Raw genomic sequence first — 57,671 nt, forward strand, 5'->3', positions numbered from 1 at the left:
CGATCGTCGGGCCGCCGTGGATCCACTGATTGTTATGGTAGTAGTTGACGCCGATGATATCGAGATACTTTTCCGCGCCTCCTAACTGGGGCCACAAGCGTCCCGAAATCATGTCCCAAGCCTGATATTGTGCCAATCGGTGGCCTTCAGCAGCAGGTCGGTCGGCTGGACGCTCGGGATCGACAACAACATTGATGGCGGGTTCGCAGTGGACAAATCGGGAACGAGGCTCGACCTCCAGAATGGCATCCATCGCAGCGATCGAGGCGCGCGCAAGCTGCGCTTTCAGCTCGAAGCCTCGGCGCCCCGCCCATGGATTAAGGTAACCCGCGTCTCCGCCCGCCCATGAAAGGAACGAAATTTCGTTAACAGGCACAAAGAACGGCGGATTGTTGATTTCGCTTCGCAGGAGTTTCGCGGCAGCACCGGCAAAACGCGAAAACCGTCTTACAAATGAAGGCGACCATATATCGATATCATCAGGCCAGCCGTAGTGCAGCAGATCCCAGATGACCTGCGTGCCCGTCGTCCGGGCCGCGCGTATCAGGGGTAGAACGCTGTCCCAGTCATATGCTCCGGGTAATCGCTCGACCAGATGCCAGCGGAAACCGTCCCTTACACTGCTGATATAATGGCTCGCCAACTGACGGTAGTCATTCTCTGCATGCTGCTCGTGTTTTATCGAGGCTATCATGTCCAGCCGCCGACCAAGACCCGTGCCGCCCGGTGGTCGGATTCGGTGCGTCGAGCATTCAAATCCGCCGAGGAAGAAAGATTGAAATAGCCCGGTCGGACCGCATGGCGCTCTTTCCGTAAGGACCTCATCAAACAGCGCCTCCCATTGCGGAACGACCGCTTCGACGCTGTAATTTTCCTCTACGTGCCTGCGCAACTGTAGACCGAGGCTGGCGCGCAACTCCGGCGAGCCGGCAAGCAATGTGATGGCGTCCGCAACTGCCTGCGGATCGGCATGTCCTACAAAATAGCCCGAGAGGCCATGTTTGATTTGTTGTCTCGAACCGTTGTCGGCCGTTGCAATCACTGGAAGGCGGGCGGCCCCGGCCTCGGAAATGACATGGGGCATGCCTTCGTCCCGGGACAGCCAGACAAACACGTCGAGCGCTGCAAGCAGATCCGGAACATCGGCGCGGTCGCCGAGGAAGCTCAAGACAGCATCCAGTCCACGCTCGTTACAGAGAGCATTGAGTTGCAGCGCATATTGCGGCATGAAGGCATCTGGTCCGCCAACGATCACAAAGCGCATGCCCCCATCTTCGGCATGTATGATCGAGGCCGCCTCGATGAAAGTCTCCACATTTTTTTTTGCGTCGAGGCGCCCGACCCAGCCGACCAGGATCGTATCATCGGAGATGCCAAGCTGCCGGCGCATGGCACGCCGCCGGCTCGGCTGGAACTCCTTGAGATCGACCATTGAGGGAATTTCTCTGGCGTGAGATTCCCGCCCGGGCATTCGGGAGGCGGCTGCGTCGCGAATGGAGCGACAGACACCGACGTAGCGACTGGTAAAGTGTTTTGGGCCGCTCAGAGCTTCCAGGACCAGACCACCATGTTCGATCAACGGCGGACGAATGTGCAGTCGTTCGAGTGCCGGATAGATGTCGGCAACGTTCTGGCACGAAACCACCACGTCATAAGCAGGGATCTTGTCGGCGAGATAGGCAACGGTTTCTTCCAGGGACATCGAATAGGGTGCAATGTCCACCTCGATTCCCAGAGCCCGCAGCTGGTCATGCGTCTGCACGGGCATGGTGTCCTTGCGCAGACAAGCAACCACATCGATCTTGTAGCGGGAACGGTCGATGTTGGCAGCAAGCAGACGGACCTCCGTCTCCTCTCCCCCAACGACCAACCAGCCGAAGACGAAGAGGACGGTCTTGGGGCTCGGCACCGTCATGGCTGCACCTTAAAGACGATCTGCAGGAACTCAAACCGCCTCTCCAGCAGGTCTGAAAGGAACTCCGGTGCACCCTCAAAGGGAACCACGTGGGTGATCATGTGCTGTTTGATCAGTTCACCTTGGAGAAACAAGAGTTCGATTGTCTCGCCCGCAAGCCGGCGTCGGCTCCAATGAGGTGAGAGACCGCGCGGAACGCGATTGATCTGCGCGCAACGGATGTTGAGGCCATTGTGGTGGAATTCCTCACCCAATCTCAGTCTGTCGGAACCATCCTGATAAAATGCCAGGTCAATGACGCTCCCCTGGGGGCGCACGGCCTTGAGCGCGACGTTGAGGCTTTCCAAATGCGCTCTAGTTTGAAAGACGAGATCGGCCCCGCGGTTGGCCACGCCATCGTGCCAGTGCGCCTTGGCATGCTGCCACGCGTGTTCCTCGGTCATCGCAAGAATGCCCATCGCCTCTGCCTTGTCCCGGCGGAACTCTGAAGGATCGGCGATGACGACTTGCGTAGCGCCGACGGTCTTGGCAAAGAGCGCCGTGAGCAAGCCCACAGTCCCGGCTCCGATAACGAGCACGCGTCGACCGATGACCCCGCATCCCAGGAACGACACTGCCGGTCCGAACGCATCCGCATCGGCATGGAGGATGCCATTCGCCGCGATCGGGCCCATCTGTGCGACAAAGATACCCAGCACGGGATCGATCGTGACGGGAAGCGGGACGAGAAGATCGCGAAACGGGTCGGCCAGGTGGCCGGTCTTATGCGCATAGGTCGCCGCAACGATATCGTTTGTTTTATAGCCAACGGCGCTTGTGTGAGCGACCCGCGCCACCTCCATGTAACCGAGAAACGGTATGGGGTAGGTTAGGTCAGGCTCCTTCTCGATGAAAACGCCCCGCTCGTTGTCGAAACGTGAGCGAAAATATGGATTGGTGTTTTTGAGGAACGTTAACTCGGTCCCGGCTGAAAACCCGGTAAAGAGCGTGTCAAGTTGTACCTGGCCATCGGTTGGCGCTTCCTCATCGTAATCCAAGAAGTACATTTTTCCGGGGCGTTCCACGCCGAGTGATCTTATGGTGCGGCTGGACATCGGCATAACTTCCTAAAAGTTGTGGAGGTCGATCGGCTGACCGGTTTCGGCAGACTTGGTCAGGGCCAGTGCAATGCGGTGGGTCGCGAGCGCTTCGTGGTAAGGACAGCGGATGCGACTTTCGCCGCCCCGCACCGCATCAACAAAGTCGCGATCCTCCAGCCACACCGGGTCTCCTTCCGCCCGGCGAACAGGCCTCCCTGCTCCGACGTCTACCATGATGTCATGGTCTGTCAGTTCGATCGCCAACCCATCGGCAAAGATGTTCAATCCGACATGATGCCCCCACCTCAGGGCACAGGTGGAGGCGATGTTTCCGATTGCGCCGGTTGCGAATGAAAGACTGGCCGTGCTCGATGTGGCGACATCAAGATCAGGAAAATCATCCCTTCTTCTATGGGTAGTCTGGCCGAAAACGCGGGTGATATCGCCGACAAGGTAACGCGCGAGATCGACGATATGCGTCGTCTGCTCCACCGTTTGCCCCCCTGAGGTATCCTTCTTCCACCACCATCGCGGCGGCGGGGTCTGATCGAGCCAGTACCCCGAGATGAGCTGCGCGGGGTTCTCCGCCAGGTGTTGGCGGGCTTCCTCAACGATGTCGAGGTATCTCCAATGGTAGCCCACCGCGGTAATCAGACCGGCCGTGGCAATTGCGGCGGCGAGCTCTTGTGCGAGATCAAGATGCAGACTGACAGGCTTTTCGACAAAAAATGGAATACGCTTGGCAATAAGCTCCCGCTCGACATCGCCATGTGCAAACGGGGGAACGCAAATATAGGCGGCATCAATTTCCAGTCCGTCCAGCATCTGGACGCAGGAACTGAAAGCTCTGGCGCCAAAGCGGCCTGCCGCGTGCCTGGCGCGTTCCATGTCCGGATCGGCAAACCCCACAAGTTCCACGTCGTCGAATCCCGCCAGAATATCGAGATGGCGGGTCGCGATCCCGCCCGCTCCAATAAAACCGATGCGCGTGCGTTCCATGGCTGGGTGCTCTCTTTCGTTGCCGACCCCCGCATGGAGAACGGCTCGGTAAATTTCCTCGGTTTCCTCGACCATCCGCCTTGCGGTGAAGTGTTGTTTGAACCTCAGCCGCTCCGCCTCTCCTGTGCGAGCGGCCGCTATCGGATCGCCTAGGACGGCGATAATTCCCTCAGCAAGTGCTTCCGGACTACCCGGTTCGACGAGGAAGGGGTGATCGTCACCAAGAGCGTCAGTCGTGCCTCCGATGGCGGTCGCAACAACTGGCACTCCAATGGACATCGCCTCAAGAACAGCCAGTGGCAGCCCCTCGAAAAGCGAGGCGAGAACGAAAACATCCGCTGAAGCCAACAACGAAGCTATGTCGTTGCGCTGCCCCGCGAACAGCACCGCCTGTTCAATCCCGAGCCGCACGACCAGGTCCTTCACAGCGGTGACCTCAGGACCAGTTCCAACCAGCAGCAACACCGCATCCGGGAATTGTTCCAGGACAGTGGGCATCGCCCTTACCAATGTCGGATGATCTTTCTGCGGTGTAAAACGAGCAATCGAGATGAGGGTGTTTGCTCGTTGGCCACCCCACTGCGACCGCACGCGGATTCCCTCGGGAAGCCGTGGAATTCCGTTGCGGACAACAGAGATCTTCTTTGGATCGATGCTCTCCCTCGAGAACGTCAACTCCGCCGTGCGGGAGACGACGATTAGCCGCTCTACGGAGCCGAGGCCCTCCCGAAAAGTCGCCTTCTGATCCTCGTCGGTGAGGAGAAACGGCAAGTGTTCCGTTCGGATAACTGGAACACCAGCGGCTTTTCCGGCGTGCGCAAGCCCATGCCCCTCCCAGCCAATGCCAGCGTGCACATGGAGGAGATCGGCGTCAAACGACTGCAGCCACAAGCCGCACTCTGTGATGTCGTTGAACTCTTTGACGGCCAGGCCGAGCGCGAAGGCTGTCGAGGTAAGATTGCCTTCGCACCCGCGCGGCACAGCTACCGTAACCTCAAAGCGATCGCGCAAACACGCGCCGAGAACAAGCATATGAGCGCCCATGCCAGATGCGTCAGAGCTATCGGTCGCAAGGATGAGTTTCCGCTTTGGCTCAAGGGGCGGGGTCAACGGACACCCAACCCGACCTGCGCCGTCTCCCTGGCCTGAAATCGACTGAATGTCGAAAGTGCCTGACCGACGACTTGGTCCATGTTGTAATAGCGGTAGCTCGCCAGCCTTCCGACGAAGGTTACATCGCTGCGCGAGCGAGCAAGAAGCGCATACTGGTTGTAGAGCTCCTGATTTTCCGGTCTGGGTATCGGATAGTATGGGTCGCCTTCCGAACAGGCGAACTCGTGACAGATGCTCGTCTTGGGGTGGACTTGCCCCGTGATGTGCTTGAATTCGGTAACCCTCGTATAGGGGACCTTCTCCGAGGGAAAGTTCACGACCCCAACGGGCAAAAGTCGCCGCCGGTCGTAAGTCGTGTGTTCGAACCGCAGACACCTGTAAGGGAGCCGGCCGTACTGATAATCGAAAAACTCGTCGATCGGCCCGGTGAAAATGATATGCGCGTCGGGGAACTGTTCTCGGACATCCCGAAAGTCGGTATTGAGCCGGATGTCGATGTGATCGCTATCCAGCATATTTTCGAACATTTTCGTGTAGCCATCCTTCGGCATCGCCTGGAATGTGTCCTGAAAATAGCGATCGTCTGTGTTCGTACGGGTCGGAATGCGCGCGGTAACGGCCTTGTCGAGTTGGGAAGGATCCAATCCCCATTGCTTGCGGGTGTAGCCCTCGAAAAACGTCCGGTACAAATCCAGTCCGACCTGCGCGACAACGACATCCTTCGAAGTGCGTATCCGATCCATCGGCCGCGCCTTGGAGGCGAGATATTGGGCAGCCGCGGCGTCGTCCTTAAGTTCAAGTCCGTAAAGTCCATTGAGGGTTGTGCGGTTGATCGGGATCGGCAAGAGTTTACCCGCCACCTGTGCAAGCACGCGGTGTTCGTAAGGCCTCCAAGCAGTAAAGCGCGACAGATAGTCGAAGATCATTTCGCTGTTGGTGTGGAAAATGTGCGGGCCATACTTGTGAACAAGAATGCCGTGCTCGTTGTAGAAATCGTACGCGTTGCCACCAATGTGGGATCGTCGATCGCAAATAAGGACATGATGCTTGCCCTCATTTGCCAGCCTCTCGGCAAGGACAGATCCCGCAAAGCCGGCACCGACGATTACAAAATCATAGGTACGGCGTTTCGACGTCGATTTTGCCGTCCTTCGCGAGGCGGGGGCAACCGGCGGACGCGCGTTTGTTTCAGCCGCCTCCTGCACCAGTCCGTTCATTCGCCGGTGCGTCTCGTCCCAGGAAAACGTCGACAGCAGTTCGTCCGCGCCCGTCAGCCATTTTCCTGACCTGGGCTTGAGTTTGAGAGCGGCTTCGCATGCCTCTACGAATTTACCCGCATCAGACGCGAAGAATATGCCGCTGATGTCTGCGTATTGGCGCATGACATCAACGATCGGCGTGGTGACCACGGCAAGCCCGGCGGCCAGGTATTCCGGCGTTTTTGTGGGGCTGATGAATCGGGTTGCTTCGTTGAGGGCAAACGGCATCAGAGCCACGTCCCAACCGGAGAAGTAGGCAGGAAGGTCCGCGTAGTGCTTCTGGCCCAGATAATGGATGTTGGGTGCGCGTGGCAGGTCCTCGACTTTGATCTTGGCCACGGGACCAATGAGGACGATTGACCAGTACGGCCGGTGATCTGCCAAGGCTCTGATCAGTTCGAGATCAAGACGCTCGTCGATGACGCCGCAAAAACCGAGGACCGGGCCAGCGAGGTCCGCCTGATCCGGCGGATTGATCGGCTGCTTGCGTGCCGACCGGAAATGCCGCACATCCACGCTGGACGGAAAGGGATGAATGTTGTCGTGCATGAGGCGTTTGGCGTCGTAGAGGCTATGGCCGCCCGTGAACACCACATCAGCCCGTTGCATCAGCTCACGCTCCAGCCCCCCGATATTTGCCGGAGCAAATCTGAAGTTGGCGAGCTCGTCCATGGAGTCATAAACTATTGCGGCCGCATCGATATGCCGGGCGAACGGAAACATCATCGGCGTGTAGAACCACAAGATTGGCTTGCGATGACCTGCAAGCTCGAGAAGCTCGTCAAGCAGTCCCGCCAAACCGGAGTTTCGTTGCGCCTCGGTCCATCCTCTGGGGATTCGGGGTCTAACGGCTTTTACGGTCGTGCCCGCGAAAGAATGGATCTCCAGGTAGGCAAGATGGTGATCGGTCGGAATGACCTCTTCAAAGAAGTATACGCGCCGCTCCCGAGCAAAGCGCTCCATGAGGTGTTGTGGCCGCTGCACGACAAAATCCCAGCGCAGGTGTGAAAAACAAATCACCGGTGCGCAAGCATTGCTGGAATTGTCGTTGGTCTTTGGAACTGCAGTTAGAATATCCATACTCATTCCGCGCTGAGCTGTTCGTAGGCTGGAACAACTTCAATTGCCGCGCGCCTCCTTCTTGGCTGACTGTTCGGCTCGAATTAGCTGGCGAAGTTTCTTGATGGAGTGGGGCCAAGTCCAAGATCGAAGGACTGCGGCGCGTGGGCTGAAGTCCGCAAGCCGCGACAACATCCCGGCAATGCCGATGTGAAACTTGTCCGACTTTGCGGTGGCCCCGGTTTGCGGAGTGATGTATTGCTGGCCGCATCGCAATTCGGCGTTGACGAGCACCGGCAAGCCCGCGAGCATGTATTCGGTCAGGACCGCCGGCGCCCCGTCATCGACACCGCACACCACTCCCATCCGAGCGAGGTTCATCAATCTGTTGACCTCCCCGAAGGAGACGCCAGGAGGTCCGACAAAATCGACGTTAAGCTCCAATTCTGTCGCTTGATGACGCAGTTGCTCGGATTGATCGCCGTAGCCGAATACACAAAGTGCCCGCACAGTTCTGGGCAACTTGGCGAGCGCGTGAAACAGGATATCGTGGCGCTTGTAGGCTTGCGCGGCAGCCACATAGATTATGTCGTAAGCCTTGGCCCCCTCGATGGGAAAGAACATCGACGGTGCAGCAAATTCCGGGCCGATCGGAAGGATCGCGGTGCGTTTGCCCGGGTGACGTGCCTCGACGTCGCGGCTCTGCTCCTCTGATCCTGTCAGGATTAGATCGAAATGGCGGCTTGTGGTCGAAGGGACGCGCAGCGCCGGCGCGTCGATTGAGTTATAGATTTTGAAGCTGGTTTGGCAGGCCTGGAGGATTTCCTCACCAACCCCCAGGCCCCAGACACAAAGAATATCTGGAGCGCCATAAATCTCGATATGGGCAAGCATGTCGTCCGACGAAAATGGGGAAGTACTTCCATCGAGGTAAAAGGAGCGTCGCGTAAGGAAGGAATTCTCCTTAACCTCAGGGGGTGGGTTGCTGGCCCGCCAATGGCTCCAGATCTCCGCCCGATCGACTAGGCCGTCAGCCACGCTGGCCAGTGGCAGTCGCTCCAGATATCCGCCCGACACGTGCACTACATTTTCATGCGTTGGCCAAGCAGCCATCTCATCCTTGAAACGGGATGCCCAGGCCGCCAAACGTTCCGTCTTGGTGGGAGCCTGTGAAACCGGTGGCCAGCCGTCCTGGAAATCACTGATGACGACGATCTTTCGCATTACTCACTTCGCACATCTACGGTCGCGAACGTCGAGACGACGATCGCGTTTTGGGAAACGGAATCTGTTTTTGTCAGGGTTCTGATAGTCGTGGCTTGCAACCGACGAGAACACAGTTTGTTCCAGTTGCGTGGCAACTTTAAATTCTTGACCGAGGTATTCAGGACTAGCGCGGCGCTGGGTGCATCCCTGAATCGAGACCAATTCTCCTTGCGAGCCGCACCTCAAACGGCGCTAAGGCGAAAATTGTCAAAGAGAAAAGGTATCTTGCAGAAAGCAAAATGATGTCTGGAGACAGGATGAAAACATTCAATACCGAACAGTCATTCTCCTTTTAATGCTGCGAGTTTTCGATCTCCCCACACCAAATTCGGAACATACCCGGCGCCGCAACGTTTGGGCTTGTCTGACATCGTTCGGATTGATGACTTGGTGACCCCCACCTGACTGTTCGAGATTTGAACTCCCTGAAGTCCAACTCGAAAATGGAGAAAGATTACCCAATGACTCCCAAGACGAAAGACTTGAGCGATCTCTTCCACGATACGCTTAAAGACATCTACTTCGCTGAAAAGCAGATCCTCAAGGCACTTCCGAAGATGGCGCGGGCTGCGCAGTCTGAAGAAGGCAAGGCCGGCTTCCTAAAGCATCGGGATGAGACTGAAGGCCAGATCGAGCGGCTTGGTCAGGTTTTTGAGATCATCGGAAAACCGGCCCGAGGCAAGACGTGCGAAGCCATTCAAGGGATGATTTCCGAAGGCGAAGAGATCATGGAAGAATACAAGGGCACCGCCGCCCTTGATGCCGGCCTCATCTCGTCGGCCCAGACCGTCGAGCATTATGAGATCGCCCGTTATGGAACACTCAAATCATGGGCGGCCCAGCTTGGCCTCAATGGAGCCGTCGCACTCCTTGATGCCAATCTCCAGGAGGAGATCGCCACCGATCAGAAGCTGACGGCACTTGGCGAAGCCGCGGCAAACCCCAAGGCGTACAGGCAGGCCGCCGAGTAGTCGCACTTCGATATCGGGAAGCCGCCTTGCCAGGCGGCTTTCTCCCCGCGCGAGCAAGTGTGTGCCTCGAGCGCAGTCCTCGGCCAGAAAATTCCACCGGAGTTCGCCCCATGGCTAAGAAATCTCTCGAAAAGTCGACCTTGAAGCCGCGGGAAACCGTGACAATCCATGATCAGAAGCTGCGGCGGGGAGAAGGTGGCGAACTGCATCAGATCGCGGAAGATGTTACCCCTATCCTGAGCACCGCTCAGGGTGGCCCCGTTGCAGACGACCAGAATTCGCTCCGCGTTGGGCCACGCGGTCCCCTTGTCATCGACGACTTTCACTTCCGCGAGAAAATTTTCCACTTCGACCACGAGCGGATACCCGAGCGGGTGGTTCACGCACGAGGCTATGGAGCCCACGGCTATTTCGAGACCTACGACTCGCTCGCCGCTTATACCCGGGCCGATGTTTTTCAGCGGGCAGGCGAGAGGACGCCGGCTTTTGTCCGCTTCTCTACAGTTGCCGGCAGCAAGGGATCCTTCGATCTTGCGCGCGACGTTCGCGGTTTCGCGGTGAAGATCTACACCAATGAGGGAAACTGGGACTTGGTTGGCAACAACATTCCCGTCTTCTTCATCCAGGACGCAATCAAATTCCCCGATATCATTCATGCGGTGAAGCCCGAGCCGGACCGCGCCTTCCCCCAGGCACAATCCGCCCACGACACATTCTGGGACTTTATCAGCCTGTCGCCGGAAAGCATGCACATGATCATGTGGGTGATGTCGGACCGTGCCATCCCTCGCTCGTTCCGGTTCATGGAAGGGTTTGGAGTTCACACCTTCCGTTTTGTCAATGCCAAGGACGAGTCGACCTTCGTGAAGTTCCACTGGAAGCCTAAGCTTGGCCTCCAGTCCGTCACCTGGAACGAGGCGGTGAAGATCAATGGCGCCGATCCCGATTTCCATCGGCGGGATCTATGGCAGGCCATTCAGTCCGGCAATTTCCCGGAGTGGGAATTGCAAGTGCAGCTGTTCGATCAGGAGTTTGCCGACAGCTTCGATTTCGACGTGCTTGACCCGACGAAGATCATCCCCGAGGAGATCCTGGCGCCCCAACCGGTTGGACGACTTGTTCTTGATCGCATGCCCGACAACTTCTTTTTCGAGACCGAGCAGGTGGCGTTCATGACGCAGAATGTTCCGCCTGGCATCGATTTCAGCAACGATCCTCTTCTACAGGGTCGTAACTTCTCCTATCTCGACACGCAGCTGAAACGTCTCGGCAGCCCGAACTTCACCCATCTTCCGATCAATGCGCCGAAGTGTCCCTTCGCGCATTTCCAGCAGGATGGCCACATGGCGATGCGCAATCCGGTCGGCAGAGTGAACTACCAGCCGAACTCCTTCGACGAGGGGGCACGGGAATCGCCGATGAGCGGCTACCGCCATTTCCCCGCCGAAGAGACTGGCACCAAGGCGCGGCTGCGGCCGGAGAGCTTTGCCGACCATTACAGCCAGGCTCGACAGTTCTACATCAGCCAGACCGCGCCCGAGCAACGCCATATCGCGGCAGCTCTGACATTTGAGCTGAGCAAGGTGGAGAGGCCGGCTATCCGCGAACGAATGGTGTCCCATCTCCTCAACATCGACGAGACGCTGGCAGACACGGTTGCCCAGAAGCTCGGTTTCCAATCGATGCCAAGCCCGGCTGATGCGGCGATGCCTACACGGCAGGATCTTGAACCCTCCCCGGCGCTCAGCATTGTCGAGCGTGGGCCGAAACGTTTCGAGGGCCGCAAGCTCGGCATCCTGATCACCGACGGCCTCGATGCAGCTTTGTTGAAGGGTTTGACGGCGGCGATTGCCAAGGAAAAAGGCGTTTGTGAGTTAATCGCTCCGAAGGTCGGTGGAGTTACGGCCCAGGACGGAACCTGGATCGAAGCACATCACATGATCGATGGAGGACCTTCGGTCCTCTTCGACGCTGTCGTCTTGCTGACCTCGGATGACGCGATCGACGACCTTGTAAAGGAAGCCACCGCCCGCGATTTCGTGGCCGACGCCTTCCAGCACTGTAAGTTCATCGGGTACGACCCCTCGGCGATGCCGTTAATCGAAAAAGCCGGAATCGCCGATGCACTAGATGAGGGGACCATCGTCCTTCCCGGCGGAGATGGACTATCAGACTTCGTCTCAAAGCTCGGCAAACTGCGCGTCTGGGCCCGAGAACCGTCCGTGAAGCTCGGCAAGGCGTCATCGCCGATTGATTAAGCTCCGTCGAGCACCCACGGGAGACAAAAGCATTTCGGGCGCGTTTGATCGTTTGACCGGCTCGGCGGATGTCCCTAGAAAACCGGCAAGCGCCGCTGCCACGTCATCGGGAGCTTCCTCAGCCATATGATGGCCGCTATCAATGCTCCAGCCAATGATGCCCGGCGCCCAGGGGCGCCAGACGGACAATGGATCCCCATACAGTTCTTCGAGGTCATCGCGCTTTGACCAAAGTAGGAGCGCCGGACACTGGACCGTCCTTCCCGCCTGCCTGTCGGCAAGATCATGTGCCCTGTCTATCGAAAGCCCCGCGCGATAATCCTCGATCATCGCATGGACGACATCGGGGTCACGTGTGGCGTTGCGATAGTCCTCGAACGCTTCCTCGCCCATGGAATCCGGCGACCCGCCATACCAGGCATCCGGGTCGGCGAGGATGGCGCGTTCCGGTTTTTCCGGCGTGCCGAAGAAGAACCAGTGCCACCAGAGGCGCGCAAACTTTTCGTTGGCACGTTCCAGGGCCTCAAGAATGGGAACTCCATCCATAACGACGAGCCGATCGACGCGATCAGGATGATCCAGGGCGGCGCGATAGGCGACGTAGCTCCCGCGATCATGGCCGGCAACCGCGAATCGTCGGTGCCCCAGCATTTCCATGAGTTCGATGCAATCCTGGGCCTTCGCCCTTTTTGACGACCCGATGTGATCAGGCGTATCTGCGGGTAGGAACGATTGGCCAAATCCGCGCAAGTCCGGACACACGATCGTGAATTGCGATGCGAGCCTATTTGCGATCTGCCACCAGGTCACGTGCGTTCGAGGGTGGCCATGAAGCAGCAGCAAGGGTGGACCGGAACCACCGTGGCGCACGCGGAGTGTGCCTTGAGAAACAGGGATCATCTCAAGTGAGAAGTCCTTAAACATCTGGCCGCTCCCATAGTTTCCGGACGTTTCCGGCGCAAGCGTAATCTGCTTTCTCGTCCGTTCGTTCCGAAGTCGTTGCGACGATCGTTATGTGTTTGATTGGCGCAAATGTCTGCCAGCCAAATATTGGCGAGGTGGACGAACTGGCCCCGCGGATACTTTGACAAATACGCGATCGCGCGTATGGATCTCGTATCCCACTCGTCATACAGACGCCGCCGGCCTCGCCGAGGCGTTCGAGCCGGGCGGCGATATTGGCGCCATCGCCGAAGATGTCGCCTTCACTAAAAACGTCGCCGATATTGATCCCAACGCGGAATCTTCCGGTCGTCGGTAAGCGGCCGGTTGTGCGCCACATCGCCTGCTGGATGGCGACCGCGCAGTTGAAGGCATGGACGACGATGGATGGAAATTCCGTCAACACGCTGTCGCCGGCGGTACGAAAATCTGACCACGGGCGCTTTCGATAAGACCCACCACAATAGGGCGAGACGTCACCGTCGCAAGCGCCTGCTCGTCGAAGGCATTCATCAAGCGGAATAACCTTCGATATCGTGCACCAGGATCGCTGCAAGCTTTCTTTCAATTAGTGGCGCCTCCATGTGAACGATCCAATCCAACGCCTTTCCACTATGCTTTCCTCACCCGGGGATGCAGCTTTTGTTCCTTCCGAGAACTCTGGTGAGGCCTGTCGAGGGCGTTCGACTCCAGCTATCAGTGTTTGGCGCGCACGGGGCGAAATGAAAGGGCGTATCGATGAAAGCGTGACATCCAGACGCTTAAAGCTTGCATATGGGAAGCCAGTCCATCCACAGCGCCACCGGACTCATTCCCCCTTCGCCCGAAGACTCCTTCAGGCCTTCCGTACCGTCGCTACCGGTGCCACGAGTCACATCTGGCCGCCAACGAACAACGCCTCCTCGTCGTCACGCTGAGAACCTCCCAAAGCCCCCGCCGCGCTTGCGATGAACGCTCCAATGATGAGGGATAGGGCGCCCACCAATGAGAAGGTAGCACCGGCCCTTCTTGCCGCATCCGCAGCCTCTTTGGCGGCAGCTCTAGCTTGTTCGACCCGGGCTAACACTGCATCCACTCGCGCCGAGGCATCTGGTGCTGAAAGCCCTGTGCGCGCTGCAACGAGCTGAGCTAGATATGCCTTGTCGTCCGCCGGTAACTCTCCTGCGACCGCGCTTGCAACCAGAATGCGGGAGGCCTGCGCTGCCGCAGCCGCGTCTCCCTCGGCGCTCGCCGCAAGCCGACCAGGATCGGTAGGACGAAACAGCGCATCGACGAAATAGGAAGTCGTCCCGTCCGTGCCCCCATTTTCGGTATTCGCCGTCGCCCCCACTGAGGCGCCCATCGCCGCGCCGGATGCGACCGTTGAAATCGCCTGAACGCCAGTGCCAACCGTACTTGAGAGCGCCGACCCAAGGACCAGCACCACAACCAAGGTTGCCAGCGCCCAAGCCAAAAAGCCGTGCGCTGTATCTCGGAAAAAGGTCTCGTCAGTATGAATACCGACCCACTTCGTGCGAAGGCGGCCGGTCAAATAACCCCCTAGCCCAGACGAGAGCCACTGCACGATGACCAGCCAGATAGCAGTTGAAACCGCAAACGTAGTTGCGCTCGGATTGTCCCCGGACCACGGCGACACCATGGTGAGACCGAGACCGGAACCGACAAGCGTGAGAATGAGTGTCAAGGTCGATGCGACGAAGGCGCCTGCTATGATCGGTCCCCAGCTTACAGCTGATACCGAGGATTCGGCCGGTGTTGCGACGTCGGTGACGCCTGAAGGTGCCATGGTGACCTCCTATCGGAAAAAGAGCATAAGAAGAATGATGATCGGGATAGGAACGCCGAGAAGCCAAAGCAGAATACCGCGACCCATGATATGTCTCCTTGAAATTCGTACCAAAGCATTGGCAAGCAAAAAGGTTCCCGAAATCTAGGCTAGACTAGCGGCTGCTCATCGGAACCTCTTCGTCGAACCGGGTCTTTTCGCGCGGCGGATCGTCGTCGAGGATCTCCTCCTCGCTGTCTTCGGGCAGGGCCTCATCCGGTTCCATGTTGGCCTCGTCGCGGCTGGGAACCGCTGGTACGCGGCCCTCGTCCAGCCGCTCGTCACCATTGTCCAAAGGGGATTCGCCGGAGCGGTCTGACAAGGGAATCGGCTCAAGATCCATCTCGGGAGGGCTCCGCCTCCTAGGTTCGTCGGTCACTTTATCTTTGGGATCGCCCATCGTTTGGCACCTTTCCAGTTGGAAAGCGAACCGGCAGCCATCGGTAATGTTCCGTATGGGGAGGCTCATTATTGGCTTTGCGTGTCGCGAACTGCTTCCGCCTGGACCACCGAAACGGAAACCGACAAACAGCAAGGACTATCTCGATCTCATCCATAACCTGCCGTACTTGCGTTTCCGGCCGGTATGGGGTCCAGTAGCGGAGGTCTAATGGCACAAAAACTAGGAAGGGTTCGCGCTGCACAATGCGGAGCTCACCTCTGCTTCCCCGGCGGCGAAGGGGTAGCTGCGCGAGGGCTGATCAATCACGTCTGGTTGAGCAAGGTCGCGCGAAGCGAGGCCGCGTCGCGAACGCCGCCTTGGTACAAATCGATAAGCCGTGCTGCGAGCAACTCAGCGTCCTCGCCATTCTGAGCATTGCCTCAGAACGTCATCAAACGGCGCCTTTGTTTCGGTGCTCGGCCCATTGGCATTGGGGCCGCTTTTGTGGGACATCTTTTGGGGAGAAAAACATGGCCGACGATCAGAAGAAGCAAACCCGGGACAGGAGGGTTACCCCCAGGCAAGAGCATGAGGTCGTCTTGACGCAGAAGATCGTGAGCGACGCGATCGCCTGCAACGCGCGGCTGGCCCTCATCTTGCCGGGCACTTTCGAGACGGACCTTGCGGCGGACATCAAAGACCCCGATTGCCGATGAACCTGAGGATTCAGGCACAAGCCGGGCGACGATCTTTCCTGGGGCAGAGGTGGCTCTAAAGCCCGCCGAACAGACCACGAACCATCCGATTGGATGATTTGCGCTACTTTCCCGCAGATGTACGCGCATCTATGCCTATCGGGAACTCGTCCAGGAAATCGCCACTCAGCTCGAGACGCGGATCAGGCTGGTGCCGGTGCCTTTCGCGATGTGGAGCATGTTGGCGACTGCTACGGAGTTTCTTCCGGCCGTGTCTCTGACGCGCAACCAAGTCGACCTCATGCGTCGTGACAATGTCGCGGCAGTTGATCTGCCGGGCCTGGAAGAACTGGGCATCCAATCGCGCGGCATCGAGGACGTCATCCGAATGCACGAGACTTGAGCCGGAACCGATCGCCGCTCGCGCGGTTCGTCGGACTGAACAGGAGGACTACAGCCATGGCCAGATGCGACCTGTGCGGAGTTTCGAATGCGCCATCCAGAAACTCGCTCCGACTTTCCCGCATTGCGGCGTTAGGATTATCGGGCATGGTGTCGAGCAGGAGGGAGCCGACGCTCTCACCGATCGCGCGCCTTGAGGCCGTCACCGTGCAGCCCTAACGGATCAAGAATTCATCAAAAAAGCCCAGTGTTACCTTTAGGAAGGTCGGTCGGAAACCAGCTTGGCGCGGGAACCATTCGCCGAGGACAGCATTAGTGCCATCGATCTCGGATTGTGTCCGGCGGGCGACAAAGTCATGGTGCATCAGATGCCCTCGCCGTAAAACTGTGGCCCGACAGCGGCATGCCTCCGCACGTTTCTCATGCTTATCGGAGTGATTTTGACTCACTTCGACTTCGCGGCCGGATCGCGTGCCGTTCCCTGTTCGAACCGTCCGCTGGCTGTAGCATCTTGCGAAACTCATCCCGTCGCTCATGAATGGATGCTATCACTGGGCCCATCGGAATGCCGATGCCAACGAGCACCGCCTGCGACAGTTGGAGGCTGGCTTCGATGGTCTCTGGCACCGCATCCGTCACTTTGAGTTCGTATAACTCAGTTGCGTGCACCGCATCCCGTGCGCGGGCGACAATAGTGAGATCCGCCCGCTCGGATCTTGCAGAGGAGACGATCGAGGCCACAGCCTCTGCGTTATCCAAGGTTACAACAAGTGCGCGAGCACTCTGGATTCCGCAGCGTCGAAGCAACTCGATTCGTGTGGCATCGCCATAATAGATCGTAGAACCGCGCCCTCGCTCCTTGCCGACAAGCACTGGATCGGCGTCGATTGCCAGGAACCTCAACCCATGTCGCGTGAGCATCTCCGCGACCAGTTGCCCGACACGTCCATAGCCGACGACGATCACACGCTCTAAGCCGTCATCATGCTGGGGCGTTAGTCCTGCAAACGAAGGATCAGCCGTCCCGGCATATGCCCTATCGCGGCCCAGCAGGCGCACCAGCAAGGGAACGCCGATCATCGTCAAGGTTGCCGCGACTGTGGCAGTGGCGGCAACGGCACCAGGGACAACATTGCCTGCCACAGCAGCGCCGATAAGGATTAATGCGAACTCGCCGCCAGGTCCTAGCACAAGTGCGACTTCGCCGCCATGGCGGGTCGTCAGTCCTGACAGGCGCGCGATCGGAAAGAGGGTCAGAGCTTTTATCGCAAACAGCCCGATCGCGACGCCGACTGTGACGACCGGGTTGGCAATGATCTCGGAAAGATCCAGACGAGCTCCAACGGATACGAAGAAGAGCCCAAGCAAAAGCCCCTGGAAGGGCTGGATGGTAACCTCGATCTGACGACGATACTCGGTTTCAGCGAGCAAGAGACCTGCAACGAAAGCGCCGAGCGCCATCGACTGACCACTGAGGGCTGTGATTAGGCCAGAACCGATTACGACCAAGAGGCATGCAGCGACGAACAATTCGTTACTCTTTGTTGTCGCGACCAGTTTGAACAAAGGTCGCAGGATGAGGCGACCGATGCCGGCCATCGCGAAAAGCGCCACTGCGGCAGGCGCCAGAGCATACAACAGGCCGGCGCCGAGCCCCGTCCCTTCGCGCGAGCCCAAAATCGTCACCATGAACAGGAGAGGCGCCACGGCGAGATCCTGGAAGAGCAGTACGGCGAAACTTGCCCGCCCAACGGTCGTGTTCAGCAGTTTGCGCTCAACAAGCGACGGTATAATGATCGCCGTCGACGACATGGCGAGCGCACAGCCAAGCACCACCGCTGAAGCCGGAGTTTGGCCCAGCAAGCCCGCGATGGCCGCGAGGACGGCTGTCGAGGTGAGAACCTGAAGGCCGCCCAATCCGAAGACGAGCTTGCGCATTAACAGAAGACGGCTCCACGACAGCTCGAGCGCGATCATAAAAAGCAGGAATGCCACTCCGAATTCCGCAAGAAGCGCGATCTGTCCAACGTCGGTGATTGAGATTGCGGAGAGCCACGGCCAATCTCCTACGAGCGCTCCAAGACCGAAGGGGCCAAGCAAGATGCCGGCTGCGAGAAAGCCAAAAACCGGGCTCAGTTTCAATCGCCCAAACAGTGGCACGATAACGCCTGCCGTCGTCAGAAAAAGCAGAAGCTCCTTGTAATTTTCTGGTCCTGGCGTCATCGATAGCTCACAACCCTTGGTTCAGAGTGACGGGCGCATAGTGTACCAAGCCGACTGGCATCTCTTTTCTCCCCTGAAGGATCCTACTCTCATTTTCAGAGGAATGTCCCGGGAGTGGTACCCTCGCTTTTGTGGCTGGTGGCGACGACAGTTCCGTATTTTCATGCACGGACGGCTTCGCACTGTTAGCAGGTTCGTACGCCTTCCCGAACCGCGCCGGGAACCAATGCCTAGATGGCTAACGGCGCTGGAAACGGGAGAACAGGCTTTGTGTCGTATGCCGAGCCAGCCAAGACTCGGCACGAAGCGACGACCGAACGCGCCAATCACGCGATTTAGGGCATCGAACTACCGCAGGAGCGGGCCATATGAGGCTGTGACAGAGCTTTGTGCACTCGGAGCAGTTGTGCAAACGGCCGCCGAAAGCACGATTAAAGCCTCTGTTTCAGATCGTACCCCTCGCAGGGCCGCCAACAACTTCTTTGAGCGAAAGACACGACAAAGCTTGGAGAGGTATTGCAAGAAACCTTCATGTTGCCCGTAAGGCCATATCACCGCGAGAAAGATATCGACTGGCTCGTCGTCGGGTGCGTTGAACTCGATTGGTTCGCGCAGGGTAACAAGCACTTTAGCCGGAGTTATCAAACCCGGAATAAACGCGTGCGGTAGGGCAAAGCCTTCCCCGAAACCCGTCGAACCAAGAGCCTCCCGCTCGAGCAGGCCGTCGAGAATGACACTGGCTGGGACGCGAGTGCGTTGCGCTAGGTGAGACGAAATGGCCTGGAGAACCGCCCGCCCGCCCCCCGCCGGCACGCCGAGCATCAAATCATCTTCGAAGCCGAGTTTTTCATCATTCATTTTCTCCTCCCCCGCTTCGCTCTGGCCGGCAAAGATCGCGCTGGTTTCACTCCATATTGCCCAATTTTGAACTGGTGCCTTGTGCCGCCGATTTCAAGCGACGTCGCAGCAAACGCCCAATAGTCTTTCGGAGCGGGGACGACCGTCCTCAAGAAGTATTTATTGGTCGCCAAACGACCGACGCTCAATCGCGGCCAGACACGTGGAAGCGGGTGCCAGTCGATACATTGTGCGATCCTGAACGCACAGAACGGGAACAAACGTGGCACAATCGTCATGTGAATCATTCGCAACTGGAAACCAACATTGGGCTGATCGCTTCCAGTTTTCCGTCGAAAACCTGCACTTCCCGTCTGATTTTGACTAGCAGTGATGATGTCCCGGGGAGTGGGGTAGCATGAGCGCCGTGCTTTTCGGACGAAGCCGGGAATAGGTCACGTTGCCGTAACGGGCAGGCTGATGAGCGGATCATCGCTCATCGCGCCGACGCGTTTTGTTGGTCGTGACTAGAGAACCTGCGGCCATTGCTGGTGAGCGTGCATGACGGTGAGGATCTCGACGTCTCGACTTATGCGGTAGGGGATGATGTAGGGAATGTCGGCCAGCACGAGCTCGCGCGTGCTCTTGATACGACCAGGCCGCCCACTGGCAGGATACTCCGCTAACGCATCCACGGCAGTGACAATCCGCGCCACGACGCGAGCCGCCGCATCCGGATCGTCTTTCTCGATATACGCGCCGATCTCATCAAGTCGCCGCAACGCCCGCAGCGTCCAACGAATACGCTTCCGACTCATGATTGGCGGGCAGACTTGACGTACTTCCTGACGACTTTCGCCACATCTTCATCGCTGGCGAACTCACCCCGGTCGGCCTCGGTCAACCCGGCTTCAATCTCGGCAAGCTGCCATTCCTGCTGCTCAACGAAAGCTTCGATGGCCGCTGCAGCCATATAAGAGCGGGACCGATCCAGCTTCTCAGCGAGCTGATCCAGCTTGCTCGCGGTTTCATCTTTTATACGCACGGTAAACGCAGCGGTCATGGGATCTCACCTTCCTTGGTTCACCTTGATTATCGATGAACCGCACTGGTGCGTCAAGGTTCAAGACACTTCTTCAAAGCATCCGCTACGCGACTGATCCATCGGTTTTTCTGTGCTTAGAAACGTCCTGGTGGGGCCTGTAGCTCAATGGTTAGAGCCGTCGGCGCATGACCGACTGGTTGCAGGTTCGTGTCCTGTCGGGCCTACCACACCATACTTAGCTCTCTACGTATGCGCCTTTCCATTCAAAATAGCCGACGGCAATGCGGCCCTGCCTTTGACGGCGTTGGTGAATTCCGGGTCGGAGCGTTCCAGATAGCCGAGGCGCTGCACGCGCGCTTCCCTATGTCCATGGAGCCCGACGTGTCGACCGCTAGCACGAGTTCCAAGTCGACGTCCGCAGGTGAGGCGGTGGCCCGCAATGCTGCCTCGCGGGATGGGTGCGCTTGATCCCATGCTCTCCAACTGCAAAAACCGGCCATCGGCCGTCACATGCAAGGCCCAAGGCCGAATGGCCCCGGCTCCGTCGCCTGTCGGGGAGTTGGCGCGGCTTGAAAGAACTCTCTGCCCACGCGCGCGCGGAGGCACATTCCAAATCTGGAAGAAATGAGCCACCCGGTGTCCAAATGATGGTCGTGCCGGCTCTGTCGCTACCGAACGAATGCCATGTCTTGCGAACGCTGCAAAACCGGCGGCTCCATACCGCAGGCCCGCGAACTTCAATTGAAGTTAAGCCAACTCTTCACCCCGTGAGTGCACGCGCCACTCAACCGTGCCCGATCGCGACGAGGCCGGACGCCATCCATGTACTAAGATCGACTTCGCCCAAACTATCTGTTGTCCGGGTCTGCCAGGACACTGAAGGATACAACACCTTCGGCTTCTAAAGTCGAAACACTGAGCAAACGCCTGTCGTTTACGTTACCGATCTTATACACTGAAAGAAGACTTTTCTTTTGGACGGTACGTTCAACGAGAACTGGAAAGTTCTCGTCCCATTGTCGTGGCAGCGCACATTGCAGATCACGAATTTGTTCAGCAGAGAATGTGCCGGCTTTAGTCTTCTTGCCCGTAACGTCTCCTTTCATCAGGCTGCGGAACTGCGCCCAGTAGGATGCCGTCAGCTCTTCTCGATCGTCGACTACGGCCGGATATTCAGGAATTTCAAGACAAGGAGATATTATACCGGCGACGGCTCGGACGATTGAAACCGGGCTGCAATGATTAGCATCGAGGTTGCACAAGGCGACAATTGTTAGCTTATCGTCCACATAGCGTGAGAATGACGTCGAGAAACCCTGCCATGCCCCATTGTGCCCAATCACGCGTCGTCCGTTTATATATTGTATCCTCCAACCAAATCCGTAGCCTTCCTTCTCTGACTTCCCGCCATAGGGATAAGGAGTCCACATCTTTTCTAGCGAGGCCGCTTTTAAGAGGGTGTCACCACAAAGTGCCCGCTCCCACTGCTCGAGATCGCGAACAGTAAAATAGAGCGTACCGTCAGCCGTCGAGTTGAAGGTGGGCGATACCCATTGTTGATTTCTAAGCACTCCTCCGACCATCTCGTAACCCGATGCCCTATTCGGAACGACATCGAGATCCGATATGACTCTCGATGACATCATCCCCAACGGACCGAAGATGTTCTGCGCGAGGAATTCGGCGTAGGATTGGCCTGTAACTCTTTCAATGAGAATGCCGAGCAGGACGAAGTTGGTGTTCTGGTATGCCCAGTCATCGCCCGGATCAAAATCGCGCGGCAGCCTTGCGATTGCTGCCAGCAACTCGTCTTCGGAGAAATCCCGCCTGATATCGAACGGACCATCGGTGACTTGAAGCTCCGGATTGTCATACGCTGCCAATCCGGACGTGTGGGAAAGGAGATTGGCTATCTTGATTGCTTGCCAGCTATCCGGTCCTTCTGGAAAATAGTCCTTGATGCTGTCGTCCAATTGGATCCTGCCCCGCTCAACCAGCATCATCACCGCGGTCGCTGTGAATGATTTGCCGACGGACCCAGATTGCAGCACGCTATCCGCCGTCATTGGAACGTTGAGTTCGATGTTGGCCTTGCCATACCCTTTCGCCAGGACGATCGAGCCACTCCTGTAGATTCCAAGTGCGACCCCTGGAATCCGTTGACGACTCATTTCAGCGAAAACGTACGTGTCGATCGCGTCTGATACGCTCGATTTCAGACGGCTTCCGTCAATCCAATTCAACGGGGACATTCTATACCTCTTTACATGTTTGGAATTCGCGATCGATGTTGGAAGGCATGGTTCGGGAGCTAAGAGAACCGATCCATCGCGTAGGGACGCGGGTCTGTGAAAGAGACCCGCCCCGTCATCATTTCAGCCAACAGCCGTCCAGTAACCGGCCCCAACGTCAGACCGTGATGGTTATGACCAAATGCAAACCATAAGCCCTTATGTCGTGGCGCTTTTCCAATGATCGGACGCATGTCAGGAAGACAAGGTCTGGACCCCATCCATGGCTCCGATTCAATCCTGCCTTGGAGCGGAAAAGTTCGTCGAGCGAGCGGTTCGACAAAATCTAGTTGGGAGAAATTCGGGCGACTGTCTCGGGGCGCGAACTCAATTCCGGTGGCCAATCTAACGCCTTGGCGCATGGGCGACAGGACATAGCCTCCATCCGCGTCGAATACCGGGTGGTTTAGCATCGCGCCGTCTTTTGCCGAGTAGTGGACGTGGTAACCTCGCTTAACGACAAAAGGCAGCCGATAACCGAACCGTCGCGCCACATCGTCCGACCAAGGACCCAGCGCAACAACCACCTCCTGCGCGAACAGACCCTGGCTCTCCAGATTCAGGCGCCATCGAATCCCGTCATTCACGAGATTTGATGCGTCTGCCTTGTGGAACTTACCGCCCCGCTGGAAGAACGTCTTCGCATAGCTTTTTACCAGCCCTCCGGGATCACGCACCGATGCGGGATCGAGCCAATGGACACCTCCGACGAACTCGTTCGAAAGATGTGGCTCGCGTTCCCTCAGCGAATCCGCGTCGAGCACTTCATACCGGACGCCAAAGGGAGCGAGCTCGCCGACCGCTGCCTTGGCTTTTGCAAGTGACCCCGGCTTCCGGAAGGTTTCAATCCAACCTGAACGATGTAACTCGGAAGTCACGCCCGCTTCGGACGCCAACGCTTCATGTTCCGCCACGGAACGGCTGATCAGCGGCCACATGTCCGACGCCGCCTTCATCAACCGATTTGGAGCGGACTCGCGCCAGAACCTCCAGAGCCATGGTGCGATTTGGGGCAAATACGACCAGTCGAAACGCACGTCTGCCGAACGGTTCAAGCCATACCGGAGCAAGGTCCCAAGCTCTCGCGGCGCCCCGTAAGGCATCACACTCGAGCATTCGATCAACCCCGCGTTCCCGTAACTCGTCTCCTCCCCCGGCTCCTTCCGGTCGACCAGAACTACTGACTTGCCACGCTTTTGTAGATGCAGGGCGATGCACACCCCGACGATCCCGGCGCCGAGTACGATAATGTCTGATTGCTGTGCGGCAGATTTAACAATCACGCCATGCTCCGTAGTAAACATTGTTTTCACTTTGGCGTTCCGAGGAACGCTGAGTTCGGTTTTCAAGCCAGTCGAACAACACAGGGCGCTCCGCATAAGGGAGAGTTCGCGCCAAGACCAAGGCTGCTAACAACTTCCGGAGGCTCTTCGGAGAACTCGGTACAGGACAGCGCCTCAGCCGCAGCTTAGCCCTGGTCATGGGAACGTCCTCAGAACGCGTCGAGCGGGTAGATTGGGCGAGGCACATTCCGATAAGGTATCTTTGAGTAGTCCATGGTGCAGAGTGCCCCGCTGTCGCAGACGATAATCCGGCCAGCAATCTGTTCGAAATCGGCGCGAAAGTGCTGCATGGATTTGACGACGATCACCCGATAAGCTGTCGGCTCGATGCCAAAAGCTCGGAATTGCTGTTGGTCGCGCAATTGTGAGCGTTCAGTCACCACAAGTACGACGATTCCATCGATCTGGATGACGGCGGTTGGTCCGAACGAAAACTCGAGTCCACCGAGTTGTGCGCCGGTCCCTATCAGTTTTCCGTCGCTGAGGTGCAAGACTTTTGCATTCACCTCGAGCGGCGCGCCACCAAACCGGGCATCCGATTTTCCGCCAAGAAAAATTGACGCGCTATCGCCAACGTTCATCTGCGATAGGATCCGCGCCGCTTCGGGATCCACCATCGGCCCGAAGCATGCATCAGCGACCTTCGCGCTCAGCAAAGCGTCTAGGAGAGCCGTCGCATCACCGTACGCTCCAGCTCCTGGGTTGTCCGCATACTCAGCGATGATGAGCGGCTGCTCGCCCTCGTAGTCCGAGGCTAACTGCGCGGCTTCTGCCGGCGTATGAAACGTGTTGAGGATGTTGGCCCGGTTGCTCCACATTTCTTCGGCAATGCGCTCAGCAAAGGCCTGGTGCGGCGCGAGGTCACCTTCGTATGTCACCAGGATGGTGGGCCCCACTTCAGCTATGTCAGCGTTCGGAAAAGCGCCATTGATGCTGGCCGCCAGCGCTCCGGGCGTTTTTTCGTGTCGTCTTGCTTCGGCGATCCACTCGATCATTGGCCCCATGTCGGTACGCCCGGCATTGGCTTCTTCCAGCATTGGGCACCGCACGAGGAGGGTCTTCGGCGTGACTACGCCTGCCATTGCTTGCTGCAATAAATCCGCCGCGTGACGAGCTGTCTCGCGCATGTCGACGTGAGGATAAGTTTTGAACGACATGAGGATATCGGCGTGCTCGCACATTTTGGCGGTCACATTCGCATGTGGATCCAGAGTGACGGCGATCGGAATTCGGCGCGCGAGTATTTGCCTCAAACGCTCCAGCAGCTCGCCCTCGCCGTCTTCCGAGAACTCGGTGACCATCGCGCCATGAAGGCCGAGCAGGATGCCATCCAGACCACTCCCGAGCTCTTTTGCCTTATCAACGATCTTGCCGGCAATATGATCGAAGGCAACTCGGGTGACAGGACCCGCAGGCTCGGCATCCGTACTGATCGTGTGCACGACGTCCCAACCATACTCGCGGCTTCGATCCAGGAAGCCGGCGAGTTCAGTGTTGGCGTCGCCACGCGCCTCGATCGCCGCGGCACCTTCATAGAGGCCATGGGCGACGAATGCGTCGAGATCGGTCTTCCTAATGTTGAACGTGTTTGTTTCATGGGCGAACTCGGCCGTCAGGACACAATAGCTCATTGTGTTCTTCTCCTTCAGAACAGGTGTGATGTCTGCTGCTACAATTCCGCTCCGCTAAGCTCCCACGAACTCCTTGTTGGCTTCACGGAAGTAGTGACAAGCAACTTGATGGTCTTCATCGAATAGCTGCAACACAGGATCGTCGCGGCCACACATTTCCGTCGCCTGCGCACAACGTGCTGCGAATGAACAGCCACGCGGTAGGTTGTAACCGCTCGGCGCTTCGCCGGTTAAACTTGAAATCTCACGCCGATTGCTTGGATCAGGCTCAAACATGCTACTCATGAGCATGCGGGTATATGGATGGGCGGGTGGGACACCCTTTGGCAAAACTTCCACGATCTGGCCTGCGTACATGACGATCGTTCGGTCGCAGAAGTAACGCACCAAATTCAGGTCATGCGATATGAAAACATAGGTCAGATTGAGATCGTTGCGCAGCCCATCGAGCAGATTAATAACCTGCGCCTGCACGGAAACGTCGAGAGAGGCAGTGGGCTCGTCGAGCACTATCAACGAAGGGTTCAGCGCGAGTGCACGGGCAATACCCACCCGCTGCTTTTGGCCGCCGGAGAGCTGATGCGGATACCGGCGGGCCAAGGACGCGTCCAACCCGACCATGTTCAGGAGCTCCGCAACACGCTTGTCCGCAGCACCTGGAGACAGCCCCTGAACCCTGTACGGCTCAAGCAAGGCGTTCTGAACGGTGAAACGCGGATCGATGGAGGAATACGGATCCTGGAAGACCATTTGCATCTTCTGACGCAGGCGCCTCATCTCACGCTTTGAGAATGAGGCCAGATCCCTTCCCTCGAAAGCAATCTCGCCGGCGCTTGGCTCCAGCAGCCTCAGGATTAGCCGGGCCAGCGTTGATTTACCGCAGCCAGACTCTCCGACGACGCCGACAATCTCACCCCGAACAACGCTGAAGCTTACATCGCGTACGGCAGAGAAAACTTCCTGCTTTCGGAAGAAGCGCTTGGTTGCGAAACGCCTGCTTAGATTTTTAACGGAGACTATTTCACTCATATTGCCCCGCCAGATGACAAGCCACGCCAACATGGCGACCGAATTGGCGAAACTCCGGTACACATTCGTGGCAGATCGTGTGAGCTTTGCTGCAACGCGGATGAAAACTACACCCCGACGGCAATGCCGCGGTGCTTGGTACCATTCCCGGAATTCCGACCAGCGTGCCCGGGCGCATGCCGTTTCTCGGAATGCAGCCGATGAGCGCTTGCGTGTAGGGATGCGCGGCCTCCGCAAACATCGAGCCCACGGATGCACGCTCAACGATCCGCCCGCTGTACATTACGGCAACATGATCGCAGGTCTGGGCAACGACGCCCATGTCATGAGTGATCAAGATCATCGCAAGCCCGCGAATCTTCACCAACTCGACGAGATTCCGGATGATCTGTGCCTGAACTGTTGCGTCCAGGGCGGTCGTGGGTTCGTCCGCGATCAACAAATCTGGCTCGCCCGCCAGAGCCATTGCGATAACTATCCGCTGTTTCATGCCACCGGACAACTGATGTGGATACAAGGTGTGAACACGTTGCGAATCCGGGATCCGCACATCCCTCATAAGATCGACGGCTTTTCTGTACGCGGCCTTCCCATCCAGCCCCATATGAATCCTTGCAGCTTGCTCGATCTGTTTGCCCACACGGATCATAGGATCCAACGAAGTCATCGGATTTTGCGTAATGAGACCAATACGCCTCCCACGCAGGCGGCGCATGTGTTCTTCCGGTAAGCCGGTAAGATCCTCGCCGTCAAACAGGATGCGCCCTCCGGCGACATGGCCATTCACGTATCCCAGCAGTCCCATTAAAGCGGTAGCGGTAAGCGATTTCCCGGACCCTGACTCGCCGACGAGGCCCAGGATTTCTCCGCGGTCGACACTGATAGTGACGTCCTTCACCGGGGCAAAGGAGCCAAACGCTATTCGCAACTTCTCCACGGAAAGCAACATCTATCCCTCCCTGGCCTTGTTGCGAAAATCCAATGAATCAATCAATGCATCGCCCACAATGTTCAGCGCGATGACCGTCAGCGCCACGGCACAACCCGGAATTATGATGACCCAGGGAGCGACGAACAGCTGCGCCGTGCCCGAGCTCATCATCGCCCCCCAGCTTGGCGTCGGCGGCTGCGCTCCAAGTCCGAAAAAGCCCAAGGTGGCTTCGAGGATGATGGCGTCACCGGTTGCCAGCATCGCTGCGACGAGAACAGGAGCTAGAGCATTGGGAAGGAGGTGCCGGAACAGAATATGGAAGTCGCTTGCCCCAAGATTCACCGCCGCATCAATGTAGGCTTCCTTCTTGAGTTGGATGACCTGGGTCCGGGTCAGCCGCGTGAATTGCGCAAGGTAGGCGATTGCGACCGCAATAATCACACCGTGCAATCCAGCGCCGACCACGGCTACGAGCATGAGTGCGATAAGGATCTCAGGAAACGACCACGTCAGATCGATCACCGTCATCAATATGCGGTCGACAAGTCCACCAAAATATCCGCAAACTGAGCCCAGCACCAATCCGGTCAACACCGAAAAGCCGACTGCCGTCACGCTCACGGACAATGAGGTCTGAGCGCCGACAATTATTCGGGACAACACATCGCGGCCGAATTCGTCAGTGCCGAAGAAATGAGCGAACGACGGGGCCTCGTTCATGACCTCAATATTCTGCGCGTCGTAGGCATAGGGTGCGATCGTCGGCGCGAGCACCGCAGATACCACGAGCAGAACGATAAACAGTCCTGCTACTACCGCCGGCACGGAGACTGGCAACCGCAAACGCCGGCTCTCAGAAACAATAGTCGTCATTTCGAAGCCTCACGCTGTCGCGGATCCATTGCAGCTTGCGCGATGTCTCCGATTATCGTTCCAAGAATGACCGCCATGGACAGCATCAGGAGGCACCCCTGGACAAGTGGGTAGTCCCGCTGGTTGAGCGCGCGAATTAGCAACGAACCCAACCCAGGACGAGCGAACACGACTTCGACCGTGATGGCGCCGCCCAGAATCCAACCTATCCGTAACCCGAGAATGGAAATGACGGGAACGAGCGCATGACGGAGGATGTGCTGCAGCCTGATGCGGCTCTCGGAAACGCCCTTCGCGCGTAGCAGCGTAACGAAATCCTGCCGGCCGATCTCGATCATCGAGACTTTCGTGACCCGGGCAACAAGGGCTACGCCGCCCAGGCCGGTCGCAATGACAGGAAGCACCAGTGAAGACCAACCCCGTGCGCCCGACACGGGCACCCAACCCAACCAAACCGCGAATACGAGGATTAGCAGCAAAGCAAGCCAGAAACTGGGTATGGTCGACCCGAGCAGAATACCGGACGTGATACTGCTATCGATGCGAGTTCCGTAGTATTTCGCCGCCAGCACGCCCGCCGCAATCCCGGCAAGGGAGGAAAACAGAAATGCCGTACCGCCCAGAGTGAGGCTTGAGGGGAGGTTCTGGGCAATCAACGCGGCGACGGGTCGCCCCTGAATGATCGACGTCCCGAAATCCAGTGTCAGGACCTTACCCATCCAGATGATGTATTGCTCGAAAAGGCTTCTATCCAATCCGTACTTCGCGGCCATCTGCTCGCGCAAAGCCGGCGAAGACCCGGCACGCATAAGACTGTCGATCGGATCTCCAGGCACGAGGTGGATCAGGAGAAAGACCGTGAGGGAAACAACGAAGAAGGTCGGGATGACGGCAAGAAGGCGTCGTAAGATGAAGGATGACATCGCCAATCTTACTGCCACCTTGTGTCCAGCAGCGTAGCGCTGCCAACGGTCGTCTCGCGGATCCGTTCCGGTATGGCTAACCTGCTGCGATTAACAGCGACCGTCTTTTCGAATTCGTGCAGGGGGACGAATACGAAATTTTCAAGCAAGTTCTCATGATATTCCTTGTACTTAGCCACGCGCTCGCGCCAATTACGAGCGCCGCTCATGGCGTCCTCACGCAGTTTTTCGGAACGCGGATTATCCCAACGCGAACTGTTCGGATGCGGGATATTCTTTGCGCTGAAGCACCAATCAAGAATATCGGCGTTGTCCCAATCGTAGTGGCTGATCACCAACTGATGGTCACCCTTTCGCAAAGCGTCCCGAAGACTGGCGCTGTCAAAAAGGGCAACTTCGGCTATCACCCCGACGGGCTTCAGCTGCGCCTGAACAATTTCCGCCATACGTTTGTAGGCGGTTTCGGAAGCCGACCAGAGGCGCACTTTCAGCGGCTGGCCGTTTTTCGTTCGGATGCCATCAGACCCAAGCAACCAACCGGCCTGGTCGAGAAGCTGCTTGGCTTTCTCGGTATCCTTGCGGATCAAAAACTCAGGTTGAACCTTCGACTCTTCGAGCGATGAAACAAGAAATTGATGGGCCGTGGCGCCTGATCCGCTGAACACGGCCTTGAGAATGGGCTCCTGATCTACGGCGTGCGCAATAGCCTGCCGCACTAGCCGGTCAGAGAACGGCGCGCTGCTTGTGTTGAACTGGAGGTAGGAGACACCGGTCGCGGGCATGTTCCGGAGCTCGACGTCGGCGTTCAAAGCAAGACGCGGCACGAACTCGGTGGGCACGCCCATCAATATGTCCGCGCCGCCGGTGTCCATTTCCAAAAAGGTTGCCGATGAATCTTGAATTTCACGGAGAACCAGCCGCTTGATCTCCGGCACCCCCTTGTTTTCGGACAGCTCACTGCCCCATGCATACTCCTCGTTGGCGACAAGGACCGTCTCCTGCCCGACAGCAAAGCTCTCCAGCTTGTACGGACCTGTCCCGACGGCTTCGATCACCCCGAAATTCCCTGCAGCGGCCTCATAGGCCTTGGGTGACGGGATCCCCATAAAGTATGAGGCGAGATTATAGAGGAGATTGGGATCCGGTCGCTTCATTTCGAAACGAACATTGTGCTCATCCACCACGACGACACGATCAATCGCGCTGCTCACATGCTGGTTCGCGCTACCTTCGAATTTCGAGATCCACCAGACGACAGTGTCGGCATTAAAGAGCTCTCCGTCATGGAAACGGACGTTCTTCTTCAGCACGAATGTCCAATTCAGCCCGTCTTCGCTCTCGTCCCATGACTCCGCCAGATGCGGGTGAAATGTATGATCGTTGGACATCGCGATAAGCCGATCATAGATCAATCCGGCAGTGACGCTCAGCAAGGTTGCTCGGATCGGATCCAAATGTGGTGCGCCATTCTCGTCGCTAGATAGTACGATTGTAGCTTCCGACGGAGATGCAGCTGCTATGGCAACATTAGAAAACAAAGATGTTGAGGCGATAGCAAGAATTGACGAAGATATTAACAGTTCTCGGCGATTCATGAGTCCTCCACAAAGCTCTAAAATACTAATATTCCGCACTAGACTCGCGTTTATTGCGATTTTTGTTCTGCAATCGATAAGATGATATTTTTCTGTCGTCAACATAAATATGACAGAAAGATATCAAATCAATGAAACGGACTCCCATTCGAGCCCGCTCAACGCGCGCAGAGGCAGTCGGCAATGATGACCTTTTTCGCAGCCGGGTTCCTTAGGGATCGTCGCGGATCCTCTTTCGGTAAAGGAGGACGAATTGGTCCGCTATTTACCCGGCCTTCCTTCAGTGGATTGTAAGCCGCGCCCCGGGGTCCACACTGGATCAGGTTTGGTCCACAGCGTTGGAAGCTGGATGAGCTTCACCAGTTCTGATGCCTGCAGATCCAGGAAGCGCTCGCCCTTCTCCGCCGTCGCGCTGCGAGGATCTCCCCATGTTCCTGAGACCGGAGCATACTCGGCAAAGGAGTAGAATCGCGTGCCGCCGAGTTGTGGGTTCAATGGATGGGTTTGCTCCGCGAACGCTTGCTCGAAACGATCTGAACGAACCGTTTCAGGAGTAATCGCCAGCATGACGGACGCTTCACCCTCGCAAGCGTGCTGAGAGCGCTTATCGACTTCAAAAATCTTCAAAGCTTCCTCTCGCGCCAATCCCCAGGGCAGACAAGAAACAATCGGGATCTCAAATTCGACCGCCAGCTCTCGCACCGAGACGGCGAGCGGCTCAACGTTACCTCCATGCCCATTTACGATCATCAGCCGAGCGAAGCCCAGTGCCTTCAGCGAGCGCACGATACACCGCAGGACCTTGTTCATTGTCTCATAGTCGACCGAGATCGTGCCACCGAAGGGAATGTGGTGCTCGCTCATTCCAAGCCACAGCCCCGGCAATACTGCGACAGCAGTCTCAGCGGCCACCCGCCGCGCGGCCCGAATGGCCGCTTCCGACGCGCTCGCTGTATCAGTAACAACGGGGAGATGCGGTCCGTGTTGCTCAAGGGAACCTATGGGAAGGATTGCGAGCGCGTTTTTCTGCATCGCGATTGCCCGCAGATCCGGGGCAGTCATGCACGTCCATTCGACTTCAATCATTCAATACCCCTCCAAAGATAAACAAGTTTGCCGGCTGCGATGCGTGCACCCTGCGTCGGGCCAGATCGAGCGCGCGCGGGATACAGGGAGAACGGACGCGTGCTGCGCCGAACACCATTCCTATAGGCAGTCGCGGTCGGGGACCCGGACGTCTCGGGAGGTCACCACCCCATGTAAGTCAGTTACGAGTGTGCCCCAGTCACCCAGCATGCAACCTTTCGGGGCCCCATCGCCACAAGGGGCGGACTGCTCTGTGTGCACTTCTCGATTTTAGAACTGCACCTAGCCGCAAAGGCGCATCCAACTTGCTTGCTCGCCAAGTTTGGCGGCCGCCCTTCGATCGGGACCAATCCGTCCGCAAGACGTTCATCAAGCGGAGGAACCGATTTTATGAGCGCCGAAGTGTAGGGATGATACGGTCTCGAAAAGATGTCCGATGTTGAACCTTCTTCGACTATACGCCCGGCGTACATGACTACCACCCGGGAGCAAAACTCCGACACCAGGGCGATATTGTGAGAAATGAAGACAATCGACGAACCGGTATCGGTGTTCATCTTTTCGAGGAGCTCGATGACCTGCGCTTGAACAGTGACATCGAGAGCCGTGGTCGGCTCGTCGGCTATGATCAATTTGGGCGTGTTCGCAGTTCCCATCGCGATGACAATACGCTGACGCATGCCCCCGGAAAACTGGTGCGGATACTGGCCGGCGCGGACGGCTGGCTCAGGAATCTTGACGGAGCGCATCATGTCGACCGCCGCGCTGGCCGAGATCTTTCTCGAGACGCCCTTATGGGCCTCGATTGTCTCGCCGACTTGGCGCCCTGCGGTCATCATCGGGTTCAGGCTCGCCGCAGGGTCCTGAAAAACCATTCCAATCTCGTTGCCGCGCAGTCGGCGCATCTCCGTTTCCGACAGCGCGAGCAGATCGGTTCCAAGAAACTGAATGCTACCACCGACAGGAGCCGCCCCCGGAGCGAGCAGTCTCATGATGGCGAGAGCCAGAGTTGACTTCCCGCATCCCGACTCTCCTACAACACCAATCCGGTCACCTGCATTGACGTGGAAGGAAACACCGCGCACGACATGAAGCACACCGCGCTTGCTTTCAATGTCTATCGACAGATTCTCAACTGACAATATCGCATCATGATCGGCAGAATGTCTGATTTGATTAAGCATTCTGGGCTCCGCGCTGTGCGTCGACATGTTCTTGAAAGTGACAGGCCGCCTGGTGGTCACCCGTGCCCGACAACATCGGGTCGACGGCGGAGCATACGTCCGGTGAACCGAGCTTTTGCCTGAGCCAGCATCGCGCTTGGAACCGACAGCCGGGTGGCAAATGCATCGGAGAAGGAGGATCGCCCGGCAGTGAGATCGGTTTGCGCTTGGCTGAAGATGTCGGCATTCTCGGCACCGCAGACAGCAAGGCTGCTGTGTAGGGATGACGCGGAGCTGCAAATATCTTATCCGCATCCGCTAGCTCGACAATTCGACCAAGGTACATGACCGCAACCCGGTCCGCCATCTGCCGAACGACCGCCAAGTCGTGGGATATGAACACGTAGGTCAGGTTTAGCTTGCGCTGCAACGATACAAGCAAATTGACGATCTGAGCCTGAACGGACACATCGAGCGCACTGACGGGCTCGTCGCAGATTATAATTTCGGGGTTTGCGGCGAGTGACCGGGCAATCCCAATTCGCTGCCGCTGCCCGCCGCTGAACTCACGAGGAAACTTCGCATACCCGGACGCTCCGATCGAAACGAGATCAAGCAGTTCATTCACCCGCGACTGCCGCTGCTTTTTGTCGACGCCGGCCAGAAGGAGTGGCTCCCCAATGATCTCGCCCGCCCGCTGCCTTGGATCAAGGCTGCTGTACGGGTCCTGGAACACCATTTGCAGGCTCTTCCTGGCCTCACGCAAGCTGCTCCCCTTCATATCGCTGATGGGCAGGCCATTAAGCGCAACGCTTCCGCCAGTCGGGGCCTCGAGCATGCACAATGTGCGCCCAAGGGTGGATTTGCCACAACCGCTCTCCCCCACGACCCCGAGCGTTTCGCCGCGATAGATCTTGAGATTGATTCCATCCACCGCCCGCACACCGGTGCCAAAAATGACATGCAGGTCTCGAGCTTCGAGGATCGTATCGCCCAGGCGAGCACCGGCATTATTTGTCGTCTCGCCGATTTGTTTCAGGAGTTCACTCATGAGGCCTCTCCGCCGCGTCTGAACGAAGGATCGAAGTGTTCGCGCAATGCGTCGCCGACGACGTTTATGGACAGCAAGGTGAGCCCCACCGCTATCGCTGGCGTTATGAGCAGATGCGGATAGGACTGCATCGACCTCACGCCCGACGCGATCATCGCTCCCCAGCTCGGTGTGGGTGGATCGACGCCAACGCCCAGGAAGCTCAGGCCAGCTTCAAGCAGAATCGCACTTGGCACGACAAACGTCGCGGCGACGATAATCACCGGCAGGCAGTTCGGCAGAATGTGGCGCCGCATTACGAATAAGTCTGAGGCACCCGCCAATCGAGCGGCCGCAACGTATTCCGCCGATCGAAGTATGATCACCTCTGCGCGTACAATGCGGGCGCAAACCAGCCAAGAGGTAAAACTCAAAGTGAGGAAGACGCCGAACAGCCCTCCCGACATTTTATAAAGCGCCGTTATCGGTGAAAAGAAGTCAGTGGAAGACTGGCTCAACTGCCCCTTCACAACTCCGGCGATCAGAATTGCAAACAACGTGTCGGGGAATGCGTACATGCTGTCAACGAAGCGCATGCAAACACTGTCAATCCAGCCTCGCTTGTATCCTGCGATCGCGCCGACAGCGATGCCGATGAGAACTGCTGCCACGGTGGATGTCACGGCAACTACCAGTGAGACACGGGCTCCGATCGCAAGACGAGCCAGCATGTCACGTCCCAACTCGTCGGTCCCGAGTATGTGGTTCCAACTGGGGGGCGAATTTCTGTGAAGCAGATCCTGGCGATACGCGTCGTAAGGCAGGAATGAAGCGGATGCAGCAACAACGACGATCAGCACCAGGAATGCTATGGCAACGGCTAGACCGGGCTTGCTGCGGATAGATGTGGGTAGCAGTGAAACACCACGCCGCTGGATAGATGGAACTATCGTCATCGTACGTCCTCGCGGGTTCGGGGGTCGATTATGAAATGAGCGATGTCGACGAGCAGATTGCAGAGGACCACAATCACCGCGTACACGAGGGTCGTCGCAATGATGACAGGATAGTCTCTTGCCGACACCGCCAGCACGAAGTACCGCCCGAACCCAGGCACGCCGGCGATGGATTCCACGAAGAATGAACCAACGAGTACCGAGGAGGCGTATGAACCGGCAACTGTCACGACAGGAATAATGGCATTTCTCAGTATATGAACCGCGATGATGCGCCCTCGTTTCACTCCTTTCGCCCGAGCTGAACGGACAAAATCCTTGTGCATGACCTCCAGAACACAGTTTCGACAGTAACGGGCAATCGCCGCCATTGGAGCGAGAGCGAGGGAAACCACGGGAACGATGGCCGAGGTGGAAAAGAGCCCCTTCCACCCAAACGTTGGAACAAGTCCAAGTCCGACGCCCAACGTTACGATCAACACTGCAGTGATGATGTAGGTTGGTAGAGACACGCAGAAGGTACAGAAGAACAGTATAGCAGTCTCCAGAGCTCTCGAACGTGTCAGGGCCGCCAGGACGCCAAGCAGTAGCCCCATGACGATGGCGAGGGCTATCGCCATTGAGCCGAGGGCAAGCGACGTCGGAAGAAACTTCTTCACGATATCGGTGACGGATTGCGTGGGGTCACGAAACGACGGCCCAAGATCGCCTTGAACGGCACCCCAGAGATAACCGACGTACTGAATGTGCAACGGCGCATCCAGATTGTATTTCGCATCCAGGGCAGCCTTCGCGGCTGGCTCCATCGGCCGATTTGCGCTCGCGCTGTCCCATGGCGAGCCAGGCGTGAGATGGGCTATCGCGAATGTTACCGTGTAAACAACCAAGAGAGTTGGGATACTGGCAAGCACTCGCTTCAATATAAAGGAGAACATGTCTGTCCCAGCCTACCGTACGATTTCCGTATCGCGGATGGGATAGAGTCTAAGAGTAGTGTCGGGCCGAAGGTTTTTGACATAAGGCTTCACAAGCCAGAGCGACGTTTCCCGATAAAGGGCGCTCATCGGTTGTTGCTCTTCGAAGATCTTGTTTGCTTGCCGGTAGGTCTCAATCCTCTGAGTTTCGTCCGTAGCTACCTTCGCTTGTTTGATGAGCGACGCGAAGTCCTCGTTGCGGAAATGGCTGTTGCGATAGTCGTCGGTGATCAGATCGCCATACCAATTTTCAGGATCCGCATAGTCGGATACCCAAAGAGCAGTTATCATGTCGTAGGGCGCATTCTTGCGGGCGTTCACCCAAGCGGCGAAAGCCTTCAGCTCCATGACGTTGATCGTGGCGTTGATGCCGAGATTCTCCGACCACATCTGCTGCAGCAGTTGTGCTACGATCGGCTGCGAAGCGCTATCACGTACTGTGAGGGTGAATGGAGGGAAACCGGCGCCGTTCGGGTAGCCAGCCTTGGCTAGAAGCTCGCGGGCAGTCTCCACATTTCCCTTGATGGCGTCGTCCTCGTTTGCACCAGGAATACCTGGCGGAACGATCGTATTTGCCACTGCCGCGGTTCCATCGCTAATGACTGACGACAGCGCGTTCCTATCAATGGCCAGGCTCAATGCGTGCCGCACGTCCTTGTTGTCCCACGGAGCATGCGAATTATCGTACTGGACCCACCAGGTTCCGGAATCAAGATTCGTAATCAATTCTTTTGCGAGAGTGGCGTCCTGCCGAACCCGCTGAATGTCCTGTATCGGAATGCAGGTGGCGAAGTCGATCTCCTCAGCTTCATAAGCTCGAAGTTGCGCTTCGCAGATATCGCCCGACGCGACCGTCATTCTGATTGTGTCAATTGTCGGCTTCTTCCCGGCATAGAAGGAATTGACGTTCATTTCGATCGATTGATCGTTTACCCGGGCCACAAGTTTGTATGGTCCATTGGAAACGATATGTTCGGGAAGCGTCCATCGCTCGCCCCATTGAGCCACCACGGCCTGCGGAACGGGAGTAATGTAAGGGAGCGCAAGCTTCGCCAGGAATGAGGGCGCCACTCGTTCTGTTTCGATAACCAGCGTGAAATCATCCACGGCTTTGATATGGACCGCCGAGGCGTCTTTGGTCTCGCCGGAGTTGTACGCCTTGGCGCCCTTGATCTCCGTCAAAAATTGCGCGTTTCCGCTCGCGATGCTCGGATCCAGGATGCGCTTGAGAGAGTACTCCCAATCCATGGCGGTTACGGGCTCGCCATTCGACCACTTATTCTCCGGCTTCAGCTTTACGGTCCAGGTCAAACCATCGCTGGATCGCTCGATCGAATTGGCTTGCAAATAAACGAGCGTGCCGTCGTTCTGAATCTTTGCGAGCGGCTCGAAGAGCTGGGTCTGGATGGCAACCCCACCGTCGTCCACCAGATTGGGGTCCATGAAACGTGGCTCCTGGACGATCATCCGGAACGTCTGGCCCTCGTCGGCAGCGGCCGGCGTTGAAAACGTCGGAGCCGCCGACGACAAGGCAGCAAGCATCGAGGCCAGAAAGACCTTTTTCCTCATTTTAGTTCCCCTATTTTTAGCCCGTAGATCGAACTTTCTGCGACAGGCTATTTGTAAGTTCTATAAAGTCAATATGTATTTTGTAATTTAAATTTCAGTTTGACACCCTTCCAATTCGGGGCATATGAAATGTTAGAACGGCTTTCGGATGAAAGTTTCCTTTCACCGGAACGGCACGATTACGGAACTATCAAGGCTTCAAATGTCCGCGAAGACGGTAGAGCAACGCTTAAATGATTATCTTGTCACGGGGTCGAAGGCGGAGCGCCGAATAGCGACTTTCATGCTGGCAAGCATCGCTGAACTGCCGTTTGACACCGCCGCCTCAATCTCGAAGCGGATAGGTGTGAGCGAACCGACTGTGGGACGCTTTTGCCGTACTTTGGGCTATCAGAACTTCAAAGCTTTGAAGGAAGACCTCCAGCATGACATCGGTGGAGGTCCCTGGCTGCTCGGTGACCGCCTGAAGGAGTTTCATGATCGAAACAAAACCGGTGAAGACGAACCGGGACGCGGGCTCGAGTTAGAAATCGCCAGCCTCGTTCGGATCTATGAACTCGCGCGAACAGAGCAGTGGGCCCGCGCGGTGAAAAAAATTGCTCGCGACCGGCAGGTCTTTATCGCAGGCTTCCAGACGGAGCGGGGTCTTGCACACTACTTTGCCCATCAGCTCCAATATCTGCGGCCTAACGTGCATCTTGTCGATATCGCCGGCGGCAACTTCTCCGAGGCATTGTTAAATGGAGAAAAATCGACTGCGCTCGTGATCTTTGAGGCGCGAAGATACTCGCGGCTATCGGAATCATTGGCCAAGAGCGCGAAGTCGCGCGGCATCCCGCTAACGCTAATAACTGATGCCTATTGCGATTGGGGTCATGATCTTGCCGATGAAATGTTCGTCGTGCGAACGGAGTTCGATATGTTTTGGGATTCGACGGCTCATATGGCGAACCTGAGCAACCTCCTGATTAACTCGGTATTCAAGGAGCTTGGCCCACAAGTGGAGGAACGCCTCAACGCTGTAACCCGCCTACATGGCGATTTCATCGGATATGTCGGTGAAGCTGCCCGGCAGGATACCAAATCATGACCGGCGAACTTCTGAATTTGAGAATCTGTCGCAATCCAACTTGGCACTGACAGCCAAGACCGGAAGACACGAACTTACACCGAACTAGCCTGCCGCCACGCGAGGCAAAGGCCGCCCTGAGGTACTCCGGGTGTCCCTTTGGCTCGTCCGCATTTTCGTACGCAAGGGAACCCAACATGAAGATTTTCATCAGCTCGGATATCGAAGGCACTGCAGGGATTACGGCTTGGGACGAAGCCAAGAAGGGCCAGCCGGAGTACGTAGAATTCCGCGAATACATGACGAATGAACTCGTAGCCGCCTGCGAAGGAGCGCAAGCGGCCGGCGCAACGGAAATCGTCGTGAAAGACGCACATTCGTCGGCTCGCAACCTAATCCTATCAAAACTGCCGCCGTACGTGAGCATCGTCAGGGGCTGGAGCGGGCATCCGGATGAGATGATGTTCGGCATCGATACGAGTTTTTCAGCCGCTCTCTATATCGGCTACCACAACAAGGCGGGCACCGATACGAATCCTCTCGCTCATACGCTGAGCGGAGCGGTTTCCAGACTGCTGATCAACGGCGAAGTGGCTTCGGAATTCACACTCAATGCCCTCTGTGCTTCGCGCTACGGTGTCCCCTCGGCATTTCTTTCCGGTGATGCAGGAATGTGTGCCGAAGCTGAGGTCGCGGTACCGGGCATCGCGACACTAGCCACCAGTGAAGGCTTTGGTCCGGCGACGAAATCGTTGGTCCCGGCGGCTGCGGTAATCGCGATCCGTGAAGGCGTGGAGAAGGCCCTGTCGGGAAACTACAACAACTCGCTGCCGAATCTTGCCGAAGAGTTCGAGCTCGTCGTTGAATACACCAATCCGTCGGACGCCTATAGGAATAGCTGGTACCCCGGCATGGAGCATATCGCGCCACGGACGTTGCGCTTCAACGCGCAAGACTACTTCGAGATCCAACGTGCGATACGCTTCGTCGTCTAGATGCGCCGTCGCGGGATGTTCTTGTCTTCCGAATGATAACCGAGGACCCGAGTGAGGGCTAAACAGTTGAGCCGAATTGTATATCTGAATGGGGAATTTCTGGAGGAGACCGAAGCGAAAATCTCGATCTTCGACCGTGGGTTTGTCTTTGCCGATGCCGTCTACGAAGTGACCTCGGTTGTCGATGGCAAGCTGCTTGATTTCGGCGGCCATGCCGCGCGTCTTGAACGCTCGCTCGGCGAACTGGGCATTCGCCATCCGCTGTCCCAGCAAGTGCTGCTGGCCATCCACCGCGAGTTGGTCGAGCGGAACAAGATTATCGAGGGACTGGTCTACCTACAAATTTCGCGCGGCAATCCTGGCCGCCGCGATTTCGCCTTCCCTGCACCCGACGTCGAGCCGACGGTCGTGCTTTTCACCCAGACGGTTGCCAATCTCGTGGATGCCCCGCAAGCGAGGACCGGCATCAAGGTTATCTCGGTCCCAGACATCCGCTGGGGTCGTCGCGACATTAAGACGGTGCAACTCCTCTATCCTTCGATGGCGAAGATGATGGCAAAAGAGGCGGGAGCAGATGACGGTTGGTTCATACAGGACGGCTTCGTCACCGAGGGAACCGCAAACAACGCCTACATCATCAAGTCTGGCAGGATCATCACTCGAGCCTTATCGAACGACATTCTGCACGGCATCACGCGCGCCACGCTGTTGCGCTACGCCAGGGAAGCACGGATGGAAGTCGCCGAACGGGCCTTCACAATCGAGGAGGCTAAGGCTGCTGACGAGGCATTCATCACTGGGGCATCCTCCTTCGTCATGCCCGTGGTCGAAATCGACGGCGCAAGGATCGGGACAGGCCTGCCGGGACCGATCGCCACCGGCTTGCGTGAACTCTATATCGATGAGGCGCGTCGAGCGGCGATTTAATCCATAGGGCGTCTGGCGCCATTTAGCCAACGCCCCATATGCCCCCAATTGGTTCGTTCTAACGACGTTTTGTACGGCGGCGGATTAGCGCGACCTTGATGCGGGGAGCCGAGTTGCAAGTCGGCGAGCCAACTCGCTGTTGACCCACACACAGTATCACAACCCTCTAAGCTGCCACGGAGCAGGAGTCGAATATGGGTGAACCACTGCTATTAGACGCCAGACAGACCGCCGCAAAGCTTCCCTTCCCGGAATTGGTTGCGGCTCTTCAACGGGGCTTTGCGAAGGGATGCCAGACACCCGCGCGCCACCATCACACATTACGCAGCGAAGGCGAACCTGACGGTACGTTGCTCTTGATGCCGGCCTGGTCCAACGCCGATGACGAGGATCATTTTCTCGGCGTGAAACTGGTGACCATTATGCCGGGCAACATGAACCGTAGGCTGCCTGCTGTCGTATCGACATACATGCTCTACGACGCCATCACCGGAGAGCAGTTGGCCCTCATGGATGGAAACACGCTGACGAGCCGGCGCACTGTGGCAACCTCAGCACTTGGGGCCAAATATCTTTCTCGAGAGGACGCCTCATCGCTTGTCATTATAGGCGCGGGCCGTGTGGGAAGCCTGATCGCGGACGCCTACTCAGCTGTACGACGGCTTCGGCGCATCGTCATCTGGGACATCAATCCCGAACAAGCCGACCGCCTCGCCTCTTCCCTCCGTGACCAGGGTCTTCCCGCGAAATCCACGACAGACATTAAAACCGCAATAGAATCCGCCGACATAGTCAGCGCCGCAACGCTTGCAACCGCACCCATCATTCGAGGCGAGTGGCTGAAACCGGGCACTCACGTCGATCTCATTGGGGCGTTCACCCCGGAGATGCGAGAGGCGGATGATGAAGTGATGCGCCGCTCGTCGATCTACGTCGACACTGCGGTAGCGCTTGAGGAGGCGGGAGAGCTTATCAAGCCACTCGCCGAGGGGGTAATTGGCAAGAACGCCATTCTTGGCACTCTCACCGACCTGTGCCGAAAGGACGAATTCGCACGTGCGAACGCAGACCAGATCACTTGTTTCAAAAGTGTAGGCTCTGGGCTCGCCGACCTTACCGCGGCCCAGCTCGTCTATAGACGCATTTAAACTATCATATGCAGATTCGGAGCTCCGGCGAGCTCCGAAATGCTTTCGCAAAGCTCCAGACACGCTCTGCCACGGCGTAGCCCCCAGTAGGGCTGGATGCAAAGCGCGGTTACGCCACTATGAAATCGTAACGGCCGAATTTTCCGTCACTCGTCGTTCTGATATCGAGCAACAAGGCTGCGTTGAATATGCGGTCACGTTCATTGTCCGGCTCACCGGCAAAATACAGCTGCGTCGTCAGCACGTTCCCGCCGGGCCTTTGGACTTTCACGTGGTAATGCCGGGTGCGACCAGGATAGAGTCCAGGCACGATCGTCTCGAACCACCATTTGCCTTCTGCATCCGTGAATTGATGTCCGCGGAGTTTGTATCCGCTATTGTCGTAGGTGCCGGTCTCATCGGCGTGCCATAGCTCGATCAACGCTTTTGCTACCGGTTGGCAGTCCTTGGTTAGCACGTAGCCAACAAGTGTCATTCTTTCACCGCCCGGTGCATCGCTCGCGAAGTCCTGTTTTTCAGGGCTCTGCGGCGTAAAATACGGGCCTTCGGTCTGTGCCGGCGTCAGATGGTGGTCATCACCGCAACTAGCCGTAAGCGGCAGCTCCACGGGAGCGCCGGCTGCATGGCCGAATCTCGGCAGCACAATCGGCGTGGCGACGAAGCTGATAAGGAAATGTCGCCGGGTCGGCATGGCGTTGTATCTCCAAACATGGAAGCCAAGATCGTTGCGGGTCCATTGGGCAGAAGTGGGGCGGACATTACCAGAATTCGCGACCGGCAACTTCATCAGGCGAGGGCTGCTGCTGAAGCGTCGCCGGTCTACACGGTTTGCACGCCGGCATCTGGTGTCTGACTTGGAGCAGTAACAATGCCGTTCCATTGACGTCGTCTGCTTTAGGTCGAAAGCTACCCAAATCTCACGCCTTGATGGGAATTGACATCCTCGACCAATCTAATCGTTTGGCCGAGCCTGCTTTCATAAAAGGCAGCGCGCTCGCATCCTCACAACGACACCGTGCCAGGACATATCTCGCCGGTGCAGAGAAATTATCTTGACAGAACACGAAAGTCGAAATCTTATTGTAAAGCGTTTTAGTAAATCGGTTTACAACGGCAAGGGATGGAGCCAAGGTGACCACACGACGCGTCACAAGCCTCAAGGATGTAGCCCGCGCTGCCGGCGTTTCCGTGACGACGGTCTCGCGGCTGCTGAACGGATCGCTCGACCTTCCTCACGAGACGAAGAAGCGGATCTCCGACGCGATCCACGACCTCAATTACCAGCCCAACCCGCATGCCCGCCGGCTCAGCCGCGGTCGTTCCGATACGATCGGTCTTGTCGTTCCGGATATCGCCAATCCGTTCTTCGCCACGCTCGTAGCCGCGGTCGAAGAAGAAGCGGATACTCGCGGGCTTGCCGTCTCTCTTTACGCGACACTCAACCGCGCCGGTCGCGAGGTCGCCTATCTCCAGCTCATCGAGCGCAATCACGTCGATGGCCTGATCTTCGTCACCAACCACCCGGATGACGGTCAACTCGCCACCCTGATAAACCGAACCGGCAAAGTCGTGATCGCCGACGAAGACGTTCCGGGTGCTCAGGCGCCAAAGCTGTTCTGCGACAATGAGCTGGGCGGATCGCTTGCCGGCAGGCATCTGGCCGAATTCGGGCACAAAGATGTACTGTTCGTCGGCGGCCCGGAAGCGATGATCAGTTCACGTCGGCGCTTCAACGGTCTTGAAGGGGCGCTGCGCGACGCTTTTGGCGAGGATTTCCGTCTTTCTAAATACGCCGGCGACTACACGGTGACTTTCGGACGGCAGGCAGCAAAGCGCTTCATCGAGGAAGGCCGCCCGGCAACGGCGATTTTCGCCAGTTCGGACGAAATCGCCATTGGCATGATCGAGGTCTTCCGTGACCAGGGGGTGTCGATCCCGGACGACGTCTCGGTCATCGGCTTCGACGATGTCGGCCCGCTCCACCTTTTCGGTCCGCCCATGACCGCCGTTCGCCAGCCGGTGCGCGCGATCGGCGAGCGTGCCCTCTCCCTTCTTCTCGAAACAAACTGGCAGGACAAGCAGGCTCCCATCGAGGAGCTCCTGCCAGTCGAAATCGTCGTGCGGAAATCCGTTGCTCCGCCTGCGAAACGATAAATCACGCAATGGAGAACCAACAGAGGATGAGAACATGAATTGGACTTTGAAACGCAGGACCTTAGTCGCCACGCTTGGCTTCACGGCATTGACGACCCTCGGCGCGGCTCTCTCACCGGCTCTTGCCGCCGAAAAGACCTTTGCACTCGTGCAGATCAACCAGCAGGCGCTGTTCTTCAATCAGATGAACGAAGGCGCGCAGAAGGCGGCCGACGCCGCCGGCGCGAAGCTAGTCATTTTCAATGCCAACAACGATCCGGCCGCGCAGAATAGCGCGATCGAGACCTATATCCAGCAGAAGGTCGATGGCATCGCCGTCGTCGCAATCGACGTCAACGGCATCATGCCGGCCGTCAACCAGGCGGCCGAAGCCGGGATCCCCGTCGTTGCCATCGACGCGATCCTGCCGGAGGGCCCGCAAAAGGCGCAGATCGGCGTTGACAACGCCACGGCGGGTGCCGATATGGGCAAGTTCTTCCTCGACTACGTCAAGGCCAATGCCGACGGCAAGGCCAAGATCGGTGTCGTCGGCGCGCTCAACTCCTTCATCCAGAACGTTCGCCAGGAGGGATTTGAAAAGACCATCAAGGGTGTCGACGGCATCAGCTCGGCCGGCGTCGTCGACGGACAGAATGTGCAGGACAACGCGCTCTCGGCCGCCGAGAACCTGATTACCGGCAACCCTGACCTGACGGCGATCTACGCCACCGGCGAGCCGGCCCTGATGGGTGCCATCGCCGCGGTCGAGAGCCAGAGCAAGCAGGATAGCGTGAAGGTCTTCGGTTGGGATCTGACGGCCCAGGCGATCGCGGGCATCGATGCCGGCTACGTCACCGCCGTAATCCAGCAGGACCCGGCCGCCATGGGTGCCGCTGCCGTTGACGCCTTGAAGAAGATATCCGACGGCGGCAGCGTCGAGAAGACCATCGCCGTGCCGGTAACGATCGTCACCAAGGACAACGTCGAGCCATATCGGGCGATCTTCAAATGATGACGACTGAAAGACAGCATCCTCCCGCTGTCGCTGGTGTCGGGGGGGCTCTGCCCTCCCGCACCGGTGCCAGTCCCCGCGTGTCCCTCAAGGGGATTATCAAGACGTTCGGATCGCACCAGGCGCTGCGTGGTGTTGACCTCGACATCTATCCCGGCGAGTGCCTTGGCCTCGTCGGCGACAATGCCGCCGGCAAATCGACGCTGACCAAGGTCATCTCGGGAACCTACATACCCGATGGTGGGACCATTACTCTGGAAGGCGAAGAGGTTCGGTTTTCGGGGCCCGCTGATGCCCGCAACCGCAATATCGAAATGGTTTTCCAGGATCTGAGCCTTTGCGACCACATCGATGTGGTCGGCAATCTCTTTCTGGGTCGAGAAATCAGCAAAGGGCCATTTCTCGATACGAAGACCATGCTCGCCGAAGCCCGCAAGATGCTCGACGCCCTGGAGATCCGCATTCCCCGGCTGACGGGAAAGGTAGCCCAGCTCTCGGGCGGACAGCGCCAGGCCATCGCCATTGCCCGCGCCGCGTCGTTCAACCCGAAGGTCCTGATCATGGACGAGCCCACTTCGGCACTTGCCGTGGCGGAGGTCGAAGCCGTGCTCGCGCTCATCAACCGCGTTAAAGCGAAAGGCGTGTCCGTCATCCTGATCACCCATCGCCTCCAGGACCTGTTCCGTGTCTGCGACCGCATTGCCGTCATGTACGAAGGCACCAAGGTGGCCGAGCGCGAAATCGGCAAGACCAACCTGGAAGACCTCGTCAAGCTGATCGTCGGGGAAGGAGCCAAACAATGACGGCCTATACCGAACGCGCAAAAGGCTCGCCGGCGGCGGATTTCCTGTCTGAAAACGCCCAGGTCCTGTCGATCGCCTTCTTTTTCCTGGCCTGCGTGGTCTTCTTCGCTGCCACGACCGACACGTTCATGACGCTCGGCAACATTCTGAACGTCATCCGCCAGGCGGCGCCGATCCTCATCGTCGCGGTCGCCATGACGCTTGTCATCATCACCGGTGGCATTGACCTCTCGGTAGGCTCGCAGGTCGCGCTGGTCAATGCGGTTGCCGCCATCGTGATGGCGATGGGCTATCCATGGCCGCTGGTCGTCGTCGCCATGCTTTTCTTCGGCGCATTTCTCGGCTTCGTCCAGGGGTGGTTTACCGCCTATCAGGGCATTCCGGCGTTCATCGTCACGCTTGCGGGCCTGTCGATCCTGCGCGGGCTCGCGCTCTATCTGACGCAGGGCTACTCGATCCCGATCAAGGACGCACCGGGCTTCTTCATGCTTGGCCGCGGCGAACTGTTGGGCATCCCCGTTCCGGCGCTGATCGCAGTCGCGGTCGCAGTCGCAGGCTATGTCGTCATATCCTCGACCAAATACGGCCGCCAGGTCGTTGCAGTCGGCTCCAACATGGAGGCCGCCCGTCGCGTCGGCATGCCGGCGAAATGGGTGATCGCTTCGGTCTATATGATCGCCGGGGTTGCCTGCGCCCTTGCCGGCCTGCTGATCGCCGCCCGCCTCGGCTCCGGCTCGTCGAATGCGGCCGTCGGCTTCGAGCTGCAGGTCATCGCCGCGGTGGTGCTGGGCGGAACGTCGCTGATGGGCGGTCGCGGCACGATCCTCGGCACCGTGCTTGGCACCATGACGATTGCGGTCATCGGCAACGGCCTGATTCTGATGCATATCTCGCCGTTCTTCACGCAGATCGTCACAGGCGCGATTATTCTCGTCGCGATCTGGCTCAACACCCGGATCTTCACCGCCAACTTTCGCCTCGGCGGCAAGAAGAGATAGCCGTCATGACACAAGAACTGTCTGAAGCACATGTGCGATCCGGCAAGGTGATGACCGTGACGGGGGCGATCGATGCGGAAGAGCTTGGCATCACGCTGATGCACGAGCATATCCTCAACGATTGCCGCTGCTGGTGGAACGCGCCGCAGACGAAGGAGCGTCAGTATCTCGCCGAAGGTTTCGTCTGCATGGAGATCCTCGGCGAACTGCGCCAGGATCCCTTCGTCAACAAGCACAACATCACGCTTGACGACGAACCCCTGGCAATCGCCGAACTGAAAGCCTTCGCCGCCGAAAGGGGCCGCACGGTCGTCGAGCCCACCTGCAAGGGCATCGGCAGAAACCCGCTGGCGCTCAGGCGGATTTCCAGGGCGACCGGCCTCAACATCGTGATGGGTGCGGGATATTACCTCGCCTCCTCCCATCCGGCCGAGGTAGCCGGCATGAGCGTCGACCAGATCGCCGACGGCATCGTTCGCGAGGCGATCGAAGGCGTCGATGGCACGGATGTGAAAATCGGGCTGATCGGTGAGATCGGCGTCTCCGCGGATTTCACCCCGGCGGAGGAAAAGTCGTTGCGCGGCGCGGCCCGGGCGCAGATTCGAACCGGTCTGCCGCTGATGGTGCATCTGCCGGGCTGGTTCCGGCTCGGCCATCGCGTGCTCGATGTCATCACTGAAGAAGGTGCTGATCTCCGCCACACCGTGCTTTGCCACATGAACCCGTCGCACGATGATTTCGCATACCAGAGCGAACTTGCCGCCCGCGGCGCGTTCATCGAATACGACATGATCGGCATGGACTTTTTCTATGCCGATCAGCAGGTGCAATGCCCCAGCGACGAGGAGGCCGCACGGGCGATCGCAAGGCTGGTGGAGGCCGGCCATATCGACCGCATCCTGCTTTCGCACGACGTGTTCCTGAAGATGATGCTCAGCCACTACGGAGGCAACGGCTATGCCTACGTCCTGCGCCACTTCCTGCCGCGCCTCAAACGACACGGACTGAACGACGATGCGCTCGACCGGATGATGCGGGGCAACCCCCGCTCGGTATTCCAAACCGGGGCCTGACAGTCGGCTCCAAACGCAATTCAAGACCTACGGATAGAACATGACCAAGAAAGTACTTCTCGTCGGCGAGAGCTGGGTTAGCTCCGCCACCCACTATAAGGGTTTCGACCAGTTCGGCAGCGTCACCTTTCATCTCGGGGCGGAACCGCTCGTCAAGGTGCTGAAGGGCAGCGAATTCGAGCTGACCTACATGACCGCGCACGACGCGGTCGAACAGTTCCCTTATGAGATGGCCGGCCTCGACGCCTACGACGCCATCATCCTGTCGGACATCGGCGCCAACTCGCTGTTGCTGCCGCCGGCAGTCTGGCTGCACTCCCGCACCGTTCCGAACCGGCTGAAGCTGATCAAGGCCTGGGTGGAAAAAGGCGGCGCATTGCTGATGGTCGGCGGCTACTTCTCCTTCCAGGGCATCGACGGCAAGGCGCGCTGGCGCCGTACGGCGGTCGAAGACACGCTTCCCGTCACCTGCCTTCCCTATGACGACCGCGTCGAAATCCCCGAAGGTGCTGTTGCCGACGTCGTCAAGCCGGATCATCCGACCATGGCGGGGCTTTCGGGCGACTGGCCGCTGCTTCTCGGCGTCAACGAAGTGGAGGTGCGCCCGGGCGCGGAGGTCATCGCCCGTCTTCCGGCAGACCAGGGCGGCCACCCGCTGCTCGTCCTTGGCAGCTTCGGCAAGGGCCGCACCGCCGCCTGGACGTCCGATATCGGCCCGCACTGGCTGTCGCCGGCATTCTGCGAGTGGGAGGGCTACGGCCGCCTCTGGAAGAACATCCTCGGATGGATGACGGAGACGGCGCGCTAGGCACGGCAAAGCGCGCTGGGTTGAAAACTCAGCGCGCGGCGAGGATCGCCGTCAGTTGCTCGAGCGAGGGGAACGCCGAGCGGGTGCCCGGGCGGCTGACGGTGATGGCGGCAGCCCGCGTCGCATGTTCGATGGCCGTCTTGTCGAGGCCGCTGCCACGCAGTGCCGCGGATGCCAGCGCCACCGCCATGAACGTGTCGCCGGCACCTGTCGTGTCGACGACGTCGCATTCGACGGCAGCAACACGGACGCTGCCCTCGGCTGTGACAAGCATGGCGCCGTTGCCGCCGAAGGTCAGGACGACTTCGCGAACGCCAGCCGCAAGCAACTTGCGGGCAGCCTCTTCGCCACGTGTGCCGGTCATTGCCTGCGCCTCGCCCTCATTGAGAAAGGCGATGTCGGTCAAAGGCCACAGGTTGCTGAAATAGGGACGCAAGGGAGACGGATTGAAGGCAGTAGTCATTCGGCGGGTGCGAGCGGCCTCAAGCACGCCTCGGGTCGTCTCGTCGGACAGATTGCCCTGGAGCACCGCGAGGTCTCCGGGAGCGGCATTGGCAAAGGGCGCGATGGCATCGGCAAGCGTTAGGTTTTGCGCGCAGTCGGTCGTGGTGATGTTGACGTTTTCGCCATCCGGTGTGGTCAGCACGATCGAGAAGTCGGTGGACTTCCCGGGGATGGGCACAAGGCGACTGACGACCGGTTCGCTCGCCAGGTGCTGGCGGATCATGTCGGCGCGAAAGCCGTCGCCGAAAGCGGCAACAAGGCTCGTCGACAGGCCCGTCCGGGCCATCACGACCGCCTGGTTCGCGCCCTTGCCACCAAGATCCCGGGATCGCTGGCTGCCATGGATCGATGCGCCCGCGGCCGGCATTTCCGACACGGCGATGGTCTCGTCCACCGTCACATTACCGATTACGTAAGCGTGCATGAACATACCTTCGAAAGGGAGAGAAATGCAGGAAATATCTGACAAGTCCTCAAGCGCCATAAGGGAAATATTCGGGACTGACAAGGTTCTGATCGGCATGATCCATTGCCCGGCCTTCCCCGGTGCGCCGCGCTATCGGGGCGCCGATATGTCGACCATCTACGATGCCTGCATGCGTGATGCCGAGGCGCTGGTCGAGGGTGGCCTGCATGGCCTGATGATCGAAAATCATGGCGACGTGCCCTTCTCCAAACCGGAAGATATCGGCCACGAAACGGCAGCCTTCATGTCCGTCGTCACCGACCGGATCGCGCGGGCCACCGGTGTGCCGCTCGGCATCAACGTCCTTGCCAATGCGCCGATCCCGGCCTTTGCGATCGCCATGGCCGGCGGCGCCAGGTTCATCCGCGTCAACCAGTGGGCCAATGCCTATGTCGCCAATGAAGGCTTCATGGAGGGCCGTGCGGCAGAAGCAATGCGATATCGTTCGCTGCTGCGCGCCGAGCACATCAAGGTCTTTGCCGACAGCCACGTGAAGCATGGCGCTCACGCGATCGTCGCCGACCGGTCGATCCAGGAACTGACGCGTGACCTCGCCTTCTTCGATGCCGACGGCGTGATCGCCACCGGTCAGCGCACCGGCAACACGGCAACCATAGAGGAAATCGAAGAGATCGGCTCGGCCACGCATCTGCCGCTTCTGGTCGGCTCGGGCGTGACCAAGGACAACATCGTCGAAATACTCAAGCGCACCAACGGCGTGATCGTTGCCTCGTCGCTGAAGCAGGGCGGGGTCTGGTGGAACCCGGTCGACATCGAGCGGGTCAAAGCTTTCCGCGCCGCCGCAGAACCGGCGCTGGAGGCATGACAATGGTGGCTGAAACGCTTTCGGAACAGATCCTGCGGGAAAACGCTGCCGTCTTCGAAGCCATGGTGAACCATCGCTTCGTCGACGACATCGTGCTGGAGCGCCTGTCCGCGCAAGTTTTCGAACGCTATCTCGTCTATGAGGGTGCCTTCGTCGAAACCGCGATCTCGATCTTCGCCTTTGCGACGGCGAAGGCCGAGACGATCGTACAGAAGCGCTGGCTGATCGCCGTTCTGGATGCGCTCTCCAACCAGCAGATTGCCTATTTCGAACGGATTTTTGCCGAGCGCAGCATCGATCCCGGCGCCTACGATCTCAATGTTGCCGAGGTCGAGGCTTTCCGAACGGGCATGCTGGATATCGCCCGCAACGGAGGCTTCTTCGATACCGTCGCCGCCATGTTCGCCGCGGAATGGATGTACTGGACCTGGTCGAAAAGGGCTGCGCAAGCAAACATTGCCGATCCGCATCTGAAAGAATGGGTCGAAATGCATGCGGATGATGATTTCGCGGCGCAGGCGAAGTGGCTGAGGCAAGAGCTCGACGCCGCCGGCGACACGCTCGAGGTTTCCGAGCGCAAACGTCTGAGCGCTATCTTCGGGCGCGCACAGCAACTGGAAATCGCCTTTCATGATGCAGCCTACGGCTGATCGGGACGACCTGTCAGGAGCCGACCATGACCTCTCGCATCGAAATTGACGGCAAGCGACTGCTGCAGCGCCTCGATGACTTCGCAAGGATCGGGGCGACGCCTGCCGGCGGCGTCAACCGACAGGCCCTGTCGACCGAAGATCGCACCTCAAGGCGCCTTCTGGCCGAGCGCGCGCTCGCGCGCGGTTTTCGCGTGTTTCAGGATCCGATGGCGAACCTGTTCATCCGGCGCGAAGGCCGCTTTCCCGAAAAGCCCCCCTTCGTCATCGGCAGCCACCTCGACAGCCAGCCGACCGGCGGACGCTTCGATGGCGCTCTGGGAACCCTTTCGGCCTTCGAGGTGATGGAAAGCCTTGAGGATGCCGGGATCGAAACGGATCTGCCGATCGAGGTTGTTGCCTGGACCAACGAAGAAGGAAGCCGGTTCCAACCGGGGACCATGGGTTCCATGGCCTTCGCCGCGGCCACGATCCCTGACGCCTGGTCCGATCTTCGCGGTCGCGACGGCGCCCGGTTCGTCGAGGAGTTGAAGGCAACGCTGCACGCCTTGCCGGAGGCCGAAATGCGTCCACTCGGTTTCCCGATCTCCGGCTATATCGAACTTCATATCGAGCAGGGTCCGTCGCTCGAACAGGAAAACACCCCGATCGGCATCGTCTACGGCATCCAGGGTACGCGGTGGCTGGAGGTGACGATCAGGGGCCAGGCAGCGCATGCCGGCACGACGGCACTCGAGTTCCGTCGCGATCCCATGGCGGCCGCCATAGCCGCGCTCGAACCGCTCTACAAGGGCACGATGCCGGGCGATCCGCGCGTCCGTTTCACCGTCGGCCGGTTTGCGATCGAGCCGGGTTCGGTGAATGCCATTCCGGGCTTGGTGACGTTCACCATCGACCTCAGGCATCCGGAAACTACGGTCATCGACGCGTTGGAAAACCAGATCCGGCGCGCCTGCGACAACGCTGCCGCGGCCGCCGGCTGCCGGAGCGAATTGAGGCAGATCTTCGACATGCCGCCGGCTGCCTTTTCGGAAGACCTGCTGGCCGGCCTCGATCGCGCCGCCGCGTCGCTCGGATTGAAGACCAAGCGCATGCTCTCCGGCGCCTTCCACGATGCCTTGTTCGTCAGTCGTGTTGCGCCGGCGGCCATGATCTTCGTGCCTTGCCGCGATGGGCTTAGCCACAACGAGGCCGAATATGTCGAGCCAGAGCACTCCGTAACAGGTGCGCGCATGCTGCTTGCAGCCGCCATGGAAGCGATTGTCCTAAGCGCATGACGGTCGGGGCAAGATCAGTGACCCGAGTGATGGTGAGGCAGCCGAGCCGCGCCTCCATTCACCGCGCAGCCCTTTCTGACTGACCAAAAGCGCGCGAACAGCGGCCTCGCACCGCCAGAACGCTCGGGTCCCAACATTTCAGCCGGGACGAACGAGGCAGCCTAGTCTTGGGGTAAACAGTAACTCCCGACGTGTTGCAACCATCATCGCGCCGCCTGTTGAGCATCCGACGTCCGCCAGAATGGGCGCTTGATTTCCACGAGCTGGCGTCGGGGGTCACCGGCCTTGGCTCTGTCGCGGATCAGCGCAACCAGGTCTGTCTTGATCGTAGCGTCGGACAAGAAATAGCTGTGGCCGATAAAGCCGCTGCCGCCGGAATACTCGACGAAATCGACCAGCCCTCCCATGTGCAATCCTGCCCATTTGGACGCCGCCTCGCCCCTGTCACTGGGAAGGTTGCCGACGGCGAGCTGACCAAGCCGCAACGCGCTGCCGGAGATCAGCGTCGAGGCTTTCAACGCCTCATCCCTTGGAGACGAATAGACCGTAAGGTGCATGGAGCCTTGCGAGGGCAATGCGCTTGGGGTCGATTTGCTTCCGAAGGCAAGGTCCGGGTCAGAGACCCAGGCAAACAACTTGGAAGACGCGACATCGAGATCGATATCGGGAGCGAAAAACACAGCATTCGCGATCTTGTACCGCTGCCAAAGCGAGGATCGGCTGACATACGCTTCGATGGCAAGCTGCTGGACGACACTCGCCAGCACGTCGGTTCCACGGCTATGGGCCAGGAGGTGAAGCCTCTCGACACCCTTCGTTCCGGCGATGACGCGAACGGCCTTCTTGAAGTCCGCAACCGCAAACTCGCTCGACTCGCGGTCAATGTTGTAGCCAAAGAACGAACCGCCGGCGCCTCCGGCGGGCCATGTCAGGACAATGCAGACAAACTGGTTTTGCAGCGATCGGCAAATCTCGTCGGTGGCGAGTGCCGCATCTTCGAAGCTGTTGTTGTATCCGTGAACGAAGACGACGACTTCCTTGCGTTCGGCCGCTGCGAGACGCCGGCCAATTTGAGCCTGCAGCGACGCGACGGCCTGTTCATGCGCCGCGACCGCCTGCGGAGTGCGGCGTAGTCCGTTCGCCGTCGCGACGACGCCGTAGGGCGTTGCCGGAAACCGGCCGGCCTCGGAAACGGCGTCGACCCGGAATTCTTTCCTCCCGGCAGAAGCGTAGCGTCTTGGGGCGATCGATACCGATCCGAAGCTCAAGTAGATCGCCCGCTTTGCACCGTAGGACAGCCGGTTGCCGGAATCGGCGGTCGGCTCTCTGTCGGTGATGTACAGGAGGTCTTGTGCCCCGGACCCTTGTTGCGTTCGAACAGGCTGGCCGCCTTGCAACGTCGGTGATGTGGCAACGGGCTGCGCTGTGACCTCGGGCCGCTGCGCGGCACAGCCGACAAAGCAGGCAAGCATAAAGAGGCCCGCCATTGCCCGACAGATATCCATCTAGAGACCGGCCTTGTCCAACCCGTAAGCCTTGTCGGCGGAACCAGGAACGGCGCGGGCCGCGACACTGATGCGGTTCCAGGCATTGATCGCCATGATCCGGAACGTAAGATCGGAAATCTCCTGCTCGGACAGTTCACCCCTTACTCTGTCGTAAACTTCATCGGGAACGCCACCGTCGGCGAGCTTCGTCAGCGCCTCCGTCCAGGCAAGCGCGGCCCGCTCTCGCTGCGAGAACAAGGTGGACTCACGCCAGGCCGAGATATGGAACAGGCGCAGCGGCCGCTCGCCATGGATGATCGCTTCTTTGGCATGCATATCGATGCAGAACGCACATCCGTTCATCTGGGACGCCCGCATGTCGACGAGGATGAGTATCGTCTCTTCGATCGAGCCATTCCTGATCTCGTTGCCGAGCGCCATCATGGCTTTGACCATGCCGGGCGAAAGCTTGGAATAATTGAACCGCTGGGTCATGTTGCTTCGTCCTCCGCCTGACATAACCGACCGTTATGGTCGCTTGCTATCGTGCCGGAAGCGCGCCGCGTGCGGCAGCTATACATCCGTTTATGCGCCGCACGATCGCGGGCCGCCCGCCTCCAGCAGGTCAGATTGAAAACGAGGGCCTTCGGGATATAATGCGGCCATCCATTCACCAAGGCTGCCGGTCCGCCGCCGAGCTTCGGCGTGAAGTCCTTTTCTTGACCGTCGTCTTCTGCGGAGCGACAGATGTCCAACGACGACGGACTAAGGAAAGACGCCGCCTTTCGCGAACATACTCGCAACAGCGCCGAGTTCGCGCTTGACCTTCTCGACAACGTCCCCGGCCACATGTGGTCGATGGATCCGGCCGGCCGGTTCATCTATCGCAACCGAAGCATGGACGCATATTTCGGCAATGGCCTGCAAGACCTCGGTGCGTGGCTTGAACGCATCCACAAGGACGATCAGCGATTTGTGGCGACGACCTGGCGGCGGAGCATGGACGCCGGCGAGCCGTTTGACAGCGCGCACCGTCTGCGTGGCGCGGACGGCGCGTTTCGCTGGTTTCGCGCGTCGGGCAGACCGTCAAGGGACGCACACGGTCGCGTTACGGTCTGGCATGGGCAGACCATCGACATCGAGCACCAGAAGAAGGCCGAGGAGAGCCTGCGTGCTCGCTCGGTCGAGCTATCCTTGCTGGTCGACATGGTTCCGAGCAATCTTTGGCGCCTGACACCCGACGGCACCACTACGCTCGTCAACCGGCGCATGGCGGACTATCTGGGTCTTGATCTCTCAAACGTGAGTGACGTTGCATCCGTCATGGATACGATTTTCCATCCGGACGACGCGGACGCTGTTTATGCCGAGCTCACCCGCTGCCTTGCGACCGGGGAGCGATTTTCGATGCGGTACCGGTTGCTTCGGGCAGACGGCGTCTATCGCTGGATGTCCGGCCGTGCGGAGCCCATGCGGGATCAGGACGGCAACATCGTCCAGTGGTTCGGCCTTTGCCACGATATCGAGGATCAGGTGCAAACAACGGCTGCCTTGCGCCGTTCGGCCGAGAAGCTTGCGCGGGCGACCCAGGCGGCCAATCTGTCGCAGCTTTCCGCTTCAATCGCACACGAGGTCAACCAGCCGCTGGCGGCGATCGCCGCCGACGCTGACGCATGCCTGCGCTGGCTTTCGGCCGAGCCTGCGAACATCGAGCGCGGCAAGCGCGCAGCAGAGCGCATCACCCTGGACGTTGCGGCGACCGTCGAGGTGGTCAGCCGCATCCGAGCGCTTTTCAAACACCAGCCGCAGTCACGGGCGGTCGAAGACGTGAACCGCCTCGTTTACGAGGTGCTTGATCTGATGTCAGATGAGATCGCTGCAACGACGACCCGCATCGACCTGGTTTTGGACCAGCATCTTCCCAAAGTGGCGCTCGATCGGGTTCAGGTTCAGCAGGTCCTGGTAAACCTCATCCGCAACGGCATCCAGGCCATGGACACGACGAACCCCCTGCGTTCACTGAAGATCGTGTCCAGCCACGATCACCTCGACACCATCAGGATCTCGGTCGAGGACACCGGAAGCGGATTCAAGGATCCGGAGCGCGTGTTCGAACCGTTCTTTACGACGAAGGGCAACGGCATGGGCATGGGACTGCCGATTTGCCGATCGATCGTGGAAGCCCATGGCGGGAAGCTATGGGTGGCCAACAACGAGACATTGGGCGCCACGGTCACCTTCGCTCTGCCCGTCGCCTCGGCGACCTAGGATATCAACCTAAGCCGGCGAATTGGGGAGGCGGCCGACCAGGCGACGTCCGTTGAAGGCGCGGGCGACGACGGACACGGCAAGGGCCCAGGCAGCAATCGTCATGCTGACGCAGACCGCCGCGAGGCTTGCATACCCCGACGCTGCAATCACGGCCCCTGTAAAGACTGGCCCGGCGGCAAATCCGAGCAGATACGCCGATCCGGCTGCGGCCGCCCAGCGCCCGCTTTGGTCCAGCGCTGCGGCCAGGCCGAAAAGATACGGCAGTGAAAAGTAGTAAAGGACGGCGGAGACGATGACCGCAACACTGTAAGCAACCGCGTTCTCCCAGAGACAAAGGACGAGCGTCACCACCACGTAGCCAAGGCAGAATGCGGAGATCGGGATCGTTCGTCCCCAGCGAACGTTCAGTGCCGTCGCCGCGCCCGCCCCGGCAAGGCCAACTATGGTCGACAGGGTGAGGATGTATCCGACCGCGGCCGTGTCCAGACCGATGCGCTCGCCCATCGGTCCGCTGAAGGCAAAGAGACCGGCGGAGACCGCGACGTAAAGAACAATCGCAGCAAACAGCAGGCTTCCGAAAAGCGGCACAGACGGTGGCGTCCGGGTGACCGGATGCTTCAGGGTCTTGAGATCCGGCATGAGAAGAAGAAGCGGAGAAAAGGCCAGCGTCAAACCCGCCAACAGCGCAAAAATCCCTCGGTGGCCATAGGCTGCTGTCACCTCGCCACCGATGCCAAACAGTGCCACGCTGCCGATTGCCCAGACGAGTTGGAACAGACCGAAGATCCTTTCGGGATTGCGGCAATGCGACGCGACAAGGCTGAGTGACATGGCATAGAGCGCTCCCTCACCGATGCCCGCAATGCCGCGCAACAAGACCAGCGAAGTCCATCCGTCCGGTACGACAGAGGCGGCCTGGGCCGCCATGGTCACGACAAGCGCAGACATCCCGGCGCGCCGGCAGGATAGTCGCGGCAGCACTGGCGCGACGAGGATAGCGGTGACGGCCAGCGCCAGGAGTTCGACCGACGCGATAATACCGGCGTCGCGCTCGGACAGCGCAAGACCGTCAATCAGTCCCGCGACCACAAAAGGCGACATTTGCGGAACGAGGCCACCGATCACCTGGCAGGCTGTTGCACCGACCACAAGTGAAAGCGGGTCGCGAGACGCAGCGGGTTCGATAGAAAGATTGGCCATGGCCCGGTCCCCCGACCGTTTCCTGTTCGTCGAAATAACCTTGGCATTTCATATCATGTGCGCCGGCGATTTGCCGGCACGGGCCGGGTTTCTGTCGAACATCAAGTCTGCGCGAACCAGCCTCTGCGAGCTTCGAGACGGTCGCCGGCTGCCATTTCCATCATGACCGATGAAGACGTGGATCGTAAACCTTGGATTCTCTCTTTGCTTCGAGCGCGTGGCCGCACCGGAGACAAAGGCGTCGGGGCCGGTGCGCGTCTCGTCGCCGCATCGACCCCGACGGAAAGATCTTAGGCTGCCGCCTGAGGTTGTTGGGCATTCCATGTCCTGAAGTCGAGTTGACCCAGCTTGGCGGATCCG

Annotated in this window: 49 protein-coding genes, 1 tRNA gene and 1 pseudogene (2 of these 51 cut by a window edge); 19 read left to right on the forward strand and 32 right to left on the reverse strand. The window is 58.5% G+C overall.

The window, feature by feature from the left end:
• From ASE60_RS03240 to ASE60_RS34370, 4 genes and pseudogenes are all read right to left on the reverse strand, one after another.
• Positions 1-1,915 carry the 5' portion of a glycosyltransferase family 4 protein gene (locus tag ASE60_RS03240; RefSeq protein ID WP_057248315.1) on the reverse strand. It extends 401 nt beyond the left edge of the window, so the window shows 1,915 of its 2,316 coding nt (coding positions 1-1,915); the start codon lies at positions 1,913-1,915; the stop codon falls past the left edge of the window.
• Positions 1,912-5,037: pseudogene (locus ASE60_RS03245) on the reverse strand (glycosyltransferase). Before ASE60_RS03245 ends, ASE60_RS03240 begins: the two are co-directional and overlap by 4 nt.
• 62 nt (positions 5,038-5,099) lie before the next feature.
• Positions 5,100-7,445 carry a UDP-galactopyranose mutase gene (gene glf, locus ASE60_RS03250; protein ID WP_057248460.1) on the reverse strand — a complete coding sequence of 782 codons (2,346 nt, stop codon included), beginning with the start codon at positions 7,443-7,445 and terminating at the stop codon, positions 5,100-5,102.
• Between the two features lie 39 nt (positions 7,446-7,484).
• Positions 7,485-8,648: a glycosyltransferase gene (locus tag ASE60_RS34370; protein ID WP_112995283.1), complete on the reverse strand. Its 1,164-nt coding sequence runs from the start codon at positions 8,646-8,648 to the stop codon at positions 7,485-7,487.
• 503 nt (positions 8,649-9,151) lie between these two features.
• Between ASE60_RS34370 and ASE60_RS03260 the strand changes: the two genes are divergently transcribed.
• On the forward strand, positions 9,152-9,661 hold the full coding sequence (locus ASE60_RS03260; protein WP_057248316.1) for a ferritin-like domain-containing protein: 510 nt from the start codon (positions 9,152-9,154) through the stop codon (positions 9,659-9,661).
• Between the two features lie 110 nt (positions 9,662-9,771).
• Entirely contained in the window at positions 9,772-11,919 is a 2,148-nt protein-coding gene (catE, locus tag ASE60_RS03265; RefSeq protein WP_057248317.1) for a catalase C, read from the forward strand.
• Here the strand turns inward: catE and ASE60_RS03270 are convergent.
• From ASE60_RS03270 to ASE60_RS03280, 4 genes are all read right to left on the reverse strand, one after another.
• Positions 11,902-12,843, reverse strand: coding sequence for an alpha/beta hydrolase (locus ASE60_RS03270; RefSeq protein ID WP_082615717.1), 942 nt, complete (start codon positions 12,841-12,843; stop codon positions 11,902-11,904). The genes catE and ASE60_RS03270 overlap by 18 nt on opposite strands.
• Positions 12,836-13,429, reverse strand: coding sequence for an adenylate/guanylate cyclase domain-containing protein (locus tag ASE60_RS34375; protein ID WP_156414564.1), 594 nt, complete (start codon positions 13,427-13,429; stop codon positions 12,836-12,838). The genes ASE60_RS03270 and ASE60_RS34375 overlap by 8 nt, the downstream gene beginning before the upstream one ends.
• A gap of 303 nt (positions 13,430-13,732) precedes the next feature.
• Positions 13,733-14,647, reverse strand: coding sequence for a hypothetical protein (locus ASE60_RS03275; RefSeq protein WP_057248318.1), 915 nt, complete (start codon positions 14,645-14,647; stop codon positions 13,733-13,735).
• 154 nt (positions 14,648-14,801) lie between these two features.
• Complete coding sequence (locus tag ASE60_RS03280; RefSeq protein WP_156414565.1) at positions 14,802-15,086, reverse strand: hypothetical protein; 285 nt, start codon at positions 15,084-15,086, stop codon at positions 14,802-14,804.
• 512 nt (positions 15,087-15,598) lie between these two features.
• On the opposite strand from ASE60_RS03280, the gene ASE60_RS03285 reads away from it, so the two are divergent.
• Positions 15,599-15,784 carry a hypothetical protein gene (locus ASE60_RS03285; protein ID WP_057248320.1) on the forward strand — a complete coding sequence of 62 codons (186 nt, stop codon included), beginning with the start codon at positions 15,599-15,601 and terminating at the stop codon, positions 15,782-15,784.
• Positions 15,785-16,001: 217 nt separating this feature from the next.
• Positions 16,002-16,166, forward strand: coding sequence for a hypothetical protein (locus ASE60_RS35420; RefSeq protein ID WP_244495515.1), 165 nt, complete (start codon positions 16,002-16,004; stop codon positions 16,164-16,166).
• 425 nt (positions 16,167-16,591) lie between these two features.
• Here ASE60_RS35420 and ASE60_RS03295 read toward each other — a convergent pair whose 3' ends face one another.
• The 4 genes from ASE60_RS03295 to ASE60_RS03310 all read right to left on the reverse strand — a co-directional run bounded on the left by ASE60_RS03295 (position 16,592) and on the right by ASE60_RS03310 (position 20,288).
• Positions 16,592-18,388 (reverse strand): cation:proton antiporter, encoded by a 1,797-nt coding sequence (locus tag ASE60_RS03295; RefSeq protein ID WP_082615718.1) that lies wholly within the window; start codon positions 18,386-18,388, stop codon positions 16,592-16,594.
• Between the two features lie 348 nt (positions 18,389-18,736).
• Entirely contained in the window at positions 18,737-19,246 is a 510-nt protein-coding gene (locus ASE60_RS03300; RefSeq protein ID WP_057248322.1) for a PTS sugar transporter subunit IIA, read from the reverse strand.
• Positions 19,247-19,752: 506 nt separating this feature from the next.
• Positions 19,753-20,043 (reverse strand): type II toxin-antitoxin system RelE/ParE family toxin, encoded by a 291-nt coding sequence (locus ASE60_RS03305; protein WP_057248323.1) that lies wholly within the window; start codon positions 20,041-20,043, stop codon positions 19,753-19,755.
• Positions 20,040-20,288 carry a CopG family ribbon-helix-helix protein gene (locus ASE60_RS03310; RefSeq protein WP_057248324.1) on the reverse strand — a complete coding sequence of 83 codons (249 nt, stop codon included), beginning with the start codon at positions 20,286-20,288 and terminating at the stop codon, positions 20,040-20,042. Before ASE60_RS03310 ends, ASE60_RS03305 begins: the two co-directional genes overlap by 4 nt.
• Before the next feature lie 133 nt (positions 20,289-20,421).
• Between ASE60_RS03310 and ASE60_RS03315 the strand changes: the two genes are divergently transcribed.
• Positions 20,422-20,497: transfer RNA gene (locus ASE60_RS03315), tRNA-Ile, on the forward strand.
• A 621-nt stretch (positions 20,498-21,118) separates the two neighbouring features.
• Here the strand turns inward: ASE60_RS03315 and ASE60_RS03320 are convergent.
• The 14 genes from ASE60_RS03320 to ASE60_RS03385 form a co-directional block, all read right to left on the reverse strand.
• The gene (locus ASE60_RS03320) at positions 21,119-22,522 is read right to left on the reverse strand and encodes a serine hydrolase domain-containing protein (RefSeq protein ID WP_057248325.1); all 1,404 of its coding nucleotides are present in this window, start codon (positions 22,520-22,522) and stop codon (positions 21,119-21,121) included.
• A gap of 59 nt (positions 22,523-22,581) precedes the next feature.
• Positions 22,582-23,865, reverse strand: coding sequence for an FAD-dependent oxidoreductase (locus ASE60_RS03325; protein WP_057248326.1), 1,284 nt, complete (start codon positions 23,863-23,865; stop codon positions 22,582-22,584).
• A gap of 188 nt (positions 23,866-24,053) precedes the next feature.
• The gene (locus ASE60_RS03330) at positions 24,054-25,535 is read right to left on the reverse strand and encodes a M81 family metallopeptidase (RefSeq protein WP_057248327.1); all 1,482 of its coding nucleotides are present in this window, start codon (positions 25,533-25,535) and stop codon (positions 24,054-24,056) included.
• A 54-nt stretch (positions 25,536-25,589) separates the two neighbouring features.
• Positions 25,590-26,564: an ABC transporter ATP-binding protein gene (locus tag ASE60_RS03335; protein ID WP_057248328.1), complete on the reverse strand. Its 975-nt coding sequence runs from the start codon at positions 26,562-26,564 to the stop codon at positions 25,590-25,592.
• Positions 26,557-27,513, reverse strand: a complete 957-nt coding sequence (locus ASE60_RS03340; RefSeq protein WP_057248329.1) for an ABC transporter ATP-binding protein — start codon at positions 27,511-27,513, stop codon at positions 26,557-26,559. Before ASE60_RS03340 ends, ASE60_RS03335 begins: the two co-directional genes overlap by 8 nt.
• Positions 27,514-28,368: an ABC transporter permease gene (locus tag ASE60_RS03345; protein ID WP_057248330.1), complete on the reverse strand. Its 855-nt coding sequence runs from the start codon at positions 28,366-28,368 to the stop codon at positions 27,514-27,516.
• Positions 28,365-29,291, reverse strand: coding sequence for an ABC transporter permease (locus tag ASE60_RS03350; protein ID WP_057248462.1), 927 nt, complete (start codon positions 29,289-29,291; stop codon positions 28,365-28,367). Before ASE60_RS03350 ends, ASE60_RS03345 begins: the two co-directional genes overlap by 4 nt.
• 8 nt (positions 29,292-29,299) lie before the next feature.
• Complete coding sequence (locus ASE60_RS03355) at positions 29,300-30,724, reverse strand: ABC transporter substrate-binding protein (protein WP_244495516.1); 1,425 nt, start codon at positions 30,722-30,724, stop codon at positions 29,300-29,302.
• A gap of 423 nt (positions 30,725-31,147) precedes the next feature.
• Positions 31,148-31,972 (reverse strand): creatininase family protein, encoded by an 825-nt coding sequence (locus ASE60_RS03360; RefSeq protein ID WP_057248332.1) that lies wholly within the window; start codon positions 31,970-31,972, stop codon positions 31,148-31,150.
• A 182-nt stretch (positions 31,973-32,154) separates the two neighbouring features.
• The gene (locus tag ASE60_RS03365; RefSeq protein WP_244495517.1) at positions 32,155-33,156 is read right to left on the reverse strand and encodes an ABC transporter ATP-binding protein; all 1,002 of its coding nucleotides are present in this window, start codon (positions 33,154-33,156) and stop codon (positions 32,155-32,157) included.
• Positions 33,149-34,186, reverse strand: coding sequence for an oligopeptide/dipeptide ABC transporter ATP-binding protein (locus ASE60_RS03370; protein ID WP_057248334.1), 1,038 nt, complete (start codon positions 34,184-34,186; stop codon positions 33,149-33,151). The genes ASE60_RS03365 and ASE60_RS03370 overlap by 8 nt, the downstream gene beginning before the upstream one ends.
• Positions 34,183-35,121, reverse strand: a complete 939-nt coding sequence (locus tag ASE60_RS03375) for an ABC transporter permease (RefSeq protein ID WP_057248335.1) — start codon at positions 35,119-35,121, stop codon at positions 34,183-34,185. Before ASE60_RS03375 ends, ASE60_RS03370 begins: the two co-directional genes overlap by 4 nt.
• On the reverse strand, positions 35,118-36,056 hold the full coding sequence (locus ASE60_RS03380) for an ABC transporter permease (protein ID WP_057248336.1): 939 nt from the start codon (positions 36,054-36,056) through the stop codon (positions 35,118-35,120). Before ASE60_RS03380 ends, ASE60_RS03375 begins: the two co-directional genes overlap by 4 nt.
• A 12-nt stretch (positions 36,057-36,068) precedes the next feature.
• Positions 36,069-37,664, reverse strand: coding sequence for a peptide ABC transporter substrate-binding protein (locus ASE60_RS03385; RefSeq protein WP_057248337.1), 1,596 nt, complete (start codon positions 37,662-37,664; stop codon positions 36,069-36,071).
• A 148-nt stretch (positions 37,665-37,812) separates the two neighbouring features.
• Between ASE60_RS03385 and ASE60_RS03390 the strand changes: the two genes are divergently transcribed.
• The 4 genes from ASE60_RS03390 to ASE60_RS03405 all read left to right on the forward strand — a co-directional run bounded on the left by ASE60_RS03390 (position 37,813) and on the right by ASE60_RS03405 (position 41,803).
• Entirely contained in the window at positions 37,813-38,754 is a 942-nt protein-coding gene (locus tag ASE60_RS03390; protein WP_244495518.1) for a MurR/RpiR family transcriptional regulator, read from the forward strand.
• A 176-nt stretch (positions 38,755-38,930) separates the two neighbouring features.
• Positions 38,931-39,728, forward strand: coding sequence for a M55 family metallopeptidase (locus tag ASE60_RS03395; RefSeq protein WP_057248338.1), 798 nt, complete (start codon positions 38,931-38,933; stop codon positions 39,726-39,728).
• Between the two features lie 51 nt (positions 39,729-39,779).
• Entirely contained in the window at positions 39,780-40,655 is an 876-nt protein-coding gene (locus tag ASE60_RS03400) for a D-amino-acid transaminase (protein ID WP_244495519.1), read from the forward strand.
• Between the two features lie 194 nt (positions 40,656-40,849).
• Positions 40,850-41,803 carry an ornithine cyclodeaminase family protein gene (locus ASE60_RS03405; protein WP_057248340.1) on the forward strand — a complete coding sequence of 318 codons (954 nt, stop codon included), beginning with the start codon at positions 40,850-40,852 and terminating at the stop codon, positions 41,801-41,803.
• A 109-nt stretch (positions 41,804-41,912) separates the two neighbouring features.
• Here the strand turns inward: ASE60_RS03405 and ASE60_RS03410 are convergent, their stop codons facing one another.
• Positions 41,913-42,590, reverse strand: coding sequence for an intradiol ring-cleavage dioxygenase (locus ASE60_RS03410; protein WP_309140390.1), 678 nt, complete (start codon positions 42,588-42,590; stop codon positions 41,913-41,915).
• A 344-nt stretch (positions 42,591-42,934) separates the two neighbouring features.
• On the opposite strand from ASE60_RS03410, the gene ASE60_RS03415 reads away from it, so the two are divergent.
• The 6 genes from ASE60_RS03415 to ASE60_RS03440 are packed head-to-tail and all read left to right on the forward strand — an operon-like array spanning position 42,935 to position 48,630.
• Complete coding sequence (locus tag ASE60_RS03415; protein WP_057248342.1) at positions 42,935-43,957, forward strand: LacI family DNA-binding transcriptional regulator; 1,023 nt, start codon at positions 42,935-42,937, stop codon at positions 43,955-43,957.
• 34 nt (positions 43,958-43,991) lie between these two features.
• Positions 43,992-44,948, forward strand: a complete 957-nt coding sequence (locus ASE60_RS03420) for a substrate-binding domain-containing protein (RefSeq protein ID WP_057248343.1) — start codon at positions 43,992-43,994, stop codon at positions 44,946-44,948.
• The gene (locus ASE60_RS03425; RefSeq protein ID WP_057248464.1) at positions 44,948-45,751 is read left to right on the forward strand and encodes an ATP-binding cassette domain-containing protein; all 804 of its coding nucleotides are present in this window, start codon (positions 44,948-44,950) and stop codon (positions 45,749-45,751) included. Before ASE60_RS03420 ends, ASE60_RS03425 begins: the two co-directional genes overlap by 1 nt.
• Positions 45,748-46,749 (forward strand): ABC transporter permease, encoded by a 1,002-nt coding sequence (locus ASE60_RS03430; protein ID WP_057248344.1) that lies wholly within the window; start codon positions 45,748-45,750, stop codon positions 46,747-46,749. Before ASE60_RS03425 ends, ASE60_RS03430 begins: the two co-directional genes overlap by 4 nt.
• A 5-nt stretch (positions 46,750-46,754) precedes the next feature.
• Complete coding sequence (locus ASE60_RS03435; protein WP_057248345.1) at positions 46,755-47,822, forward strand: phosphotriesterase; 1,068 nt, start codon at positions 46,755-46,757, stop codon at positions 47,820-47,822.
• A 40-nt stretch (positions 47,823-47,862) separates the two neighbouring features.
• Complete coding sequence (locus tag ASE60_RS03440; protein WP_057248346.1) at positions 47,863-48,630, forward strand: glutamine amidotransferase; 768 nt, start codon at positions 47,863-47,865, stop codon at positions 48,628-48,630.
• A gap of 28 nt (positions 48,631-48,658) precedes the next feature.
• On the opposite strand, the gene ASE60_RS03445 is transcribed toward ASE60_RS03440, so the two are convergent.
• The gene (locus ASE60_RS03445) at positions 48,659-49,558 is read right to left on the reverse strand and encodes a ribokinase (RefSeq protein ID WP_057248465.1); all 900 of its coding nucleotides are present in this window, start codon (positions 49,556-49,558) and stop codon (positions 48,659-48,661) included.
• A gap of 25 nt (positions 49,559-49,583) precedes the next feature.
• Between ASE60_RS03445 and ASE60_RS03450 the strand changes: the two genes are divergently transcribed.
• The 3 genes from ASE60_RS03450 to ASE60_RS03460 are packed head-to-tail and all read left to right on the forward strand — an operon-like array spanning position 49,584 to position 52,353.
• Positions 49,584-50,426, forward strand: coding sequence for a BtpA/SgcQ family protein (locus tag ASE60_RS03450; RefSeq protein WP_057248347.1), 843 nt, complete (start codon positions 49,584-49,586; stop codon positions 50,424-50,426).
• Positions 50,427-50,428: 2 nt separating this feature from the next.
• Positions 50,429-51,076: a TenA family protein gene (locus ASE60_RS03455; protein WP_156414566.1), complete on the forward strand. Its 648-nt coding sequence runs from the start codon at positions 50,429-50,431 to the stop codon at positions 51,074-51,076.
• A 26-nt stretch (positions 51,077-51,102) separates the two neighbouring features.
• A complete protein-coding gene (locus ASE60_RS03460) occupies positions 51,103-52,353 on the forward strand; it encodes a Zn-dependent hydrolase (protein ID WP_057248348.1) in 1,251 nt (416 codons plus the stop codon).
• Positions 52,354-52,556: 203 nt separating this feature from the next.
• Here the strand turns inward: ASE60_RS03460 and ASE60_RS03465 are convergent, their stop codons facing one another.
• On the reverse strand, positions 52,557-53,858 hold the full coding sequence (locus tag ASE60_RS03465; RefSeq protein WP_082615719.1) for an alpha/beta hydrolase: 1,302 nt from the start codon (positions 53,856-53,858) through the stop codon (positions 52,557-52,559).
• Positions 53,859-54,335: a carboxymuconolactone decarboxylase family protein gene (locus tag ASE60_RS03470; protein WP_057248349.1), complete on the reverse strand. Its 477-nt coding sequence runs from the start codon at positions 54,333-54,335 to the stop codon at positions 53,859-53,861. It abuts the gene before it with no gap.
• A 252-nt stretch (positions 54,336-54,587) separates the two neighbouring features.
• Here ASE60_RS03470 and ASE60_RS03475 point away from each other — a divergent pair, with 252 nt between their 5' ends.
• Positions 54,588-56,108 (forward strand): PAS domain-containing sensor histidine kinase, encoded by a 1,521-nt coding sequence (locus ASE60_RS03475; protein ID WP_057248350.1) that lies wholly within the window; start codon positions 54,588-54,590, stop codon positions 56,106-56,108.
• Between the two features lie 9 nt (positions 56,109-56,117).
• Here ASE60_RS03475 and ASE60_RS03480 read toward each other — a convergent pair whose 3' ends face one another.
• Positions 56,118-57,311, reverse strand: a complete 1,194-nt coding sequence (locus ASE60_RS03480) for an MFS transporter (RefSeq protein WP_057248351.1) — start codon at positions 57,309-57,311, stop codon at positions 56,118-56,120.
• Between the two features lie 290 nt (positions 57,312-57,601).
• Positions 57,602-57,671: the 3' end of an SDR family oxidoreductase gene (locus ASE60_RS03485; RefSeq protein ID WP_057248352.1), read on the reverse strand. It continues 689 nt past the right edge of the window; only the last 70 of its 759 coding nucleotides appear in the window; its start codon lies beyond the right edge, outside the window; it ends in the stop codon at positions 57,602-57,604.

The organism is Ensifer sp. Root278 (assembly GCF_001429285.1).
Classification (GTDB): Bacteria; Pseudomonadota; Alphaproteobacteria; order Rhizobiales; family Rhizobiaceae; genus Ensifer.

Excerpts from the sequence above, each read along its gene's own strand:
- ASE60_RS03380 (WP_057248336.1), bottom strand. The coding sequence starts at position 36,056 with ATGTTCTCCTTTATATTGAAGCGAGTGCTTGCCAGTATCCCAACTCTC.
- ASE60_RS03335 (WP_057248328.1), bottom strand. The coding sequence starts at position 26,564 with ATGAGTGAAATAGTCTCCGTTAAAAATCTAAGCAGGCGTTTCGCAACC.
- ASE60_RS03345 (WP_057248330.1), bottom strand. The coding sequence starts at position 28,368 with ATGACGACTATTGTTTCTGAGAGCCGGCGTTTGCGGTTGCCAGTCTCC.
- ASE60_RS03325 (WP_057248326.1), bottom strand. The coding sequence starts at position 23,865 with ATGTTTACTACGGAGCATGGCGTGATTGTTAAATCTGCCGCACAGCAA.
- ASE60_RS03270 (WP_082615717.1), bottom strand. The coding sequence starts at position 12,843 with ATGTTTAAGGACTTCTCACTTGAGATGATCCCTGTTTCTCAAGGCACA.
- ASE60_RS03480 (WP_057248351.1), bottom strand. The coding sequence starts at position 57,311 with ATGGCCAATCTTTCTATCGAACCCGCTGCGTCTCGCGACCCGCTTTCA.
- ASE60_RS03405 (WP_057248340.1), top strand. The coding sequence starts at position 40,850 with ATGGGTGAACCACTGCTATTAGACGCCAGACAGACCGCCGCAAAGCTT.
- ASE60_RS03470 (WP_057248349.1), bottom strand. The coding sequence starts at position 54,335 with ATGACCCAGCGGTTCAATTATTCCAAGCTTTCGCCCGGCATGGTCAAA.
- ASE60_RS03440 (WP_057248346.1), top strand. The coding sequence starts at position 47,863 with ATGACCAAGAAAGTACTTCTCGTCGGCGAGAGCTGGGTTAGCTCCGCC.
- ASE60_RS03330 (WP_057248327.1), bottom strand. The coding sequence starts at position 25,535 with ATGAGCTATTGTGTCCTGACGGCCGAGTTCGCCCATGAAACAAACACG.
- ASE60_RS03275 (WP_057248318.1), bottom strand. The coding sequence starts at position 14,647 with ATGGCACCTTCAGGCGTCACCGACGTCGCAACACCGGCCGAATCCTCG.
- ASE60_RS03385 (WP_057248337.1), bottom strand. The coding sequence starts at position 37,664 with ATGAGGAAAAAGGTCTTTCTGGCCTCGATGCTTGCTGCCTTGTCGTCG.
- ASE60_RS03285 (WP_057248320.1), top strand. The coding sequence starts at position 15,599 with ATGGCCGACGATCAGAAGAAGCAAACCCGGGACAGGAGGGTTACCCCC.
- ASE60_RS03390 (WP_244495518.1), top strand. The coding sequence starts at position 37,813 with ATGAAAGTTTCCTTTCACCGGAACGGCACGATTACGGAACTATCAAGG.
- ASE60_RS03455 (WP_156414566.1), top strand. The coding sequence starts at position 50,429 with ATGGTGGCTGAAACGCTTTCGGAACAGATCCTGCGGGAAAACGCTGCC.
- ASE60_RS34370 (WP_112995283.1), bottom strand. The coding sequence starts at position 8,648 with ATGCGAAAGATCGTCGTCATCAGTGATTTCCAGGACGGCTGGCCACCG.
- ASE60_RS03370 (WP_057248334.1), bottom strand. The coding sequence starts at position 34,186 with ATGAGTGAACTCCTGAAACAAATCGGCGAGACGACAAATAATGCCGGT.
- ASE60_RS03300 (WP_057248322.1), bottom strand. The coding sequence starts at position 19,246 with ATGAATGATGAAAAACTCGGCTTCGAAGATGATTTGATGCTCGGCGTG.
- ASE60_RS03435 (WP_057248345.1), top strand. The coding sequence starts at position 46,755 with ATGACACAAGAACTGTCTGAAGCACATGTGCGATCCGGCAAGGTGATG.
- ASE60_RS03445 (WP_057248465.1), bottom strand. The coding sequence starts at position 49,558 with ATGCACGCTTACGTAATCGGTAATGTGACGGTGGACGAGACCATCGCC.
- glf (WP_057248460.1), bottom strand. The coding sequence starts at position 7,445 with ATGGATATTCTAACTGCAGTTCCAAAGACCAACGACAATTCCAGCAAT.
- ASE60_RS03260 (WP_057248316.1), top strand. The coding sequence starts at position 9,152 with ATGACTCCCAAGACGAAAGACTTGAGCGATCTCTTCCACGATACGCTT.
- ASE60_RS03305 (WP_057248323.1), bottom strand. The coding sequence starts at position 20,043 with ATGAGTCGGAAGCGTATTCGTTGGACGCTGCGGGCGTTGCGGCGACTT.
- ASE60_RS03375 (WP_057248335.1), bottom strand. The coding sequence starts at position 35,121 with ATGACGATAGTTCCATCTATCCAGCGGCGTGGTGTTTCACTGCTACCC.
- ASE60_RS03475 (WP_057248350.1), top strand. The coding sequence starts at position 54,588 with ATGTCCAACGACGACGGACTAAGGAAAGACGCCGCCTTTCGCGAACAT.
- ASE60_RS03360 (WP_057248332.1), bottom strand. The coding sequence starts at position 31,972 with ATGATTGAAGTCGAATGGACGTGCATGACTGCCCCGGATCTGCGGGCA.
- ASE60_RS03460 (WP_057248348.1), top strand. The coding sequence starts at position 51,103 with ATGACCTCTCGCATCGAAATTGACGGCAAGCGACTGCTGCAGCGCCTC.
- ASE60_RS03280 (WP_156414565.1), bottom strand. The coding sequence starts at position 15,086 with ATGGGCGATCCCAAAGATAAAGTGACCGACGAACCTAGGAGGCGGAGC.
- ASE60_RS03410 (WP_309140390.1), bottom strand. The coding sequence starts at position 42,590 with ATGAAGTTGCCGGTCGCGAATTCTGGTAATGTCCGCCCCACTTCTGCC.
- ASE60_RS03340 (WP_057248329.1), bottom strand. The coding sequence starts at position 27,513 with ATGTTGCTTTCCGTGGAGAAGTTGCGAATAGCGTTTGGCTCCTTTGCC.
- ASE60_RS03320 (WP_057248325.1), bottom strand. The coding sequence starts at position 22,522 with ATGTCCCCGTTGAATTGGATTGACGGAAGCCGTCTGAAATCGAGCGTA.
- catE (WP_057248317.1), top strand. The coding sequence starts at position 9,772 with ATGGCTAAGAAATCTCTCGAAAAGTCGACCTTGAAGCCGCGGGAAACC.
- ASE60_RS03450 (WP_057248347.1), top strand. The coding sequence starts at position 49,584 with ATGCAGGAAATATCTGACAAGTCCTCAAGCGCCATAAGGGAAATATTC.
- ASE60_RS03430 (WP_057248344.1), top strand. The coding sequence starts at position 45,748 with ATGACGGCCTATACCGAACGCGCAAAAGGCTCGCCGGCGGCGGATTTC.
- ASE60_RS03395 (WP_057248338.1), top strand. The coding sequence starts at position 38,931 with ATGAAGATTTTCATCAGCTCGGATATCGAAGGCACTGCAGGGATTACG.
- ASE60_RS03295 (WP_082615718.1), bottom strand. The coding sequence starts at position 18,388 with ATGACGCCAGGACCAGAAAATTACAAGGAGCTTCTGCTTTTTCTGACG.
- ASE60_RS03310 (WP_057248324.1), bottom strand. The coding sequence starts at position 20,288 with ATGACCGCTGCGTTTACCGTGCGTATAAAAGATGAAACCGCGAGCAAG.
- ASE60_RS35420 (WP_244495515.1), top strand. The coding sequence starts at position 16,002 with ATGTTGGCGACTGCTACGGAGTTTCTTCCGGCCGTGTCTCTGACGCGC.
- ASE60_RS03420 (WP_057248343.1), top strand. The coding sequence starts at position 43,992 with ATGAATTGGACTTTGAAACGCAGGACCTTAGTCGCCACGCTTGGCTTC.
- ASE60_RS03350 (WP_057248462.1), bottom strand. The coding sequence starts at position 29,291 with ATGTCATCCTTCATCTTACGACGCCTTCTTGCCGTCATCCCGACCTTC.
- ASE60_RS03465 (WP_082615719.1), bottom strand. The coding sequence starts at position 53,858 with ATGGATATCTGTCGGGCAATGGCGGGCCTCTTTATGCTTGCCTGCTTT.
- ASE60_RS03365 (WP_244495517.1), bottom strand. The coding sequence starts at position 33,156 with ATGCTTAATCAAATCAGACATTCTGCCGATCATGATGCGATATTGTCA.
- ASE60_RS03425 (WP_057248464.1), top strand. The coding sequence starts at position 44,948 with ATGACGACTGAAAGACAGCATCCTCCCGCTGTCGCTGGTGTCGGGGGG.